The sequence below is a fragment of the Salicibibacter cibi genome, from assembly GCF_016495865.1.
In the GTDB taxonomy this organism is placed as follows: Bacteria; Bacillota; Bacilli; order Bacillales; family Marinococcaceae; genus Salicibibacter; species Salicibibacter cibi.
Genome location: NZ_CP054706.1, coordinates 3394963 through 3452633, shown reverse-complemented (window position 1 = coordinate 3452633; position 57671 = coordinate 3394963). Strand labels below are relative to the sequence as shown.

Here is a 57671-nt window from a genome sequence, read left to right as displayed (position 1 = left end):
GTGATGCCGGATATGAAGAGGCTATTCATTTCAGACCGCCTTTCGGTAAAAAGTTGGTGCTGACTCCCCTTTATTTGAGCGGGGAAGGTATAGACACCATCACTTGGGATATGAAGGATATACGTTTGTGACAGTGGATGAACTGTGGAAATTGGAAGAAAGATAAGTTTAGCAGATATAAATGAAATAGAAATAAAAAGTATATGTTTGAATGCTTTTTTAGAGGAGGCTTGTGATGAGACATAACGTTTTGATTATCGATGATGATAAGGAATTATGTCGTTTGCTTCAAAAAAATTTAAACGTAGAAAATATGGATGCAGATATCTATCATACAGGAAAAGAAGGTCTTTTTGCATTAAAGGATGAAAGATACCAACTCGTTGTTCTTGATATCATGATGCCGGGAATGGACGGGTTTCAAGTATTGGAAAAGATAAGGGAAATAAGCAGCCTGCCCATATTGATGTTAACAGCTAAAAGTGATAGTGCCTCGAAAGTCGTTGGTCTACGTTCCGGGGCAGACGATTATTTAATCAAACCATTTGATATGGATGAATGTATTGCCCGCATCCATTCTCTTATTCGACGCTATACCAATTTTAATCCTCATTTTGAACCGGAAGAGATTTTAACATTTGACGGATTAATGATTGATTTAGAAAGCCGGAGTGTTTCAACAAAAAACCGGAGAATGGAATTGCCACCGAAGGAATTCGATATCCTGGTTTATTGCGCACAAAATCAAGGGAAGATTTTAACAAAACAACAGATCTACGAGAAGGTTTGGGGAGAATCTTACGTATATGATGATAATAATATGATGGCTATCATCAGTAAGCTGCGTAAAAAAATTGAAGATAATCCCAGTTCGCCCGCCTATATTCAAACGGTAAAAGGCATTGGTTACCGATTCAGTAGGGAGGTCTAGGAATGGATATCTTGATCGCATTGTTCATCATTGCTTTCGTTGGATCACTGGTTCTAAATCTTATACTAGGGATAAAGGTCAATCGTTTTAAACATCAAATTCACCATATTTCTCATGTGTTATCGGATATCGAGCAAGGGAACAGTAAGCGCAGAATTTTAGTGCAAAATCGTGAACTAGTGGCACCACTCGCTTTCAAGATGAATGAAATTGTTTATTATTATGATCATCAACTGGCTATATTAAAACAAAATGAAGAACTAAATAAACAGCTGATGACAAGTCTTTCGCATGATGTGCGTACACCGCTTACAACGTTAATGGGTTATCTTCATGCTGTCAAAAAGGGGGTTGTAACGGCACAGGAAAAAGATACTTACATTGCTATTGCCTGTAGAAAAGCAGGTGACTTAAAAGAATATACGGATAAGCTGTTTGAGTGGTTTAAGATTCAATCGGATGATTATGTATTTTCTTTTGAGGAAACAGAAATGACGGAAATGACCCGAAATATCTTAATTGATTGGATTCCTATATTTGAAGAGGCAAATGTTGACTATGATTTTGATATCCCGGAACAAAAAATACTGACGACGATTGATAGAGAAAGTTACAGGCGTGTCATCAACAACTTAGTTCAAAATATCGTTACACATAGTCATGCGACAAAAATATGCTTAACTGTAAAGAAACAATCGGATCGTTTTACCATTCGCATCAAAGATAATGGCGTAGGAATTGCCCCAGAAGATTTACCCCATATTTTTGAAAACCTCTATACAGGTGATCGGTCTCGCTCAAATAAGGGAAGTGGATTAGGACTGGCTATAGTTCAACAACTCATTCAAAAAATGATGGGGTCCATTTCTGTACAAAGCGAACCAAATAAAGGGGCTGCTTTCTTCATATCATTTCAAGCAACCAGCTAATCTCTACATCAATGTAGAGATTTTTTATGTTAAAACGCAAGGTTAAGGTAAGATACCGGCAAGGTTAAGGCAAGGTTCGTTTGTTATGCTTGTAATTGATTATAAGCAGGAGGGGCTAAACATGAGCACATACATGATTGAGACCAAAAATCTAACCAAACAATATGGCGAACAGAAAAGCGTAGCCAATGTAAATATTCATGTGCGAAAAGGCAGCATTTATGGTCTGCTTGGCCGAAATGGAGCCGGTAAAACAACGACAATGAAAATGCTTCTGGGATTGACCCAGCCAACTTCAGGCGAAGCTAAAATGTTTGATCAAGATATTCAAACCGGTGCGAAAAAAATTTTACCTAGAGTCGGAAGTCTCATTGAATCTCCCGGTTTCTACCCCAATTTAACCGGAACAGAAAATTTGACTATATTTGCCCGTCTTCGGGGAGTGCCCAATCAAGATGCCTTAAAAAACGCATTGGATTTGGTTGGATTGCCTTATAAAGATAAAAAACTATTTTCGCAGTATTCTCTTGGAATGAAACAGCGTTTAGCGATTGCGCTAACATTAATGCACGATCCGGAAATCATCATTTTGGATGAGCCTATTAATGGGTTAGATCCCATCGGCATTGCTGAAATACGATCGTTTATTCGGGATTTATGTGATAAAAAAGGGAAAACAATCTTGATTTCCAGCCATATCCTCTCTGAAATTGAGCAGCTGGCTGATGATATCGGCATTATTGATAACGGAGAGTTATTAGAGGAAGGAAGTTTGGAAGAACTGGAACAGAAAAATAATAAATATATTCATTTTGTGGTGACGAATGCCAGTGAAGCTGCACGTATTTTAGAAGATACCTTCCAAATCAATGATTTTAAAATCTCTGCGTCTTCTCTTACCGACCATCAACAGCTTAACATCTATGATACAAGTTTTTCGGTAGCAACCATTAATCGCACATTTATCTTAAATGATTTGGAGGTATCAGAAGCACGCTATCAGGAAGATACGTTAGAAGATTACTTTAAACGGGTGACAGGAGGTGGAGGGATTGCTTGATTTAGTCATTTGTGAATTCGCTAAATTAAAGCGATTGAAGTTTGTTCAGTTGTCCTTAATGGCAGCATTTTTGTTCCCTTTCCCTTTAACCATTCTCATGGCCACAGATGATATGGGATTCGATCAACTGTTCCGTGCCAATTTTATGTTTGGGGAGCTTTTATTGTTACCCTGCATCTTAGGGATTATTGCTTCCATGCTATTTTTTATGGAGAGGGATAATGAAACGTTGAAAAATTTAATCACGATCCCTATTCCCAGAAGAAATATCATTATCGCTAAATTGTTCGTCATTGTGATTTTAGCTGTCCTTTATTCGGTTGCTGGTTTGGGTGCTTCTATTTTAGGAGGATTCATTGTGGGAAGTGTAGATGGCATTTTTTATCGATTGGTCATTAGCATTGTCTTGGGTGTATTTATTGCGATTGCCACGTTTCCCATTATCCTTGTGATTGTCTATTTTAATAAAAGCTTTATCTTTTCGATCATTGCCTCGTTCCTATACGCTGCGATTAGTTTTGCTGTTACGATGATTTTCTCTTCCAGTCCGGAGACCATCAATGCCGTGGCATCTATATTGCCTATTTCCATTGTATTTAAATGGTATTTAACGTTATTTCCTGTAGAAGATGCTTTAAGTTTCCTACTCCCATACACATTCTCCACTTTGGAGACATCCAGCATCATGCTTATTTATGCGGTGATCTTTATCTCCATCGCTACGTTTATTTATAAAAAAATGGAAATTTGAATGGGGGGATAAACATGTACCAACTGATTATAACAGAATTTTTGAAACTGAAACGTCAAAGTATTATTTGGATAGGGATCATCGCTGTTTTCATTGCAGCTATTTTAGCTGCCTTACAATCCAATAGTAATGACGGTTCGGTCACCTATGAGGTTTTTTACAATAATGTCATTTGGAACAACTTTAGTTTAGCTTTTCCGTTTATGATTGTATTAATTGGCGGTTACTTGATTAATCGTGAATATACGGATCAAACACTTAAAACAATGCTGACAGTGCCCGTTTCCTTTCGTAAAATGCTGATAGGAAAAATGATGGCTATTGGCATTTTGACACTCGTATTTGGGGTGGCTAGCTTCATTTTTTCCATTTTTCTCTCCTCAATATTTGGTTTTGAAGGTTATTCTGTCCCCATTTTATTAAAAGCACTTTATCAAATCACGGTGATTGGATTCTGTAACTACCTGGCTGTATTACCGATCATCGCTTACTTCAGCAGAAAAAAAGATCGTTTTTTTACAGGTGTAGGCTTTGCTTTCTTTTATGGATTTTGTGGCATTTTCGTTGCTGGAAGAAACTTAACTGATTTTTATCCCATTACTTCTGGTTTAGGATTGGTCCATTACACGAATGTTGATACAACGGCTTATAATCCTATCATTGGGATCAGTTCATTGATACTGATGGTTGTCTTAACTTTCCTTATCATCATAAGCTTTCCCAATTATGAGAAGGTAATGGCTGGCCCTGAAAACAAAAAGAAAGAAGCAAGAAAAACGAAACAAGTGTAGTAAAAGGTGCTGATTATGGTCTCGCAGATGTATAAGTTAGTCATTCGAGCGGATCATCTGCTGAAAAAACAGCGATGACGGAACATGATGCTTATGTTCATGCGATTAATGATTTCATGAGTGAGTAAAGAAAGAAGATGCCCACTGATAAGGCTGATCATCTTCATGCCTCTTTATTCCGCAATTATGGTGTTGAATAGTTCAAGGGACTTATATCACTAATACGATATCCATATTGTTGAAGATATGCATGATTTTCAGGAGAGAACATCGGAATTTATTAAGATGATTAGTTTCCTTTATATGGAATAGATAATCCTCAACATTTAAAAAGGAATTGTACTCTACTCACCCTTATTATAAAAGAATCCTGCTGTGCTAAACATAGTTGTTGAAATGAACGATCACACAACATTTCTTAATAACTGTTAACTTACATGCCCAACTGTTCTATTCAGTTGGGTTTTATGTGTGCCCCGCAGTCACACAGTCTAAACGCCGTCACCAGAAACGTAGCCAAAACGTAGCCAACCTAACACAAGCAAGAAAAAACCCTCTATGCCGGACAAGCACATAGAGGGTGTAACCCTTGGTATAGAGGGATTTAAAATGGTGGAGAAGGGCAACTGAATCTAAGACCGTATTAATCCATGCCTTTCATGCGCTGGCCGATCGCCTTGTCCATTTGTCGTTTGGCATCTTTTTCTTTTAGCGCTTGGCGTTTGTCGTATTTCTTTTTGCCTTTTGCGAGTCCGATTTGTACTTTGGCCAGTCCTTGTTTTAAATACACTTTGATGGGAATGATCGAATATCCCTGTTGCTGGGTTTTGCCGATGAGTTGTTTGATTTCCCGTTTGTGAAGGAGCAATTTCCGTTCGCGAACCGGGTCGTGATTGTAGCGATTTCCTTGCTCATACGGGCTAATATGGGCCTGATGTAAAATCACTTCTCCATTCTCCACGCGTGCGAAGCTTTCTTTAATATTGATTTTTCCGGCGCGGATCGATTTGATCTCGGTACCGCGCAATACAATTCCCGCTTCAAATGTTTCTTCAATAAAAAAATCATGGCGCGCTTTTCTGTTTTGGGCGATTATTTTTCCTTCATGTTTAGCCATAGCCGTGCATCCTTTTTTCCATTGTCATTCCCTTTATGGTAGCAAATTTACCGTTAAGCCGCAATTGTGCTATGATTAGACAAGAATACATAAAGGGGAGAAGAATATGGAGGAATTTGCGAATTTGCCGACAACGCCGGTTTCAGATGGATTGGACGGGAAGAATCACATGGATATCGGCATCAAACCGTTGTCTGACGATTGGCACATGTATGGGCGGGCGTTCACGGTTGATGCACCTGCGGGTGAAAATATTTCCGTGTTGGAAGGGATATATAATGCAAAGCCGGGAGACGTGCTCGTTGTCGACGGCAAAAGATGGACAGCGAACGCGCTCGCCGGGGATTTTGTCATCGGTTTGGCGAAAACGCTCGGTTTACACGGTATTGTGATTGACGGTGTCACACGAGATATTGAAGATATCCGTGAATTGGAGTTTCCTGTTTTCACGCGAGGAACGACGACAGCGGCGAGCAAAAAGACGAAAGAAGGAAAGGTTAATGTTCCAGTTACGGTTGGCGGCGTGGAAGTGAACCCCGGGGATATCGTCGTTGGCGATGTCGACGGTGTCGTTATCGTACCGGCGGATCAAGCGAGCGAAGTGGCCGAAAAAGCAAAAGCCCGCATTGAAAAAGATGAAAAAAGAGAAGCGGATTACGGCGGGAGTAAGGAAAAGGCGAAAGAATACATTGAAAATTTTTTGAGGAATAATAAGAAGTAACGGTTGCGCCCGTATTATTTTATTTGCCGATATTCCACGTATGCAGGAAAATAGTCTTTGCCTTTCCGAGTCTTTTGGCCTATAATAAAAATATAGAAAAGATCGTTTAAACTTTAGAAAATGAGGAGGTGCGATGATGTCTGATGAAACAAAAGAGATTTTAAATGCCGTATTGCATCGATTGGATGCATTGGATGCGAATGTTGCTGGTGTGCAAAATGATGTGACAAGTTTAAAAACTGAAATCAACCAATTTCGTTCAGAAACGAACCAACGCTTTGATCATATGGATCGCCAATTGCGATTATTCGATTCGGATACGGATATGCTAAACAAGAAAGTGGCTGAACATGACAGAGACATTAACCGTTTGAAACAGGTGAACGGCATTTAAGTTTCATCAGCATCATGACGCCTTCATTAAAAAAAGTGCACCCGTCCGCGTGGTGCGCTTTTTTACGTCAGCATTATCGACGGGAAATACCGGAATACCAACGGGAAATATGTGAATACCTGCGGGAAATAACGAAATATCCACGGGAAATAACAAAATATCCACGGGAAATATCAAAATACCCGCGGGAAGCCAGCTCAAAGGCAGTGAAGTAAATAACGAACATTTTTATAATTGCCCTCCCGGGGTAGATTCAACTTTACAAGACAATGTCTTGTGACAGATGCGGAGGGAAGATGTAGAAACATACGAGCCTCTCGGTTGCTAATCCTAGAATTAAAAAGACGTCGGTAATCTCGCAAACTTTCCACGTGAGCCGTAGGATGTTTACGTTTGCAACGGGGGCAGTGCCATCCGGAGCGGCTCGTCCGTTGCACAGGCAGATGATTGCAATAAGGGCAATGCACGCCGGTTAAACATTCAGATGGCTTGATCCCATAGCTTTTAAGCGGTTCGTATTTGGGTTCTTTATGGGCGAATTTCAATTGTTCGGACAATACATGAAGTTGCGAATCAGTGAGAATGTGCACGGAATGGTTTTCTTCAATGGAAAGGACTTTCTCTGGAAGGAATTCGGCGCGAATGATGAAAGGTTGGGGTTTTTTAGAAGAGATGACGGATGAAGGATACGTGAAAGCAACAAGCGGGTGCATCGGCATGTTCGGCCAACATTTTTCATATAGCCATTGCGCGAGCAATTGATGATGTCTTCTCACTTGGGGGAGCGGGTGTGGAAAGCTTTGCGTCTGCCCGTTTAACGTGCGGGTAAACTGTTGAATCCGTTCTTCAAATCGGATGTTGCCGGCGAAATGTTTGTTTTCCACAATGACGATGCATGTTTGTGCCACGATCAAGGTGTCGATTTGGAACGAGCCAAGCCTTAACCCGCGAAATTGCCTGAAGTAGTTTGGGAGTTGTTCGAGGTAATAATCAAGCGAACATTCACCGCGATACCCGATTTCTCGCTTTCGGAGGTCCTCTCGAATAACCGCTTGTTTCGGGTGATCAGAAGGGAGGCGGCGGTGTAATGCCTTGAGTGCGGGGATTTGTACGGGGACTGTTCTTTCCTTAATGATCAAAATCTTATCACTCCTATGATGGCGTACGCCCCGCTAAGGCGAGCGTACGCCTATTTGATTTATCCTTTTACCAAAACCGACCACCCCAACGGATCCTCTAACTCACCCGTTTGAATGCCGACAAGGGTTTCGTGCAGCCAGCTCGCAGTCTCGCCCATCGCCCCGTCGTTAATGACATAATCGTACCCTTTGTACTCCAAACTACCAACGGGTGAAATGACCGCTGCGGTGCCCGTCCCGAACACTTCCTGCAAATTCCCGCTTTCGTTGGCGGCGATGACTTCATCGATGGAAATTTTGCGTTCGCGGACAGGCATGCCTTCGCTTTCCAACAACTCGATGACGCTTTTGCGGGTGATGCCTTCCAGAATACTGCCGTTGAGCACGGGGGTATGGATTTCGCCATCGATCTTGAAAAATACATTCATGCTGCCGACTTCTTCAACGTATTTTTTTTCAACACCATCAAGCCAGAGGACTTGTGCTTTTTGATGGTCGGCAGCACGGTTCTGCGCTTTGTACGCTCCGCTGTAATTGCCGGCTGTTTTCGCGTTTCCTGTTCCGCCGGGAGCGGCTCGGGTGTATTCATCTTCGACGAAAATGCTGACAGGGTCGATGCCCCCTTTATAAAAAGAACCGACCGGCGAAAGAATGACCATCAATGTATAGGTGCGCGAAGGGCTCACGTCCAACGTGGCTTCCGTGGAGATGACAAAAGGACGGATGTAAAGGGACGTGCCCGAATCTGTCGGGATCCATTCCTTATCGAGTTTCACCAATTCTTTTAAGTAATCGAGCATCGCTTCTTCATTTACATTGGGGATGCAAAGCCGGTCACATGATTGATTCAACCGCTTGAAGTTCTCTTCAGGGCGGAAAAGACGGATGTCCCCGTCGTTCGACCGGTATGCTTTCAACCCTTCGAACACGGTTTGTCCGTAGTGAAAAACCATGGACGCCGGATCTAGCGTCAACGGTTGGTATGGAACAATGCGCGGATGGTGCCAACCTTCATCGCTCGTAAAGTCCATCATAAACATGTGGTCGCTGAAATGTTTCCCGAATGCAAGCGTTGCGGGATTCGGTTTTTCTTTTAGTGTGGTTGCTTGTATCACTTCTAATGTCTGTTGGGTCATGGCGATGATACTCCTTTACATGTTATATAAACGTTTGATCCGTTCCTCCGGCGGAGGGTGAGAAGAAAATAGTTGTGCCGTTTTTCGTTTGAGCGGATCGGCAAAATAAATCGATGCAGAGGCTCCGGAAGCTTCGCGCACCGGCTGGGAGGCCCCTGAAATTTTTTCCAATGCTTTCGCTAACGCCCCGGGGTTTCGTGTCAACTCGACGGCGCTGGCATCTGCGAGATACTCCCGGTTTCGTGAGATGGCCATGCGGATCATCATCGCGACCAACGGAGCAATAATCACGAGTACGAGGGCAAAAATAAGCAAAATCGGGTGCTTATTATTATTATTTCCTCCTCTGGAGAAAAACATCATACGAATGCCGAGGTCGCTGATGATGGCGACAACGGATACGAGGGCGACGGCGATCGTTGATAAACGAATGTCATAATTGCGAATGTGCGCCACCTCATGGGCAATCACGCCTTCAATTTCTTCATGATTAAGCTTATCCAACAACCCGGTCGTGACCGCAACCGCCCCTTTTTCCGGCGAAGTGCCGGTGGCAAACGCGTTCGGACTGCTATCTTTAATGATAAAAAGGCGCGGACGGGGAATGCGGGCGACCATGGCCATATTGCCGACGGCATCCCACAAACGACGGTGTTTGCTTCCATCTTTCACCTCATGGGCATGATTCATGCGCATCACGACATTGGTGCTGGACATGAGCATCATTGCCGTATACGCGCCCCCGAGCACAACTGCTAAAATCATGCCCGTGAAAATCTCGCCGTTCATCATGTAAGTGATCGCCGCTCCGACGGCTAACACGAAGAGGATAAAACCCGCCACAATAAACACGGTTTGCCGTTTATTGCGCTCGATTTGTTTGTACATGATCATGAGCGATCGCCCGTGTTAAAATCAACTTTTACATTCTCGCGCTGCTCTTCCGGTGTTTCCAGCATTTCTTGTTGAATAAAATTATGCACCCCGGCAACAAGATTCGTCGGAATCGATTGAATTTTGGTGTTGTACTCCCTAACCGTGCTGTTATACAGCTGGCGTGAGTAAGCGATTTTATTTTCCGTTGACGTAAGTTCTTCTTGCAGCTGTTGGAAGTTTTGATTTGCCTTCAAGTCCGGATAAGCTTCGCGAAGGGCGAAAAGTCGGTTCATCATACCCTCTAGTTGGTTGTTGGCTGCCATTTGTTCGTTGCGGCTATTGTTCGGGTTGGCCATTTGATTGCGTGCTTCGATCACTTGGGTTAATGTTTCTTGTTCGTGCTGTGCATATCCCTTCACCGTTTCCACGAGGTTTGGGATCAGGTCGTACCGCCGTTTTAGTTGCACATCGATTTGCGCCCAAGCTTCTTCGACCCAATTCCGGTATTTGACGAGACCGTTGTATGACGTGAACCAGGTAATCGCCAGTATGGCTACTCCGCCAATGATGACGATAAGTAAGATTAAAATTGCAATACCTATTCCCATTATGTTGACCCCTTCCTGCTTTTCTTCCATTATAAATGAATTTGCGTGATTCTACACCCATAAGCCTTTCACGTTATGAAATTTCTTAGTGAAATGAGCTGATTGCGCTGTTTACCGCGCTAAGGATAAGAGCAAGTTGAAAATAAATTTTCTCCAAGTTCCAAAACAATTATAGGCATAGCGGTGTTCAGCGGTATCATTTGCTCGGTATCAGTTTAGCCCTTGCGGTTGGGGGTTTGCGGACTCTTTGTGTTGCGCGGGATCCATATGAGTCCTCAGGAATGGAGTTTGCGGGCTCGAAGCGCTGCTTGTGATGCAACTGAGTCCTCAGAATATGGTTTAGCGGACTCTTAGCATTGCTCAGTATCCATATTAGTCCTCAAGATTGGGGTTTGCGAACGTATAATGTTTGTCGAGTGCCGAGGATCTACCAATAGAAGCGATGTTCGTTTGAAAAAATAAGATGTGAACCTGGTCCCGTTTTTACAGCTAAAAAAATAAATACCCGATTTAAAACCTACTTGACACATAAGAATTATCAAAGTAATATAATATATACTTACATAGAGATGGATAATCATCCTTTCGTGCAACAATATTTTCAGGAGGTGGTGGCGTTGGCCCTTCAGGTGACGGATAGTCCATTTAACGAGGAGCAGACGGACCTTCTTAATCGTTTAATTCCGACACTGAGTGAAACACAAAAAATATGGCTAAGCGGCTATCTCGCTTCTCCGGCTCCGCAAACAGCAACGGCTTTTGCGGAAACAGCTGCGGTTGCCATGGAACAGCCGCCGGAAACGGCAACCTTGACACAAACGGAAAATCAACCGAAAACACAAGAGGTAACCATTCTTTATGGTTCGGAAACCGGCAATTGCCAGGAAGTGGCTGAAGATCTTTCCGGTAAATTAGAAAATCAACCGTGCAATGTTACCTTATCCTCCATGCTTAATATTAAACCAAAAAATTTAAAAAATGCCGATCATATCCTTGTTGTTGTCGCTACCCATGGCGAAGGGGATCCTCCCGAACCCGGTCTTTCATTTTATGAAACAATGAGCAGTAGAAAAGCGCCTAAATTAGACGGTGTACATTTCTCCGTTCTTTCATTGGGTGATCTTTCCTACGAATATTTTTGCCAAGCGGGCAAGGATATTGATCAACGTTTGGAAGAATTGGGCGGTGAACGTCTCTATCAGCGTGTCGATTGTGATGTTGACTTCGATGAAGACGCAGAAGGATGGATCGATGGCGTGCTTGCTGAATTGAATAAATTCGCGGAGGGTCCGGCAAATAGCGACGGATCAGCGATGGATGCTCCGCTTGCACAACCGGCTCCCGCCAAGGAGACATACTCAAGGAAAAATCCATTCCGCGCAGAAATTCTGGAAAATATTAATATCAGTGGCCGGGGCTCGAATAAGGAAAACCGTCACTTGGAGTTGTCGCTGGAAGACTCGAACCTGGAATTTGAACCGGGGGATAGTTTAGGGATTTATCCTGAAAACGATGCGACGTTGGTTGGCCAGTTGATCGAGGCTATGGACTGGGATTCTGAAACGGTGGTGACGGTGAATAAACAAGGGGAGAAAGCGACGTTGCGTGAGGCGTTAACCTCTCATTTTGAGATTACGGTATTGACGAAGCCATTAATGCAGCAAGCCGCGGAGTTGTCTTCTCATGAAGAATTGAAAAATCTTTTGGCAGGAGGGAATGAGGATCAGCTAAGGGATTATATGACCGGACGGGATTTGTTGGACTTGGTGCAAGATTTCGGACCGTGGGAGACATCCGCCGATGCGTTTATCGCGATTCTTCGCAAAATCCCGGCGCGTCTGTACTCGATTGCGAACAGTTACCGGGCTAACCCCGATGAAGTGCATCTAACGATCGGTACGGTTCGGTATGAAACACATGGGCGCGCTCGTGCCGGCGTATGTTCCGGACAATGTGCCGAACGGGCAGAGTCCGGAGAACAGTTGCCTGTCTATGTACATCGCAACCCTAATTTTAAATTGCCGGAAGACCCGCAAACGCCAATCATTATGATCGGTCCCGGCACAGGAATCGCCCCATTCCGTTCCTTTTTGGAAGAACGAGAAGAAATTGAAGCAGAAGGAAAAACATGGTTGTTTTTTGGTGAACAATATTTTTCGTCGGACTTTCTTTACCAAGTGGATTGGCAGCAATGGTTGAAGGATGGCGTGTTGACGAAAATGGACGTGGCTTTTTCCAGGGACGGCGAGGAAAAAGTTTATGTCCAGCATCGCATGCGTGAAAATGCTCGCGATTTTTATCAATGGCTGCAAGAAGGGGCCGTGCTGTACGTCTGCGGGGACGAAAAACAGATGGCCAGTGATGTCCATGACACGCTGTCGGCCATTATTCAACAAGAAGGCGGTTTGAGCGAGGAAGAAGCCGGTACTTATATTGAAGACATGAAACTTCAAAAACGGTACCAACGGGATGTTTATTAATAAAAGAAGGGAGCGGTAAAAATGGCTGAGGAAAAAACAGGATTGCACGGTCCCCCAGTGACGTAGAGCGGATCAAACGGGACAGCAACTATTTGCGCGGAACCCTGGAAGAAAGCCTAAAAGAACCGATTAGTGCCGGGATGAACGACGATGATAAACGTTTGCTGAAATTCCACGGAAGCTACTTGCAAGATGATCGTGATCTACGCAATGAGCGACGCCGCCAAAAATTGGAGCCTGCCTACCAATTTATGGTGCGTGTGCGTGCCCCCGGCGGTGTCGCCACTCCCGAGCAATGGCTCGCCATGGATGAGGTTGCGAATAAATACGCCAACGGTTCGCTGAAGTTGACGACACGGCAAGCGTTTCAGCTGCATGGGATTATGAAGTGGAATATGAAGAAAAATATACAAGAAATCAATGAATCCCTGTTGGACACGTTAGCCGCGTGCGGAGATGTGAATCGGAATGTGATGTGCAATCCCAACCCTTATCAATCCGAGGTTCATTCCGACGTTTATGAGTGGTCAAAACGGTTGAGTGATGACCTATCTCCGCAATCGAACGCTTACCACGAAATCTGGCTTGACAAAGAAAAAGTCGTAGACAGTAAAGAAACGGAGGAGCCATTATACGGGGACGTTTACTTACCGAGAAAATTTAAAATCGGCATCGCGGTTCCTCCTTCCAACGATGTGGATATTTTTTCCCAGGATCTCGGATTCATCGCGATCGTGGAGAACGGAGAGCTGCAAGGGTTTAACGTCGCGGTCGGCGGCGGTATGGGGATGACGCACGGGGATACGGAAACGTACCCGCAGTTGGCCCGCGTGATCGGATTTTGCAAACCGGAACAGCTATTTGATGTCGCCTGGCAAGTGATCGCGATTCAACGGGACAATGGCAACCGTTCGGTACGAACGAATGCGCGTTTTAAATACACGGTTGACGCCAATGGGCTCGATTGGATCAAACAAGAGTTGAACGAGCGATTAGGATGGGCGCTTGAAGAAGCGCGCCCCTATCACTTTGACCATAACGGCGATCGTTATGGATGGGTAAAAGGAATTAAAGGCCGGTGGAACTTGACATTGTTTATCCAAAACGGCCGCATCAAAGATTTCGAAGACTATCCGCTCATGACCGGTCTGCGCGAAATCGCGAAAATCCATACCGGCGATTTTCGCCTCACCCCCAATCAAAATCTTGTCATCAGCAATGTGACCGCCCAGAAGAAAAAGCAAATTGCTGCGTTGATCGAGAAGTATGGGTTGGAAGATGGGGAGCGGCAATCCGCCCTGCGGCGCAATTCCATGGCTTGCGTTGCCTTCCCAACCTGTGAGTTGGCTATGGCCGAATCGGAACGATACTTGCCGTCTTTGTTGGAAAAAATTGAAGAAATGTTAGAGGAATCGGGCTTAAAGGATGAAGAAATTATCATTCGCATGACGGGATGCCCCAATGGATGCGCCCGCCCAGCCCTCGGAGAGATCGGCTTTATCGGCAAGGCCCCAGGAAAATATAACTTATATTTAGGTGCAGGCTTTGCCGGGGACCGGCTGAATAAACTTTACCGGGAAAATATCGGTGAAGCGCAAATTCTGGAAGAATTACGCCCGATCATTTCCGAATACGCGAAAGAACGGGACGAAGGTGAACATTTTGGGGATTATGTCGTGCGAACCGGCTATGTAAAAGAAGTGCACTCGGGACTCGACTTTCACGATTAAATCCATCAAGATAGCCTCGGGTCAATAGAACTCGGGGCTTTTTTGCGTGTGGGACGTCGGCATGATATCAACGGAAACGACGGGTTTATCAGCCAAAACACAAAGGATGATGATTTGTCGCTTATGCATAATCCCGATCGTTTTAGTATAATTAAGGGAGATGCTTGAAAAGGTGAGGGATAACCATGAATTTAGCAACATGCCAGACGCAACAAGAACGACTGGAAATATTGGAAAAAATTACGCCTGCATTTAAAGAAAGAGCTGCCGAGCATGATCGCGCGGGGACGTTCCCCCATGAAAATTTTAAAGCGTTGCGGGAAGCAAACTATCCGGGTCTTACGGTGCCAAAAAAATATGGCGGCCAGGGCATCAGCCTGTCGGAGATGCTGGAGTTGCAGGAAACCATCGCCAAAGCCGATGGTTCCACCGCGCTATCGATCGGCTGGCATATGGGCCTCGCGATGCAAATCGGGGAAAACGAGACATGGGATGAAAAAACCTACGCGGCCGTCGCCCGCGATATTGTGGAGAACGGCGCTTTGCTCAATGGGGCTGCCAGTGAACCGGCGACGGGAAGCCCGACTCGCGGCGGACGTCCGGAAACAACAGCAACAAAAACGAAGAACGGCTGGATAATCAGCGGCCGCAAAACCTTTACCACGCTTGCGCCAACCCTTGATTATTTTATCGTAAGCGCCGGTATTGAAGGCAGGGACGAAGTCGGGAACTTCTTGGTGCATCGCAGTTTGCCGGGAGTATCCATCGACCATACGTGGGACGCCCTCGGCATGCGTGCGAGCGGAAGTGATGATCTCGTGCTGGAAAATGTAGAATTGAAGGATGCAGATTATGTGCAAGCACTCACTCCGCAAAAAGAAGCAGCCGGATGGCTTTTGCACATCCCGGCTTGCTACCTCGGCATCGCGGAGGCGGCCCTTGATTACAGTGCCAATTATGCCAATCACTATTCGCCCAACAGCATCGAAGGAACAATTGCTGATCTTCCAAACATTAAGCAGAAAATCGGCGAAGCGGAGCTGATGCGGCAAAGAAGCCGCCACTTCCTCTATTCGGTCGCAGGTAAATGGGACCGAGGCGATCAGGAAACCCGCCAGCAGATGAAAACGGAACTGGGCGCGGCCAAACACGTGGTCGTCAACGACGCGGTCGATATCGTGGACCTTGCCATGCGCGTTGCCGGGGCGAAAAGTTTGCAACCCGACACGCCGCTCGGCCGGTATTACCGCGATGTGCGCGCCGGTCTGCATAACCCACCGATGGATGACATGACGATCATGCAACTGGCAGGCGACGCGTTTGGACGAAACGAATAAAACAGCGAAAGCGGTGTATCACTTTCGAGAGTGGTGCACCGTTTTATTTTCTAATCAATTTTTAATGTTACATTCAGAGAAGGTTCATCGGGGAGGTGTACAGTGAATGTATACCAAATAAAGGAGGAAACATGACATGAAAAAATTTATGATTGCCACAGGGTGTGTAGCTGCAATCTCTTTGTCGGCCGTCGGATTTTCCCAGTTTAATGCTAGTGCGGGGGATGATGGGCAAGCACCGAAAGACAGTGGTGAAACGTCGGTCCAAGAGGAAGAAACAACCGTGCAGACAGATGGCGAAAATGACTGGTTCGAATCGCTTCCATATAAGGAGTTTGAGTTGGACGTAGAGTACGGGGATCGGGAATATGAAGCAGATTACGAATATGAAGGCGGCGATCCGGAAGCGGAAATTGAGGATGAGCGCGGGGACAAGGAAACTGAAATCAGCGGAGACGAGGCGCTGAACGAGCTTTCCGATATCCTGCCAAACGTGGGCATTGACGAAAACTCAAATGAGGAGGAAGTGAAGCAAGCTGCGCTTGAAGCGTTTGACTTAGATTCGGATTACAATGAACTGGAAATTGAAATCGAATTTTTGGACGGCAAGGAATTGGAGATTGAAGACGAGTAACACGATTGAAAAAGGCTTTCGCGACATTGCGAAAGCCCTTTTTAGGGTTCAAAACAGGCTTTTCGTAGAAATTATAACGTATGAGGCTGGAGACGTTCCCCTAATCATCATACGAAAAAACGAGTATCTCTCCGGTATACGCATCAATATCTATATCGATGTCTCCGCTGCTTGATTCGATTTCAATTTCATAATAGGTGCTTTCATCATCTATCTCGAGCTCCATTTCTTCAATGACCCCATCTACTTCATTCGCAGCGATTTGCACGGCTTCTGCAGCAGTGACCGGAGGTTCATCGCCCGCTGTTTCTTCTTCCTCGCCATTCGTTTCCTCTTCGCTTTCTCCGTCGCTCTCCGTTCGAGCTTCAATGATCTCCAGGTTCATCACCTCTCCTTCAGCAGCGTCGACCAGAAGGTTATAGATCCCTTGGTCGTTTGCAAGTTCTACTTCATACGCGGGTTGGCCGTTATGCTGTGTGGACTCTGCATTTACTACGTCTCCCGGGTATTCGTTCCCGACTTTCTCCCGAATTTCATCCTCTGATAGTTGCGCGCTGCCTGTACCGGCATTCAGCTGCGTCACGGCAACTGCTGTCAACAAAAATATAACAATGCCGGTGCTTATAAATAGCATTTTTTTCATGCATACACCTCCCCGGCATCTTCAACCGGCATTTCGATGGTAAATGTCGTATACGCGCCGACGTTGCTGTCTAATGTGATTCGTCCGCCTTGTGCTTCCATTAATTTGGCAGCAATGGATAACCCTAGCCCCGTGCCACCGTCTTCGCGCGATCGTGCTTTGTTGATTCTGTAAAAGCGATCAAAAATACGTTCCTGGTCCACTTCGGAAATACCATTACCGTAATCGGTGATGGATACATAGGCCATGCGGTTCTCTTGCCAAACGGAAACGTCAATATGCTTGTCGCTGTATTTAAGAGCGTTATCGAGAATGATGTAAAGCACTTGCTTTACTTTTTCCATATCGGCATAGACATGGAGCGCATCCATCTCTGAAGTGACTTGAAAATAAATCTGGCGCTGCGTAGCGGTTTCCATTGCTCGCACCGCTTTCCGGACAACCGCATCGAGCTGAAAATGCTCGGGTGCCAGTTGCAGGTATTCGCCATCTTTGACGAGCAGGAGCAACTGTTCGGCCAAATGTTTCATCCGCGCCCCTTCTTCCGTAATTGCATCAATCCCTTCATCCAACACTTCCGGTTTTGTTTTCCCCCAGCGTTTCAACATGGTGGCATATCCGTCGATCACGGTTAACGGTGTGCGTAATTCATGGGAGGCATCAGATACAAATTGATCTTGTTTTTCAAATTCACGTTCCAAACGTTCCACCATGTCGTTAAATGCCTCGATTAGCTGCTGAAGTTCGTCCCGGGAACGGCGTTTGCTTTTAATCGGTTTTAAATTTCCTTTTTCCTGTATGTTCTTCATCGTCGCTATTAAGCGATTAATCGGACGCAAAATGATGGTGCCTAACACCCAACCTCCAAGGACTGCGGGGATGAGGACAATGAATGATGCCGCTACGAGAATATAGCGGAGCACTTCCATATTGGCTTCCATGCCCTGTAAGCGTTCCGAAACCTCCAATGTGACGATGCTCCCATCTTCCCAAATGATCGGTTTATAAATGAAAACAAACCGCTCTCCATCTTCATTGACCCATGTGCGGGCATCTTGTGTATTCGTGAAGTGCGCGGGGAACTCGGAGAAACGTGGCTCTCTCGTAGAGGTATGAATCGTATCTTCCTGTTGATCAATGATCCTCACCATGCCGTTTCCGGGAAGATTGGCCTGGATGATGCCGTCTAATTCCGTTCCGGATTCAATGGCCTCACTGAGAGGTTCGGTCATCGCCTCGGCCTGGTTGGTCACTCTCGTAATTTCCGAGGACCAACTGTCATTTTCATATACCACATAGACAAATATGTTTGTAGCAGCGACAAAGAAAATCAATGCCAGTGCCGCTGATACTTGCAATTTTGTTTTTAATTTCATCGACTTTGCCTTTTCATTACATAGCCGACGCCTCTCATTGTATGGATTAACGGCTCAGCGCCGGCATCTATTTTTTTGCGCAGGTAGCGGATGTAGACGTCCACAATGTTTGTGTCACCGATAAAATCATACCCCCATACCGCCTGGATAAGTTGCTCGCGGTTTAGGACGTGACCCTGATTGACGATCAAATGATGAAGCAAATCGAATTCCCGCGGTGTGAGTGTGATCTGATCATCGCCTCTTTGTACTTCCCGGCTTTGGACGTTCACCGTCAAATCTTCAAACTGTAAGATCTCTTCTGTCTGTTTTTTTTCCACTTTTTTATAATCGCGTAGCTGGACGCGGATCCTTGCCAACAGTTCTTCATTTTCAAATGGTTTGGATACATAATCATTCGCACCGAGATCAAGGCCACTCACTTTATCGGGAATTTCATTTCTCGCCGTCAGCATCATTACGGGTGTCAACGAATCTTCCCGACGAAAGCGTCTAAGAATCTCCATGCCACTCAATGACGGCAGCATCACATCGAGAATCACGAGATCCCAGCCCCCTTCGAGTGTCGCCTCTAACCCCGATTGGCCATCATGTTGAACTTCCACGCTGTATCCCTCATACTCCAATTCCAATGTTAAAAGCCGCCCCAAGCGCTTCTCGTCTTCCACGATCAATATTCTGGCCACAACCGTTCACCTCCGCTTCACTCTCTACGTTTATTATACTAAAATAATCGGCAAAAGAGATTAGAATAAGATTAGAAATTGTCGGCTATGGATAAAAGATCAAGAACGAACCACTCGATAGGAGGGATCTACGCTGGGACAAACCATATACCAACTTAATAGCCTGGGTGCCAACATTGTAGCGTTTATCAGCCGAAAATACTTCGATATCAGCGGAAAACATCAATATATCAGCCGAAACAAACGATTTATCAGCCAAAACAATCGCCGAGATCAAGGCAATGGAAATTGTCTTTTTGTTGCTCCATAATCTGAATTGGTTCAACGAATGGTGCAAAAAGTGAAAAGTCTGTTTCAGGATTGGCAGTAGGGGAACGTGAACGATTGGCTTTTTCAGGAAAAAATATAGAGCAAACGCCATCAGAAGTTTCTAATGATAACCAATGCTTAATTTTAAATGGGTTCTGTGTGTTTTTGCGGACTCGGAGGGAAGCTTAGAAACCAAAAGAGTCCTCAGGAAGAGTATCAGCGGACTCGGGGAGAGGTGTTGAAGCGAAAAGAGTCCTCAAGAAGAGTATCAGCGGACTCGGGGAGAGGTGTTGAAGCGAAAAGAGTCCTCAGGAAGAGTATCAGCGGACTCGGGGAGAGGTGTTGAAGCGAAAAGAGTCCTCAGGAAGAGTATCAGCGGACTCGGGGAGAGGTGTTGAAGCGAAAAGAGTCCTCAGGAAGAGTATCTGCGGACTCGGGGAGAGGTACTGAAGCGAAAAGAGTCCTCAGGAAGAGTATCTGCGGACTCGAAGGGAAGCTCTGAAGCCAAATGGGTCCTCAGGCTTGTGTTCTGCGGACTCATAATGGTTGCCGAACGCCAATATAGTTCGCAAATGTAACAAAATGTTTGATGTCCGTCTCATCTCCAATTTGATCGCGAGGCGTCATGTTTGTTTTTGATGGAGTGTGTGGGGATTGTTGTTCCCGGTTTGGATGTTATAATAAAGATAGATAGCATTATTTTTCATAGGCTGACAAGGAGTGTCGCTACATGGACGATTTTTCGGTTGCTTCGATGATGGAAACGTTCAGGGAACTATTTCCGAAAGAGACCTCCATTGCCGTGTCTGACGTCCAACACTTTATTTATTATAAGCCAAGCAAACACATTGATTTAAAAATCAGGCCCGGCGATAAAATCAATGAAAATACCGTGACTTATAAGGCTCTCTCCATTCAACGGAAAACATCTGATCATATAAATAGCAAAGTGTTTGGTACCCCCTACTTCGGGACGTCTGTCCCCATTTTTGACGCTGGGCGACCCGCAGGGTGTGTTACTGCTATTTTGCCAAGCAAGCAGTTGCGTCTCCTTTCGTCCTTAGTGACCGTTCAAATGAACGATCGCTGGGTGCCCGTTCCTTATCCAGACGTTATGTTTTTTGAAGCACAGAACCGAAAAACATGGATTCAATCCGAAAGGGGAACGGGTACGCATAAATTTAGTTTGAATGAGCTAGAACCTCACTTGCCCGATGATTCCTTTATTCGCTGTCACCGTTCCTATATTATCAATGTCAATTTTATCACCGAAATACAGCCTGACACGCATTCAACTTTCTTGTTGATGATGAAGGACCAAACGAGAATTCCCGTTAGCCAAACGTACGCCAGTCATTTCCGTAAAATCCTTTCCTTCTAATTTTTCTGCTTTATGTTCTTCTTTTGCTGGTTCGTCATCCATTTAAGCCTTTTCATTCAGAAGCACCTGAGTCTTTGGCAATTCGTTGATATAATGAGGAGAAAATTGCTGAAGTGAGGGTTTTCTATGGAACAAAAGATAGAACAGCTTTTACGCGATTCACGTTTGCATAACCGCATTGTTTCGGAGGAAACAGCGGCTTCCTGGATAAATGATGGCATGACATTGGGTCTTAGCGGATTCACAAGGGCGGGAGACGCTAAAGCCGTTCCATCTGCACTTGTCGATAAAGCCAAACAAGAAAACGTAAAAGTGAATGTGTATACCGGTGCCTCACTTGGCTCCGATATTGATCGGATCATGGCTGACGCCGGCATCGTTCATAAACGTCTTCCCTTTCAGGCAGACAGCACAATGCGCAGGGAAATTAATCACGGGGATATGCTTTTTGTGGATCAGCATTTATCGCACACTGCTGAAGCTCTTCGCCAGGATGCGCTGAATCCTGTTGATTTCGCGATTGTGGAAGCGATATCAATCACGGAAAACGGCGAAATTATCCCGTCGACATCGGTTGGCAATTCCTCCATTTTCGTAGAAAAAGCGGAAGCGGTTATTATTGAGTTGAACCTTGCCCAACCAGCAGAAATGGAAGGCTTGCATGATATTTATGAAGCAGGCGAGCAAGGAAACCGCGAACCCATCGGGTTGAAGCACGTTGACGACCGTCTCGGATCCAAAGGCATTCCCGTCGACATCGAAAAAATTAAAGGCGTCGTTATTACCAATCAGGCCGATTCCCCATCGACGATTGTGCCGCCTGATGAGGAAACGGCTGTTATGGCGAACCATCTGATTGATTTTTTACGTAAAGAAAAAGAATTGGGCCGTCTGCCGGATAATCTTGCGCCATTGCAATCCGGCATTGGATCGGTGGCCAACGCCGTTTTGCACGGTCTTTTGGATTCGGAGTTTACAGATCTGGAAGTGTATTCCGAGGTTTTGCAAGATGCTGTCTTTGACCTTATGGACGCTGGCAAAATTCGCTTTGCTTCCGGTTGTTCCATCACATTGTCTGAAACGAAAATTGAAGAAGTCTATGCGGATATGAATAAGTATCGCGATCGTTTAATGTTAAGGCCGCAAGAAATTTCAAATCATCCGGAAATCATTCGTCGATTGGGCTTGATTTCAATTAACACGCCGATCGAAGTCGACCTGTATGGTAATGTGAATTCCACTCATATTCTCGGCACTGAAATGATGAATGGAATCGGAGGTTCAGGAGATTTCACCCGAAATTCACGACTTGCGATTTTTGTTACTAAATCAATAGCAAAGAGGGGGGATGTCTCAAGCATCGTACCTTTTGTTTCCCACGTCGACCACACCGAACACGATGTGGATGTGATCGTGACAGAACAAGGCTATGCCGATTTGCGCGGATTAGCACCGACAGAACGTGTGCCGCTTATTATTGAACATTGCGCCCATCCGATGTATCGGGAACAACTCTATGCTTATTACAAAGAAGCATGCGAACAGGGAGGCCACACGCCTCACCTCCTAGAGAAGGCGTTCTCCTGGCACACAAACTTTGCGAAAAACGGAACCATGCTTGAGAAATCAACGTTGGGTGTTTAGCTAAACATGAAAGGAAATGCTGTGAAAAATTGAAGAATTAGGCTATAGTTGACTTAGGATGTGTGCATCGGCACGAGCAAGAGTACCTACATTCTTTTTTCATACTTTAGGGTGTAAAGGGTGGAGAAAATGAGTAACAAACAAACGACAACAGATGTTATTTTAATTGGCGCCGGGGTGATGAGCGCGACTTTGGGATCATTATTGAAAGAGTTGGCACCTGAGTGGGAAATCAAAGTGTTTGAGAAACTCGGAAGTTCGGGAGAAGAAAGCTCGAATGAATGGAATAATGCGGGTACCGGCCATGCTGCACTATGCGAACTCAACTATACAACCGAAAAACCTGACGGATCCATCGATGCCGGCAAAGCAATAAAAATTAATGAACAGTTCCAGCTTTCAAGACAGTTCTGGTCTTATCTTGTTAATAGCAATTTGATTCGTAGGCCGCAGGAATTCATTATGCCCATGCCACATATGAGTTATGTGCATGGAGAGGAAAATGTAAAGTTTTTGAAAAAACGCTATGAAACGCTGTCCAATGATCCGCTGTTTCAAGAGATGGAGTATTCCGATGATCCCGAAAAACTTAAGGAATGGATACCGCTGATCATGGAAGGCCGTACATCAAATGAACCGATCGCGGCAACCAAAATCGATTCGGGAACGGATGTTAATTTTGGAGCTTTAACACGCTTGTTGCTTGATCACCTGCAAAACAATAATGTTGATATCCATTACCGGCATAGTGTTGAAGATCTTAAACAGACGAGCGACGGCTCGTGGGAAGTAAAAGTGCATGATATGGCCAACGACAACATCGAACACCATACGGCAAAGTTCGTCTTTATCGGCGCAGGGGGGAGAAGCCTGCATTTGCTGCAGAAATCCGGTATTCCTGAAGGGAAACATGTTGGAGGGTTTCCGGTGAGCGGGCTTTTTATGGCGTGCAACAATCCGGAAGTTGTCGAGCAGCATCAGGCAAAAGTGTACGGCAAGGCGAAGGTCGGAGCACCCCCAATGTCGGTTCCGCATCTTGATACCAGATACATCGACGACAAAAAAACGTTGCTGTTTGGACCGTTTGCCGGTTTCTCGCCAAAGTTTTTAAAAACAGGTTCCATATTCGATTTGGCCACTTCCGTAAAATCGGATAATCTCACAACAATGCTGGCCGCAGGCGCAAAAAACATTCCACTGACAAAATACCTGATCAAACAATTAATGTTATCGAAAAAACAACGCATGGAAGAATTGCGGGAGTTTATTCCAAATGCCAGAATCGAAGATTGGGAGTTAGTGACAGCGGGCCAACGTGTACAAGTGATCAAAGATACCGAGGCTTCCGGAAAAGGAACACTTCAATTTGGCACGGAAGTTGTTAGTGCCGATGACGGATCGATAGCTGCTCTGCTCGGTGCTTCTCCGGGTGCTTCCACTGCCGTTCACGTGATGCTTGACGTCTTGGAAAAATGTTTTCCGCAAGAAATGAAAGAATGGGAACCGAGAATAAAGGAAATGATCCCTTCTTATGGCGTGTCACTGTCAGAGAACCCGGATCTTTTCCGTGACATTCATACGTCAACAGCGCACTCTCTTCGTCTTGATGAGAATGTTTCCGATTTTTGGGATGCAGAAGAAAAGGTGTTGCAAAACGTGTGAAATGAAAAAAGCCGCATTTTCGATGGAGAAAATGCGGCTTTTTTAGTAGGTAAGAAAGTATAAATCAACTTTATTACCTACATAAGTGCAACTAAGATTTTTCGCCATAAAGGCATGGCGAAAAGTCAAGTTTTCTAATGTAGGGCAAGCGTTCAATAAGGTTGTGCATATTCGAATGAAACAGGTGGTTTCCTAACGAGGCACCTAATGCCCGCGATTATGAATAAAACAGATGGAATCAACGATATTCCGAAGCTGAGAAGTAACATCGGTCCACCGGCGATGATATATAAAATACCTGATGTTGTGGGATTATTTTTTAACATAATGAGGGCAACAAACCCTAAAATAAGCCCAATGATATGCATTGCAAAAGCCCACCATCCCAGTGAAGCGAGGAATCCAAAGAAAGTGGTGGCGCCTTCAACCTCGTGTGAGGGAACCGTAGGGTCATTGATCATGTCTTGTTCATATGCCCTTATTAAGGCTTGAAATCCTACAATGATAAAACCCAGAAATGCGCCCAGAATCAAAGTGAAAACAACACCGATAAGGCCTAATACCAATTCACCTCCCCGAGTCATTTTGCAAATCCTCCAATACTATATAAAAAGATACTGTCACACCCTATTGGAATGATTCCCCAATAAAGTGCGCGGGAAGGTCCATCGTCCTTGAAAAGAGAAAAAACTTCAATTTGGGGCACACAGGGAGGGGTCCATCTTTAAAAAGATGAATCAACGAAGGCGGGATTTCTGGAAAATCGTTAAACCACGCTATGACGTGTTTAGAATGGCTGTATCACTGGTGTGAGTGATTAATGCAACCACTCTGTACTAGTAATCTATCCCAGAAATTGTTTCCCTTAATGTGTTATCGCTTGTAATCCCTCTGATGAGATCGAGCCACTTCGAGAGGAACAAGAGAAGCAATGTAATCCCTCAAACGAAGGTCAATCTGCTCTGAGATGAACACCGGCCCTTCTTATGAGTACCGTCGGGAGGAAATATGGGTATGGCGAATAAAGGGAGAAACAATTTCTGAAACAGACGACTGCACACACTTACTTCCATTTATGTTCTCTGGTACTACTCCTAAAAGGCATTACTTTTCATCCGCAGGCGGAACAGCAAAGTTGAATAACGATGACCTCAAATAAAAATTTCAAAAAATCTGATCATTAAAGACGTTTACGAGTAAAGTTTTTACGCTATACATAATTTCGGGATGTTTGATCATGATAACACATGAAGTCTTCCAATAATTATGGATTGCTGAACAACTTGCAGCTATCAGCTGAAGCCGGGATGCCGCTTCCATGGCTTCGCTTTCCGCGGACGAACGGTCAAGCCTCCTCGCGCAAAACCGGCGCTGTGGGTGCTCGACGCGTCCGCTTTGATGTCTACGCCATTGCAGCACCGTCCCACCATATGTTGCCAGAAGTGCAAGGGTTTTTTGTTTATAGATGGATTTCCTTGCATCCAGCTTTGACAACACCAACGGACAATGCTTATATGCCAGTCTTTTTCCGTTATTCAGCAGTCCCTAAGTAGCTCTGAAAGGAAGAGGTGAGTCATGTGGAAGAATTGTGGAGCCGTCTGTTAAGTTTGTTGCCTACAGGGCTGTCATTAATGATAGCCGGCAGTACCTCTCTTTTCATTATTTCCGCTTATTATGTAAATAAATGGTTGAATGAGGTTACTGCATCACCATGGAAAAACGAGGCCAATCAACGCAAACGACGAAAAATCTTGGGAGAGATTAAAGAGAATGACTAATCGGGAAACATATCAGATCAAGGCTCATGAAATGGCAGTTTCTCTTTTAGCTGCAACGCCGAGCGTTGGATTTCTCAGTTCTCCCCGTGAATTAACGGAAGTGATGCAGACAGCAGATAGCTGGATTGTAATTATTCTCTATGGTTTTCTCACAATGGTGGTCATTTCACTGTATACCCACTTGCAACGCAAATATCCGGGTCAAAACCTTCTTGAATTTATTGGACAAGGTAAATTTGGATATTGGATTTCAAAAGGGCTAGCGCTTTTTTTTGTTATTTTTTTCGTCAGTTTAATGGCTTATCAATTACATATTTTTGGTGACGTTGTAAAGCTGTACTTACTGATCTATACGCCTTCCGAGTTTACGACAGCTTTGATTGTATTATTAGCAGCTTATGCTGTTTCCAAAGGAACCCAAGGCATTATTCATCTAAACTTGATGTTTGTTCCTATAACATTTCTGGTTATCATTTTCATGCTGGCTTTTAATATACCAAACGTAAATCTACATGAATTACGTCCGTTATTTCCTGAAGGAGTGTCCCCTATATTAAGAGGAATGACGGTGGCATTTCCAGCTTTTATAGGGATTGAAATGTTATTTTTCTTTATGTCATCCATGAAGGCATCACAGATTAGAGCATTCCCTTTGAATGTTTCCATCATGATCCTTATGACCCTGAATGTACTGGTAACGATGGGCTGTATTGCGATTTTTAGCCTCCAGTCTACAAAACTTATAACCTTCCCTACAGTTGAACTAGCTAAAGAAATTGAAATCCCCGGCGGATTTTTCGAGCGTGTTGAGTCCCTCATGCTTACGGTTTGGGTGATGTCTATTTTCAATGCTTTGTCCATCAGCTATCTTTTGGCTGTCCACAATATTCAAGCCCACTTTGTTCCTCGGGTCAACAAAATCTGGGTAACAGCTAGTGTAGCCTTTATCGTGATCTGCTTAGCCTTTGTACCACAGTCAATCACTGAAGCCTTTATCATGAGGCACTGGGTTAACAGTTTAGGACTGATATTAATTCTTGCAGGCCTGAGTTGCGGTTATTTAACTTATTGGAACCGTAAGCATCGACATAACCTTAAGGATGTGGGCAGATGAGAACGTTCATGCTTCGATTTCTGATCATTGTCATATTCATATCCTCTCTCGTTGGTTGCTGGGACTTAAGAGAAATCGAAGAATTGGGTTTTGTTATGGGGGTGGCAATGGATCCGGGGGAAGATGACACTCAGATAACGACATATCAAATCGCTGTACCAGAGGCGCTAAAAGTGGAGTCGGAGGGAGGCGGTACGCAGCAAGCATATTTTAACGTCACTGGATCCGACTTAACGGATATGCAAGTTTCTCGTGAAATTTCAACGAAAACGAGCCGTAGAACAAACTTCGAGCATCTGCAGGTGATCATTTTGAACCAGGAATTGGCCAAAGAGGGATTGACGAGTCATCTTCTGGATTTCTTTTACCGAGATCATGAAATGCGAACAAGAAACCTCATCTTTGTTTCTTCAAGTGAAGCAAAATCTATTTTTGAAGTTGATGTTGATTTAGAAGATATGCCGGCCATGTCTATTCCCATTCTAGCGGAAAGGCAACGCTCTGTTTTACAAATGCCTAAGGAGCTAACAATGGGGGACATGGCAGACCAAGCCATCGGTCGAAGGAGTTATTTGATTCCTCTTGTGAGAGTGGACGAAGAAAATACGATAAAAATTGACGGAGGGGCGATTTTTTTAGGAAAAACCAACACAATGATTGGCACCTTAGCGGAGGAAGATATCGAAGGGTTTAATTTAGTCGTCGGAGAAGCAGAAAAAGGCGTCTTAGAGGTTCCTTTTGAGGATAGAGGCGTTTTTAACTTTGAGATTATGAACTTGAATCCCGATATATCCTATGAGCGTAAGCAAGGAGAAGATTATTTTCAGGTTCACATTCAAACAGAAGGCCTTTTGGCTGAAGATTGGATCGATGGCATGGAGATCAATAATCAAAAAAACCTGGATCAGCTCGAAGAAGCTGTCGAACAGGAAATGCAGAAAAAGGTTGAGGCGATCATTAAAAAAATGCAAGAGGACCATCAGGCGGATGTATTTGATTTTCTTCAATATGTACGGATAAAAGCATACGACTATTGGAATGAGACCAATGAGGACTGGGATGGAGAGGGTGGAGCTTTCTCAAAAGCAAATATCGATGTAGAGATAGATGCGAAGATCCGAAATTATATGTCGAATGAAAAATTAGAAAGAAAGGACAGTCATTCATAGGGGGGTGGTTCGGACGTGTTGAAGAAACGGCATAAGAAATGTAACAGAGAGACCAGTCGACATGGCTATGATATCCGGGTTTCTGAGCGTCTTTCCCAAAACGTAAAATCAGTTCAGAACATAATCGGTGAGAGTGATGATGTTATTCAAAGAGAGTTAACCATTGGCCACAGAGTTCCTGCTGTTCTTTTCTATATTGAAGAACTATGTGACGAAAAAGTATTGGAAGAGAACGTTATTAAGCCACTTGTACAATTCAACGACAAAGAAACATCCACTTTGTTTACCGATAAGGATTTAGAATATATCCAGAAAGAAGTATTGACGATTTCCGGTGTTTCGTTCTATAGCACTTTTGATGCGGCCATTCTTCCAGTTATGCGTGGGGAAACATTGTTGTTAATCGAAGGTATGGCTCAGTTGATGGTTTTAGATGCTGAAGGATATCCTGACCGAGGGATCAATGAGCCTGAAACAGAAATTCTCATTCGAGGCCCCCGGGATGGATTTAATGAAACGTTACGAGTAAACCTTATGCTATTGCGCAAAAGAATCAACGATCCGAATTTAACGGTCCGAATTTCTAATGTGGGGCGCCGAGGGAAAACTGAATTTGCTATTTGTTATTTAAAAGGTATTGCCACCACCAATTTGGTGGAGGAAGTTCGATATCGAATGGCTTGTATTGATATCGATGAAGTACTTGAAACGGGGACATTGGAACAATTTATGGAAGAAAATACATTTTCGCCTTTTCCGGAAGTTTTACAAACCGAAAGGCCGGATCGAACGGTTAAAGCGTTAACAGATGGAAGGGTGGCTATTCTGTTAGATGGAACGCCTTTTTCCATTCTGGCTCCGGTAACGTTTCACCAATTACTCAAATCACCAGAGGATACATATGAACGTTGGATGTTAGGTACTTTTGTTCGTATCCTTCGGTATGTGGCCGCTTTTTTCTCCCTTTTTTTACCGGCCTTATATATCGCTATGGTTTCCTTCCATCAAGGAATGATTCCTACAACATTAACGCTTTCCATCGCAGGAGCACGGGAAGGTGTTCCTTTTCCCGGTTTCATCGAAGCATTCATTATGGAAATGATTTTCGAGTTATTACGTGAAGCGGGGAATCGTCTCCCTCGTCCCATTGGTCAAACTGTCGGTATTGTAGGAGGTTTAATTATTGGGGAAGCTGCTGTACAAGCTGGGATTGTCAGCCCGATTATGGTGATTGTTGTCGCTCTTACCGCGATCTCTAACTTTTCCATCCCTACATATAGTGCGGCTATTAGTTTTCGGCTTTTGCGTTTTACATTAATGATTGCAGCGGCATTTTTTGGCTTATACGGAATTATGCTTGTCTATATCGCAATCAATATTCACTTAGTCGGGATACGTAGTTTTGGGAGTTACTACACCTCTCCGTTTGCACCCTATAATTTCGCTGATTTAATGGATGCCATTGTACGGTTTCCAATCACCGTTTTACGTAAGCGCCCGCGTGAACCTCGCAAAGCTGATGGATATCGTCAACCGCCAAAAAACAAGCATTGATCTAAGTGTGTGTTTAAATAGGGGTTATCGACATCGTCATGCAAGCGATCACAGGCGTCATTGTCATTGGGTTTTTACACGAGCATCCGGGGATCTAATGAGTATTACTGGTGGTGATCAGAAGAAATGGTGAAATTTAAGGCTCTTCACCAAAACAAATTAGGGATAAATATGTGTGTGGTAACCTTGCGCTCATCTTCCTCGGAAAAAAGAAGTTCGCTATTTTCCTGTGGGTCTTCCCACTGCGCTTCCCCATAGGAGTTTACGTGTTTTTTCTCCGCTAGCTAGTGTTATGGTTACCATATTTAATCACTAATATCAAATTTTAGTGTCAGTGTGGCCCGAATGTAATACAATCTTCAAAATAACGATCCAGAAAGCAGTCAAACATTGCTTTCTGGATCGCTATTTACATTTACACTGGGCGAACGGTAACTTCATTGACATTTACATAGTCGGGCTGGGTGACAGCATAGACAACAGCCTTTGCGATATCCTTTGTCTCAAGCATTTTACGATCATTCCAGGTATTGTTACTGCTCAAGTCTGTATCAACCATCCCAGGCGAGATATTCGTCATCCTTACCCCTGTTCTGGCAAGTTCCTTTTCCAATCCCATGGAAATGGCTCGCACCGCATGCTTTGTAGCACTATAGACGGTACTGGTTTTCGTAACCTCAAGTCCGGAAACCGATGCAACATTGATAAGATGGCCCGTTGATCGGCTCAGCATAGATGGCAAAACAGCATCAATGCCGTAAAGCACGCCTTTTATATTCACATCAACCATAGCTTCCCATTCTTCCACCTTGCCGGATCGGACGGTTCCTGCCAGCATTTGCCCAGCATTATTGACGAAAATATCGACATTGCCCAATTCGGCTTGTACCTTTTTCGCGAGTTGATAGACGTCATTTTTATCTGAGATATCCGTCTGAACAGCCATTACGTTTCCCTTGTTATTCGTTAATTCTGTGATTTCACTTTTTACTTTGTTTAATTTGTCCAACCGGCGGGCGACCAGGACGATATGTGCACCCTCCATGGCTAATTCTTTAGCAATGGTAGCCCCAATTCCGGTGCTGGCACCAGTGACAACCGCTATTTTTCCTTGTAGTTTGTTCATGACAGCCTCCCCTTCTCCATTTCTATCATAATAACATGAGGCCACAAGGTGTAGCGAATGGCTTATGCTCTGAATCCGCAGACTCATGCAGGGTATAGGGTTGTAAACAAGTTGTTCAAAAGGAATGGCGTCTATGACTGTCAATTAAGTAAGATAGTGTATCGCATTTCAGTTCCAATTTAAACACAGTCGATCATTTCGCGGTAATAATAAGGCAAGTCATTTTGATAGATGTACATAGGGACTGCTGAATAACGGAAAAAGACTGGCACATAAGCATTTTCCGTTGATGTTGTCAAAACTAGGTGCAAGGAAATCTATCCTAAAAGCAGAAAACCCTTGCACTTCTGGAAACATACGGAGGGGCGGTGCTGCAATGGCGAGACTCCAGCGGAAAAACGGACGCGTCAAGACCCCGCAGCGCCGGTTTTGCGCGAGGAGGCTTGACCGTTCGTCCGCGGAAAGCGAAGCCATGGAAGCGGCATTCCGGCTTCAGCTGATAGCTGCACGTTGTTCAGCAATCCCTACATACACACACATATATTTACCCCTTACATGATAAAGAGGTGTGAGTCCCTGCCTCGGTCTAATATCATTATATTTTGGGTATGCGCATACTTCTCAAAAATCAAACCTTTTCTGTCTAAACTGAATCTATTATACTGAAGGCATAGTCCATAAACCCAGAAATCTTCGAAAGGGAAAACCCTTATAAAAGGGGGCATGTACATGGTCGAAAGCGTGACTAAAACGGTCAGAAAGGAGCATCGAAACACATGAGAACATTAACGAAAGCCATTGGCGTAAGTAATGGTTGGCATGATCGTGCTTTTAGGATGTGGAAATGATCAGCGAAGGTATGATGAGTTGGAATCAATAACTAATTCTGGGGAATTAGATAATTTAATTGAAATGAATGATTAATAAAGAAACGAAAAGTATACATAATTCTGGTCTTTTGAAGAAAAGGAGAGTTAGTGTGGAAATATTGGTAAGTATTTTTTTCTTTTTGCTTATTATCATTGGAATTGCGGTTGCTATTGGTATGTATGGAATACCGACCATTATTGCCTTCGCACGTAACCATAAAAATAAAACAGCCATATTAGCGCTTAATATTTTATTGGGATGGACATTCTTAGGCTGGGTAGCGTGCCTCGTATGGTCATTAACGAATGACCAATCCAATCAACAAACGATCACTTAATTGCTCTTGAAGTTCTCCCTCCCTCCCCCCTGTTAACACCACAAGTGGCGACTGTCTCACGTGCTTTCGGCGCAGGGGGGCCTTTCAGAGACGTTATTTCCTCATTCGACTCCTCGACATTCCTTCAGTTTTAAACTTAAATGCCTGACCTTTACCGAAATTGTGTGACCATATTTCAGTTGGTTCAGGAACGTGTAATTGTCAACTAAAATATTTTGAGTATAATGTTGATAATTTCCGTATGCGCCGGTTCTGTAACAGAAGAAATTCATTCCATTCTTTTATTTAAAAAAATAAAGAATAACGAAAAGAGGATTAATATGGATGCAAAATTTCCAATTGGAAAATTAGAAATTCCTGACAAAGTAACAGTAGAAAATGTTCAAGAATGGTTAAAGGAAATCGAAGATTACACGATTCGATTAAGAGAAACTGTTGACGCATTAAATGATGAGGAATTAAACAGAACATATCGTGATGGCGGCTGGACAGTTCGTCAACTTGTTCACCACATTGCAGATTCTCAGTTGAATATGTATCAACGTTTGAAACTGGCATTAACCGATGAGAATCCAACAGTACCTGCTTTTGATCAAGATAAGTGGGCGATTGAGCCGGATACAAGGCTTCCTGTTGAAAGTTCTATTAAATTGCTAGAAGGTATAAATGAGCGCATCGTATTTTTAGGATATCGTTTAACGGAAGAACAATTAGATCGAGCTTTTACGCTCCAAAAAAGTGATGAGATAACAGTCGCAGCAAAAGTTGCAAAACTAGCCTGGCACGAAGAGCACCACTTATCCCATATAAAAATCGCGTTATCTCCATGGGGCGAATTTAACCAATAGTTATTCGTTATTATCGTTTTATTGACCGTCCCTGAGGAAATGAATCAAAAACTGCATGAAGTGTGTAACCCAGAAGAAAAGGTGACTCCCATGTATAAAAAGCTCGTTTCCAGACCCACCGACTTTAAAGCCTTTATTTGATAAGCTGAGAAAGGAAGAAGGGGAGGGAAAAAGGAAAAGGTCAAAGCAAATCGCTGAGGTGATGCTGGAAAATGGCTATTCGAATGAAGAAAATTATTAAAATGACGAGTGTCACTGAAGATAAGTTAAGGAAAGAACTAGACGGAACAGTTTTAGGAAAAAGAATAGGTATCATTTTGAGTATAATGTTGATGATTTCCGCATGAATATCAGGATGAAGAGCTCGGAATTCGCAAAATTATTTGCGAACTACGACAAAATGGCAGTGACGGAAGAGGATGAGATCGTTGAAGGAAGGAGTCATTCCACATGTTGAGGAAATGCAAGCAGAGCTTTCCGACATCGAATTAGAAGAGCTGCATCAGTTACAAATAGATGTCATTGATGAATTGCATGAAGGATTCAAGAAGGCATGCAGGATGATTATGATGAAAAAAGAGAAGCATTATGGGATGAATATAATTTCGAAGAGGAAGATGAAGAGATTGAAGAGAGCTGAATGGCAACCGTAAAAATAATCGGTCACACCAGAATCTGGTTATCCGAAAAAAGAACCGAGAAAACATTTTCTCGGCCCTTTCAATCTCTTTGCTCCAATTGCTGTTCTGCCATTAATGGGAGGAGGTTATCAAATATATGGGTATCTCCGTTTTGTATGGAGTAACCTCCGTAGTAGTCATTACTCTCCTCTGTAACTTGAAAAGCTTTCATCCGCTCAAAGATCTCTTTCGCCAATTCTATTTCGTTGATTTCCAAAAGGTACAAAATCAAAAAACCATAGATTGCAGGAGATTCATATTGGACAATAGGGTCCCGAGTTTCCCTATCGTATATACCGCGAACAAGCCCACGGTTATCCATTTCTTCCTGAATAAAACTTAAAAATGCTACTGAGGGTTGTCCCACTCTTGCATAGTGATACGCAATAATAGCTTGATCAACAATATTGATCTCATCATCAAATGTATACGTTTCCGTAACCACATTATAGGATGATGGATAAAAACCGTTATCTAGTGGCGCTTCTGTCAACACACGCATCGTTTCTTCCACAACTTGGCCATTTAATTGTTCTTCTTCAGCTATCTTATTCATGGCCTGGATATCAATATATGATAACGTGATATCTGAACTCGCATCATTTTCTTCTTGATCGTAATAGTCCGTAAGGATTCCATGGTTTACATTATGGCTAGATAAATATTCATTAATCAAATCAGCTGTTTCTAAATATTCTTCTGCATCCCACCTATTGTAAGCATCCAAAAGAACCTCTGCAATACGGAGGTCGTCGATGAGCGCATTGGTAGATATTTCACTTTCTCCATCCTCGGTGAGTTTCCAATGAACAAATCCGTCATTTTCAAGGAAAAGTTCATGCAATTGCTCATGAATCTTGTCAAATAATTCTTGATCATTTTTGTCTAAGGCGTAAGACATCCAAAGCCCAAGTGTTTCAGAAAGCGTCTCACGACCACTCACGACCACTCACGAGATCCTCATCCACTTGATCACTATCCTGAATATAGGTAGCCAGTGTACCGTTATCGTTCTTTAACCATTTGTATATAAATTCTTCTGTACTGAAAGCTTCCTCAACATGATATTCTTGATCTGTCATCACACACCCCCCTATTATGAGGAAAATGCAGATCCCCATCCATACGCACCAGTATTGCACAATAGGCCTCCCATACGTTCATTAGACGAGTTGGTTTGCTTGCTTTTGATCCGACGTCACTGTCAAGTCGAAGGATTTTTTAATATGATTGACGATCTTATCAGCAGAATCTCCTTGGCCAAAAGGGTTTTGCATCTTACTCATGCCCGTATATGCTTCTTTATTGGATAGCAAACGCTGACATTGCTGAACAATCGTATCTTCAGACGTACCCACTAATTGTAAGGTGCCGGCTTCAACACCCTCGGGACGCTCTGTTGTATTTCTTGCAACGAGCACAGGTTTTCCAAGCCCGGGCGCTTCTTCCTGAATCCCACCGGAATCCGTGATGACAAGGTAGGCACTCTTCAATACATGTATAAACGGTTCGTAGTCCAAAGGTTCAATCAAATACACGTCTGGGTTATCTCCAATTTCATGTAATGCCTTTTGTCTAATCGCAGGATTTTTATGGACAGGGAAAACCACTTGAACATCATCATTAGCATCTACTATTCGACGAATCGCCCGATAGACAGATTGCAATGCTTCCATATTTTCTCTCCGATGGGTCGTTAATAGAATGGTCTTTTTACCTGTTTCAAAAATGCTTTTTAGTTCCCCGGATAAACTTGATTCTCGTCGGCTAATATCCATTAGAGCATCAATCACCGTGTTTCCCACCACCTCTATAGTGTCATGTGGAATGTTTTCCTTCAATAAGTTATCTTTATTTCTTTGGGTTGCTGCAAAATGATAAGTTGCCAGTCGCCCTACAAGTTGACGGTTGCCTTCTTCGGGAAACGGTGCATAGATATCATTTGTCCGTAAACCGGCTTCAACATGGCCGACGGGTACCTTTTGTAAAAAACCTGCATAAGTCCCAGAAAATGTTGTTGTTGTATCCCCATGAACTAGCACGAGATCTGGTTTTTCTTCTTCAATGATCAGAGAAAGCTTATCAATAAGCCTTTTCGTCAACGTTTCCAGCGATTGACCCTCCCTCATGATGTCTAAATCATAATCAGGCGTGAGCATAAAAAGGTTCAGTACTTGATCAAGCATATCTCGATGTTGAGCTGTGTTGATAAAAATGTTCGTAATCTCTTTTTCTCGGTTCAACGCCTGCACGATAGGAACCATTTTAATCCCTTCCGGTCGTGTACCGAAAATGGTCATCGTTTTTATCATAAATAATTCCTCCTTATGATGGCTTATTTCCCACCACTTTGCTCGAATCGTTGGGTTTTGTACCACTGTACATCTTGTTTAAAAATGACTCTTTTGACCTCAAGGAATGTCGCGCAAGCCACTAAGATCACCCACAACTGGGAGTAGACAAAATACATCAATATAGCAATCAAAGCGTTTTTAAAGGTAAGTTGATTTTTTTCAAAGCTGAGCGCAAGCCAGACCTCAGCTATAAACATTAAAAATCCAGTGACCAGTAAAATAATCGCCACATTGCCTATGGATAAATCTAAGTCAAAAAATAGATTCGCAACAAAAATGCTGTGCGAGATAATAATTCCACCGAAGAACAAAAGGTAGATAAACAGAAAATAGAATAGATCCACAGGAACTTTTTTATTATTTATCTGCGATGGCCGGAAAAGAAATTTGCCAATCACGTACTCATTTCCACGTGCCCAACGTGTTCTTTGTTTCCACCAAACCTTTAAATTCTCCGGTTCTTGTTCCCACGTAATGGCTGACGGGAAAAAACGAATGTGATAACCAAGATTATAGACTCGAAAGCTGAGTTCCGTATCTTCAGATAATGCTTTTTCATCCCATCCACCAAGCTCTTCGAGAATGGAACGGCGGATGGCAAAATTCGTCCCGGGGATAGTTGTCATTTTGAACCAGGACCAGCGCCCTGCCTGTGCAAGCCATTGAAACGTCAGCGTCTCGATATTAATGAAACGCGTTAGTAAATTTTGTTTGGCATTCAATACTCTGAACTTCCCGACAATAGCTCCAGCCTTTTTATCGTTGTTCAAGCCCAACACTAGATTATAAATCGCTTCCGGTTCCGGCGTGTTATCAGCATCATAGACAGCAATGATTTCTCCTGTTGAATGTTTCAACCCCTGGTTTAAAGCCCCGGATTTTCCTTTTCCTCCATGCGGCGGTTTCGTGTGAACGGGTTTAATAAAGGCGAATTTTCTCGCGTAGTCATCAAGAATCATACCTGTAGCATCACTGGAGTTATCATTTACCACGATCACTTCCAGCTTATCTTTTGGATACTTTAACTGAATCATTGATTCGATCGTATCTTGTATCACCATTTCCTCATTATGGGCAGGAATTAAAATGCTGACAGATGGCATTTCCCCTGGGTGCTCGTCCCAGGCCTCTTTTATTTCTGGATGCTGTAAAAAATAACGATACCCGCCAAACATTAAAAACACATGATAAAACAGCATAAACCATATTAAGAACAGTGAAAGATAGAGAAAAAAATCAGCCATTGTTGCTAATCCCCCTGTCAGAACGGTTGCCTTTTGCTATCTGGAATACAGTGAAGCTCATTAATAAAACGACACTGAGTACTCCGGCCCAGATCATTATTTTGGTTACATTTTCTGCAAAGTTTTTTACATGATAAGCCGGATAAGCAATCGATGTTGTCATTAAGCTCATTTGATCTATATTTGCATCAATCTCGCCATCTCCACTGGTTATGGATACATGTTCAACATCTACGGTGTTATCGAGTTCTTTAAGGTCCATCCATTCGATGTTCGGGATTTCTTCAATCGCGTCGATGACTTCGATTAAGCCTTCAACACCGAGATAAGGATGATAAAAACCACCAATCATCCCTCCGCTTGTTATCTGATGCAGCTCTGCTTTATCGACCATATCTCCCACAGGGTCGTCGTTTTCGGGCTGTACGTAGCCGATGGTTTCAGGAAGCAGGAACATGCCATTTAAAAAACTGGGCTGTGAAGCATACGGCGTGGTATTCATAATCTCCCATGTCTCATCACTCAGTTGGACTTGTCCAACATATGTGGAGAAAAATTCAGATGTCACTTCAAGCCCATGTTGGGACATTGTATAGTGGGGCGGTTCGAAAGCAAGGGGATATAAGCCGTAATTCGCCAGTTCTTGCACACCTCTGGTCTGGTCAAACGATCTTCTACATATGCACGTTCAAAGGCTTTATTGTCTGCCATATAGGCTACGTAATCCTCTTGTTTGTCGAAATCATCTTCTTCCAGTTGTTCAACATTGTCATTGGGGCCATGATAAATGGGCATATCATTTTCAACATCCCAAAATTCAAACCCTTCCCCTGTTTCACTTAACCGGAACTGATGCGTATATCCGTGCAAGACAACACTACCTCCGTTATCTTGCATATATTTTAGGGCTTCCAGCACTTCAGGCATGTCATCAAAATGAATTTCCTCGCCGGTTTCTGGATGAAGATAAACAGGAATAACGGCAATCATATAGGGGATGTCCCGCGCTTTTAATTCGTCTGCAATCGCCATTAATTCATCCGGGTCAACCATAGGATGTACATCTTCGATACGGAGATACGCAGGCGTTTGATCGGTTGGTTCCGTCTCAAACACCGTATTTAAGGTTTGGGAAAAAAACACCGAATACGGTTCATAAAGCATATTTGTAGCGACATAATAGTTGTCGCCTTGACTCATAATCAATGGATGTTCTCCCTCGTCACCGTCCCCTTGGACGAACACTTCCGCATCCTGATCTAGCGTTGTTTCCAGAATCGATTGAGGATCAACTTGTTTTGTTTTGTCATTGTCTCCTAAGTATTCAAGTTCCTTAATTGTCTCTTCACCCTCGATGTCCACGAACGAAAAGGTATCTCCAAGCTGTTCGACGTTATACCCAATAGCAACAGTTGGACCATCGAAAGACGAGATAAGTTCTGGGATATGGGATGGAAGATCTTCTTCCGTTTCTCCGTAATAGAAGAGATGAGTCTTCCCATTCAGATCTTCTGGTTCAACATCTTTTGTGTTTTTAAATGTAATATTGTTGGAAAAGTGCCCCAATGACATATCCAATAACCTTTGATGTTCTCCTGCACTGCCATCTTCCGATGAAAATAGAACGATAATGTTCGTCTCTGGGTCGATCTTCTCGATCTCTGCCTCTATCGCATTCGCTTCGTGCTCTTGATGTAAAATCGATAGGACAAATAACATGCTAAAAAAAACTAAATGCTTCATGATAATTTAAGGTTCCCCACTTTTATGGAAGTATTGATATAACACATCATCAGGATGATGCTTAGATTTATTGACTTAAAACCATAAAACACCCATTTTTTATTAATGTAAAAATATATCCATTATAATAATCTTTGATTTATTTATGTAAAACGGCATGAGTACATATTCTAAAAAAAGTCAAAGAGGGCGTTTTTTTAATATAAATATCCTTGAACGAAACAATGATTCGCTCACTTAGGCATGACAAGCGTCCCGCCGGATTTTCCCGGAAGGGGGGGCATTATTACGGCAATTAGCCTTGTTAGTTAAGGCACTTTTTTAAGATACGAGCCTGTGTTCAGTTAAGAAGTATTTGTATCCGCCAAGTTGGCTGAAACCAAAACAAGATAGGCAAACGTTTGGTCACCATCATCTTACTCCCTTCAGATAAAATAACTCACCTAATTTATTGCTGTTCAACATAACATAGTGATTTGTACAATTTCTGATCAATAGCTGGGATTAACAAATCTATTTCAAAGTGGTGGATGGACGTTCATTGACTATAACCGACTGGCTACGAAAGGAACGTAGGAATGCCACACAACTTACGGAGTTCAACATTTCGTGCGTTTCACATTTCGGTAACTTATCTCTTTTAAAGTACTGTAGTTGGTGTGTTTTAGGATAAATGCCCAGCCTCATTGCAAATTAAAGGCCTAACATCTCTTCGAGCTTGGCATACTGTTGGTCAACAGCATAACGATCACCAAGTTGATCATATAAGTGAATGAGATTAAAGTAACTATCTTCCATATATGGATAACGTTCCTGTACCTGATGGAAAAAGGGGAGAGCCTCGACATAGTTTCCTTTGGCAATCATAAAATCGGTTACTTCCATAACACATCGGAGCCAAAGTGACCGCAATCGTTCCCGTTCCCCCACTGCCCATAAGTAATCATATTCTTCCAGATAATCCCCGGGATACATGTCTATTAATGCCTGAAACCGCGGAAGTGTATCATCAGATACGGTAGACAACTCACTCAAACGCTGTTCCCATACATCAACGTCAAACGTAATACCGTTTAGATCAAGCATATAACTATCATGATGACTCGTTATATGAATATTGAATCCGACAGATGCTATTGTTTTACGAATTTGATAGATGCTTGCATATAGTTGCGTCATCCCTTTATCTCCATCCGTTTCCGGCCAAAGCAGTTCAATTAGATCAATTTTTTGAACAGGTTTCTGTCGATGGTGGACAAGAAAAGCAAACAATTCTCTTGCCTTGGATGTTCTCCAGCGAACGTCAAGCGGTTTTGAGCCTTTTCCTGAGCATTTAAATTGAATTGAGCGAAAAAAACATAATGTAGCTTCACGAGTGGGTTCTTTTGACATTGAATGACGATGGAGATCTTTCGAAAGCCGGTCAATCGTTTTCGTCAATCGGGCCTGTTGCACCGGCTTTACAAGATAATCCATGGCATTTAGTTCAAAAGCTTCTACGGCGTATTCACGGTACAATGTTACGAATACAAATTTCGTTTGAAGCGATGAGCTTTGAATTTTCTCTGCCACTTCGATCCCGCTTAATTTTGGTATCTCAATGTCGAGAAAAATGACATCCGGTTGCTCTTTGAAAATGGCTGCTAAGGCTTGATGCGGATTGATATACTTACCAACAACGTCAATGCCATCATTTATTTCTGCTAATAGTTTTTCAAAATGGTCAAGAAAAAGCGGCTCATCATCTACTAAAATGGCTTTTAGCACGTATTTTCCACCTTTTTCTGTCTGTCTATCCATTGTTTGTTTTTTGGGAAAAATTTCATGCCGCTTTTTGCTCTATAATTCCCAGTCGTATATGCTTAGAAAAAGCTTTTCTAGGAAATATTACTTTATAGTTCCCTTAATATGGGCATGTAATGTTACCAAACGTAACATAATGATCTGTACAATTTCTGATCAATAACTAGGAGATATGTATCTAAAAAAACGGATGGTTGCTTAGATTGCATGGATGATGATAATGCAGGGTTGGATAATAATTAAAAGCCTCTGCCAAAATTAAAATGAAGCTTTAGAGTAGCGTAACGTTAATGAAAAGCGTGTTTACAAATGATGTCAGAGTACAAACGTTTGACGCCATGAATCGACAGAATCCAGCATATAATGGCGTCATCGGATAGTTATGACGCCATAAAACAACGCATGTGTACATTTAATGGCATCTATGTGCAACAATGACACCATGAAAGTTCCTACGCCTGATTATGATGGCGTCAAAAATGAAAAGACAAAGGCTTTCGTTCACCATATATTTCCATGAAATTACACGTGCTGTGCCCTGCTCAGAAAAAACCACGCCAAATGACGGCCAATCACCGAATTTGAACATTGACAGATGAAAACACATGTCCATCATTTTGCTTTAACGGAAAAAAGGACGATAAATGTCATTAGGTTTTAAACTGTCATGGCTGGGATTTATGATTTTGGCATTGGCACTAAGGAGGTAAATGCTCGTTACTGCATTGAAAATATGAATGAAAAAACGATAAATGTATGAGGATTTTGTCGTCGTACGTTAAACATAATAAAAAGGGGCGAGGAGATGTTGTATAGATATCCAACATTGAATAAAAATGGGAATATGATCGAATGTTTCAAGCGAATGACCCTGCATATGATTCCTACAAACGTTGGTGCTTCTCTTATTTAATACCAAAATTGTGAAGCAAAAAGGCATGAAGATGATCAGCATTATCCGAGGGCATCTTCGTTCGTTGCTCACGCATGAAGGCTGTAATGGCATGAGCATAAGCATCATGTTCCGTTATCCCTGTTTCGTTCAATAGATGATCCGCTCGACGTTGAATGTCCATAACATATTCCTTTTGGTCCACGACTTCTTCCACCTTTCCATTTACTTATGAATTTATCATATTACATTTATATTACAATCATTTATCATTTTATACTATTTTATTACAAATGTGAAATCTATATGTTAATAACCCTGATACAACCAAGGATCAGGGCGGAAACTAATGGAGAATATTATGCAGGTAGAAATGGTTATGGGGAAGGATGAAGCGATTTCCTGAGATGGATGATGCGCTTGAGGTCGTTGCCGAAGTTGAAGAGGGGAAGCAACAACAATTGTTTCGCAACACCAGACGGATGTTGGTTTTTTGAACAGCTATCGTTCCGGCATTAACGGTGTCGAGGCGATCCAAAATTTCGAGATTCGATGCCCCGGGGTGAAAGTGTTGATTCAATCAAAACATGAAGATAAAGCGTATGTGACGTACGTGTTAAAAACGGGAGTTTTTGGTTAGAGGCGTTTAATGTCGTCGGTACCGGTGGCGCCTATCTTCATCCAAACGTGACGAAGCCTTTCATCAAGGCGTATTGTCAGTGGTTGCCAGAGATGAGGAGTCATCCAGAGTTCCTGAGTAGGAATCTAAGAAAGTGGCATATCGCAGACCTTTGCATATTTTGTTGCGCAGAGAGTGAGATGTCCTACAGTTTATGATTGGCGTACAGCAACCGGATGATCGGGTTAGACCAAGATCAGCATTTTTCCCAGTATTTGGATGGTTAGTGGCTAGAGCTGTTGGACCCATATGGAGCGGTATAGTGAGTGGTGCTGATAATATTGTGCAGAGTAAGGCTGTACAATATTATCACGCAATCTGAAGAATCTTTGAATGGAGGATCTTGAACACGTTGGTTTTTACCTATCTGTTGGTGTTCGTAGGTATACCCATATATATAAGTAGAGTGCCAATGCCAAAATCATAAATCCCAGCCATGACAGTTTAAAACCTAATGACATTTATCGTCCTTTTTTCCGTTAAAGCAAAATGATGGACATGTGTCTTCATCTGTCAATGATCAAATTCGGTGATTGGCCGTCATTTGGCGTGGTTTTCTTCTGAGCAGGGCACGCGTAATTTCATGGAAATATATGGTGAACGAAAGCCTTTGTCTTTTCATTTTTGACGCCATTATATGCTGGATTCTGTCGATTCATGGCGTCAAACGTTTGTACTCTGACATCATTTGTAAACACGCTTTTCATTAACGTTTCGCTACTCTAAAGCTTCATTTTAATTTTGGCAGAGGCTCAGAAAAAACAGAGGAACTTCAGATGAAAAAGTAAAAGAGAGTCCTTATTTGGCTCTCTTGTTATTGCTCAATCTATTTAGGAAATGGCTGACCGACTTTTCAAGAAAGAGACGTATGAACTTGATTTAACCGGTCTACTTTTTTAGGAAGACGTCAACTCCCTTGAATTTCGGTATTCCTCGGAGGATTCATGCTCCATTTTGAAATCTCCAGATCAATATAGCCTTCTGTTGCAAAGAGTTCAATACCCTGGCTGCTACTCGATGGAAAGATGCGTGCTGTGAACACGTAAAAACCTTCATTCACGAAAATCTCCAAAGAAGATGTGTCGACGAAAATATGCAGTGATAGGTGCTTGCAATCAAGTGGTTTTACTCGTTTTGTCCCATAATCTTCTGCAAAACTCTCGCCGGATTTTTGGCGGTCTAGAACAATTTCTTTGTTGACATTATCATAGTAAAGAACCGTTTCTTCTTCCTGCCCGGTGCAAATCTTGATTCCGAACATAGAGGCCGTTTGAGCGCTCATCTCACTTTTTAGTTCATAACATTGACCATTGATATCTTCATACGTTTTTGTTTCATTATCAATCGTATCGGATATAGCTGTGTGGTTTTCCCGCAGCTTTTCCATCTCCCGCACAGGTCGTTGATAAAGAGTATCGTTTTTTATAAATAGCTCCCTGGGAATGGTTAAACAATGGGCCCATTGATAACGATCGGTTGGATATTCAATCTCGGGCAATCCCATCCATCCGATTAAAATTCTTCGTCCGTCCGGTGCTAATGTTGTTTGTTGTGCATAGAATTCAAAACCAGCGTCAAGCTCCTGGAAATCTCCATGTTCAAAAGAACCATCGCTCAAATTCATAGGATTCCCGAGAAAGTAACCAGATTGGTAGATATTTTGATAGCGGTATTTTTGCGCTTCTAACCCTTGGGGCGAAAAAAGCAAAACACCTTTTCCATCTAGCTCAAAGTAATCCGGGCATTCCCACATAAAGCCAAAGTCACTTTTACTCGTCTTAACTTCACCGACAATTTCCCATTCCAAGAGATCGGAGGACCGGTAGAGAAGGATACATCCGGTCTGATTTTCGCGTTGAGCCCCGATCACCAAGTAAAATGAATCACTTTTTTTCCACACTTTTGGGTCTCGAAAATGCTGAGTATAGCCTTCAGGTGAACCTTGAATAATGGGGGCGGTGTGTTTTTTTAGATCACCTTCCTTGTCCATTACCGCTAAACATTGATAGGAATGACGCTCCCATTTATTGTCTCTCGTATTTCCGGTGTATAATAAATGTAATTGATCCTCATGGACAATCCCGCTTCCTGAAAAAGCGCCGTGGCTCTCAAACCATTCCTTGGGTTCAATGGCAACCCCTTGATCTTTCCAATGAACAAGGTCATCAGAAGTGACATGATACCAGTGTTTTAATCCGTGAACAGGGCCAAAGGGGAACCACTGATAAAATAAGTGGTATTTTTCGTTGTGAAAACAAAACCCATTTGGATCGTTGAGCAGGCCTATCGGTGGCTGTATATGATAAGTTTGGCGCCAAGGAGATTGCTCAACGGCTTTTTGTAGTTCCCCGTACTCTTCTTTTGTCATTTCAGAAAAACGTTGATAGCGTTGTTTTCGTGTCCAATTCATTTTAATCAACCTCTGTTTTTTAATCTATCTCGTCTTGCTAGAACAAAGGTAAGGGCAAATGTCGTCGTAAATGAGATCAATAAGCCTATGATGAAGTTTACAATAGATTCAGGACTTATTGCAATAATACCTGGTAAACCGGCCGGGCCTATAGCTGTAGACAAAACACTTGTAAATCCTAAATAAGCTGAAGCGATACCTGCGCCAATGATAGCAGCAATGAATGGATAGCGTAACTTTAAATTAACTCCAAACATTGCCGGTTCCGTAATTCCCAGTAAACCGGAAATTCCGGAAGCAGTCGCAATACTTTTCATTTGCGCTTCTCTCGTAATCCATATGACTGCTAGAGCTGCAGCTCCTTGAGCCACATTTGCCATGGAAGCAATAGGGAAAATAAATGACCCACCAGTCTCGGAAATGTTAGCTAATAACTGGGTTTCCACGGCAATGAAGCTATGATGCATACCTGTAATGACAAGAGGAGCGTATAAAAAGCCAAAAATGGCACTGCCAATAAAGCCGGTGGCATCATACATCCAGACCAAACCTTCGGTGAATAAATCTCCCCCGGTTCGCATAAGAGGCCCTACAAGAATGAATGTCACAATTGCTGAGGTTAATAATGTAAGCAGTGGTGTTAGTAGGTTATCCAATATTGAGGGCACAATCTTACGAAAAAGCCGCTCAAGATTTGCTAACACGTATGCAGCCGCTAATATAGGTAAAACTGTATTCTGATAGCCAACTTGCGCAATTTCTAATCCGAAAAGGTTCCAGTATGATACTTCATCTTCGACTAAAGCCTCTCCATATAGGTTTGCATCAAGTAAATCAGGATGAACCATAATCATGGCAAGGGCTGCGCCCAAATAAGGATTGCCGCCAAAGCGATTGGTGGCTGAAAATCCTATTAATATGGGCAAGAAGACGAATGCTGCGTTGGCAAATGTGTTAACCATCTCACTTAGATCTTCAATCTGGGGATATACATCTACGAGTGACTGCCCGTCAAAAAAGAGATCAGGGGCGGTTAATACGTTATAGATCCCCATCAACAACCCGCCGGCAACAATGGCTGGGATGATTGGAATAAAAATATCTGAAAGCATTTTAACAAAACGTTGAATCGGATTCATTTTTTTGTTGGCTGCTTCTTTCACTTCATCTTTACTTGATTCATCCAAATCTGTAAGTTTGATCAGTTCTTTATGAACTTTATTTACCGTTCCGGTTCCAATGATGATTTGAAGTTGACCATTGCTAAAATATGAGCCCTTCACTTCTTCGATGGCTTCAAGTTTATTTTCATCTACCCGTTTTTCGTCATGTAAGACTAGCCGTAACCGGGTAGCACAATGGGTAGCAGCAGAAACGTTTTCGCTTCCGCCTATAGCATCGATTATTGCCTTAGCTGCTTCTTGCATCTTACGTAAACCTCCAAAAGTGGTATGATCAATTGTGTTGGTTTTTAGATGTGCTCCGGCGGAATCTCATCCAGCCCCTTCACTACATCAAAACCTCCACTCCGCGTCGTGGAGTGAGCAGCGATATGGTTCGCAAATGTCGCGATTTTTTCGAGACCATCGTTAGTGAGATGGTTGATATTATTTGTGTGACGAAGAATGCCAAAGAGTACGCTGGCCATGAAAGCATCACCGGCACCCGTTGAATCGATGGCACTCACTTCATGGGGTGGGGAAAATCCACTCCTGTTTTCGCCGTAATAGTAACAACCTTTGGCACCAAGGGTGACGAAGATAAGCGAAATGTTTTTAAAATGCGTGATGGCATCTTCTACCTTTTTTTCCTCGGTCAAAAACAACAGTTCTTCCCTGGAGATCTTTAAGATATCCGCGTATCGCGCAGCTTCTAAGGAAACTTTACGAGCTTCTTTTTCGTTCTCCCATAATGCCAAACGCAGGTTAGGATCATAGCTAACGATTATCCCTTGTTCTGCGGCGAAATCTAGCGCTTGGAAGTTTGCGCTTCGGGACGGTTCGTGGGACAACGACACGGAGCCAAAATGGATAATATCTGCATTTCCGATGGTTTCCATGTCCAAATCAGACGGTTGTAAAAGTTGATCAGCACCTGGACTTCGATAGAAATCGAATGAGCGCTCACCGTCGGCTTTTAGAGATACAAAGGCAAGGGTGGTTTTCGTGTGTTCGGCCATTTGCATCGCGCTCGTATCAATGTTTAAAGCATTTAACTTCTCTAAGATTTGTTCGCCGAAAAGATCATCGCCGACTTTCCCGATGTATGACGTATTTACTCCCCATTTAGCGAGTGCGGATAACACATTCAAAGGTGCGCCGCCAATGTTTGCCTGGAAACTTGGTTTCTCGGTATTTGTCATTGGTGACATGTCTATAAGCGCTTCTCCAATTGAGATAATCTTGTTCATGTTTTGCTCCTAACACGATTCCCTTAAGATCAATTCGGTTGGAAGACGAATTGATTGGTTCCCGGAATCATCCGTTTTTATTTTGTGTAATAAAGCTTCTGCGGCTTTTTCCCCAATTTTTTCAACAGGTTGCTTAATGACAGAAAGTGGTGGGTCGGTGATTTTTGCCCATTCGTAATCATCAAAGCCAATGATCGCGATATCTTCCGGGATGGTTATTTGGTATTCTTTAAAATACGTGCAAGCGCCAATGGTCATCAAATTATTGGCGACAAACATGGCGGTAATGCCAGGTTGAGTCAGCAATTTTTCAGCGGCATGATAGCCTCCGGTAAATTTTGAATCACCTTCGAAAATTAGATTTTCATCCACGTTAATCCTGGAATGAACGAGGGCGTTTCGGTATCCGTTAATTCTTTCTCGTGTCGTGCTTAATGTGTCGATTCCTGTCACCATTCCGATTCGCTCATGGCCTCTCTCGATGAGTAGTTGCACTGCATTATATACTGCTTTTTCGCTCTCAACAGAGATATAATCGCCTGATGTCCCGTCGGGAATACGGTCGATAAAAACGATTGGAGTATTCAGGTTGAGATAAGGTTCAATGTCCTGATAATGTTCCGCGCTCGATGCGAGGATGATGCCGCTTACTTGTTGTGCTTGAAAGGTTTTAAGCTTTTCAATCTCCAATTCGAGTTTCTCATCGGTATTTCCAACCAACAATTGATAGCCTTTTTGATAAAGGTTTTGTTCAATCCCTTTAACGACGGAGGTAAAGAAATGGTTGGAGATGTCCGGAATGACAAGGCCTATGGTAAACGTTTGTTGGCTTCGGAGCGTTTTTGCGGCAAAATTCGGCGTGTAATCCAATTCATCCATGGCATGTATCACTTTTTGACGTGTGTTCTCGGCAACGAATCTTGTCTCATTAATTACGTGAGAAACAGTTGCTGTGGATACACCAGCCTTTGTTGCAACTTCACGAATACTGTTTGTTGGCATAGAAATCACGCTTTCGGTAAAGTACGTAAACGATTACGTAATCGTTTACGTATATCATAAAACATTATATGCAAATGTCAATACATGATTGAAAACGTTTTCGTCATTGTTTAGGGAAGAAAAATAGGGGAAAGGAATTGCAGAGTAACAAGTTTTGCCGTCGGTCTGGACTTAACGAAGAAAAACTTAAGTTTACGGAAGGGGCAACGATTTATGATATGAACGATAATGAGCACGGGCGCTTACAAGGGTCGGAGAATCATAGCTATCGGGACATTGATGACATGCCCGAACATCTGAAGAATGCGTTTATCGTGGTAGAAGACTATCGCTTTTATGAACACAGTGGCGTTTTTAAATGTTTGCATCGTTGTTCCCTTCATTTTGATTTCATACGAGACGTCCATTTGTAAGTGATTTAAAACATTTTTCATCGTGTATACGTCTGCTAAGGGAGGAGCATCATAGATAGTGCTGGTTCCTTTTTCACCTGTATATATATATTCTTAAAGCTGTACTTTCTGAAAAATCGCGCTCATTATAATAAGGCTGAATCCCAACGAATCTTTTTCATCAGTATTCCTTAAATACAGCGAATGTCTTTTAACAATGCACCTACCAAATGACAATCAACTAAATGACTGAATAAGTCTAATGATACTCACCACAATAAGGACACCTCCAAAGATCCGCACGAATAATGGTGCTATTTTACGACAAAGCCACCATTCCACAGCAAGTGCTTTTGTCCGGAAAGACAAAACAGATCTCGAAGCCTTTTACACAGGGCTTGAAAAAGGGCAGCTTATTGCTGTGGAGTATAAGCAAAACAACGGTTTCGCGAATATCTATAATTTAATGCGTCGATCCTATGCCGATACCCGAAAAGCGAAAGTCGAAGCTCAATCCTGATAGCAACCCCGCTGTCAGGGTTCTTTTTTTTGATGGCCGGTCCAGTTGGTTACATTCAAGTGAAAACCCGTGTTTAAGATGAAGATGTTTTTATTATACAGCATGATGGTGGCTTTGATTATCCTATTTGGTTCCGTTAGTGTGTTCAATCCGTGTTCTAACTCGCTTCCCCATTCGTTCCCTGAAAGCAATGTCTAACCCCACACGCGCAGAAATCGTCCACCTTACCGCTGTCCTATTAACAGGGTTGTGCGCAATCATTATGTGCATCGGTTCTGCTTTTTGACCCATAATAACGATTAATGTGGAGTAAAAATAAAGTTCTTTACTTTTATGCAACAATCGCGCTTCGTTCGTAAATCAGTCTATTCATCATCGACATATTCAAGAATATCCCCTGGTTGGCAATCCAATACTTCACAAATGTCCTCTAAGGTGTTAAAACGAATGGCTTTCGCTTTTCCTGTTTTTAAAATGGATAAATTGCTTGTTGTAACCCCCACTTTTGAAGCCAACTCGTTCAAAGACATTTTTCGTTTTGCCATCATGACATCTAAATTAACTTGAATCAATTTTTAACCCCGCCTTATATCGTAAGTTGATTTTCTTCTGCGATCTTTACCGCCTGGTTAAAAATTTGAGCAACGGCTAAGATGGCTATCCCTGCAAATAACATGCCATATTCCATGTCATAGCTTATGGAAAAAGGAACATTGCTAAAATCAACACTTCCCACAAAATCATTTGCCAAAATGATCGCCGGTACATTACTTAAGAAAGACAGGAATATGAGGATCCATCCAACATTTCTGATATTATTCGCATTTTGTTGGATGAAAATATACTTATTAGATAAATTTTTGAAGAATTTCCTTATGCTCATTAACAAAGCAATAAGTAACAATAACATCACAATGAGCGATACGAAAAACATATGACTAAAGAAAAAACCGACCTCCTGAGGAATGTCAAAAGAAAATACACCTAATCCTATACTATAACTCGAAGCATCACCAACTGGCTGGAATATCCATATGGCAGTTAAAAAAAGCACACCTAACATCATGCCGATAATTCCAATAATTGAAATAATATGCATGACCTTGTAAAAAATTTTCTTACCTTTCGTCATTTTCATTTTCACTCCCTTTGTTAAACATCGTATCCTCATAATAACATTTATAGGTTGATTGTCAATTAATTTTTATTGTTTTTCAATAAAAATATAATGATGTTTAATAAAAAGGACTGCTGAATAACGGAAAAAGACTGACACATGAGCATTTTCCATTGGTGTTGTCAAAGCTAGATGCAAGGAAAACCATCCTATAAGCAAAAAACCTTTGCACTTCTGGCAACGTACGGAGGGACGGTGCTGCAATGGCGAGACCCCAGCGGAAAAACGGACGCGTCAAGCCCCGCAGCGCCGGTTTTGCGCGAGGAGGCTTGACCGTTCGTCCGCGGAAAGCGAAGCCATGGAAGCGCCATCCCGGCTTCAGCTGATAGCTGCAAGTTGTTCAGCAGTCCCTAAATAAGGGAGGAAATGCTCATAAAAAGACCTTCTAAAAGGAAGCCCTACGTTCTACTCCTAATAATATGGTGTGGTTCTATTTTATTCCGCAAAAGCGCCTCGCTCGACAAGTTCTGTTATAAACGCTTTATAGCGCGAAATACAGAGGGTTTTAAAAGACACCCTAACTTTACAACCGAGGATGGGAATGACGGAACCACGTTTCCCGAAACCATCCCGTCAATCCTCCTGCATGCGTCGTAACGGACAGGTTACGGGGTTTGAAGTACAGGTAGATTCGGCAGAACGAAGGCTGGAGCCACTCGGGAAAAGAGAAGGTATGCCGACGGATATGCCGCACGGCTGAAAAACTGGATAGGGTGAGAATGGTTTCCACAGAAGGAAACTGACGAACGCCCGAATATACAGGTCTAGATTTTGACTATAGGGAAACCTATAGGCCATTTAACGATGGCGTGAGTGGTGTGAAGTAAAACTAGGCGCTCTGAAACACGCTATACCGAACAACGGCGGTATCCAGCTCACAGGCTTAGAGGGAACACCTACGTCCAGTATCTAAAGCTAAGTTGTAAGGGACTTGGAAAACAAGGACCATTGAAACAAGGACTGTCATCCGAAATGGTTGCTATAAGACTTAATGTCGAAAGGCATTTATCCTTGCGAGGGTAGGGGCATGACCAAGGAAGCTCCTGTAATGGGAGGGGAGGAATAGCCCCAAGTCTAGCGAATGGAACGATCATTTTCCAAACGTGCATTGCATCGATCGGGTAAGAACGTGGGAACATCACTCTTTCGGGAGGGATGCCACAATGCAAGCTTTACGTTATTGGGATTACTACGATATGACGGAAACATTTACGGATTTGTATGAAAAGTCCATCGAACGCCAAAGCTTTTCTCGTCTTTATGATGTCATCACAGCACGGGAAAATATCCTTTTAGCCTATCGGACCATCAAATCCAACAAAGGTTCAAAGACATCGGGAACCGATGGGAAAACCATCGCCGATTTAAAATCGTGGTCGGAAGAAGAATTAATTACTGAAGTCCGAAACAAACTCAAAAACTATTGCCCAAAGAAAGTCCGAAGGAAGTGGATTGAAAAAGATAACGGAAAATGGCGACCACTGGGTATTCCATGTATACTCGACCGTATGATCCAGCAATGTTTTAAACAAGTGCTGGAACCGATTGCGGAAGCGCAATTTTACAATCACAGCTATGGATTTCGCCCTCTTCGGTCTGCCCATCATGCAATGGCAAGAATCCAAACGCTGATCAATACTGCCCAGTTCCATTTCGTGGTAGACATTGATATAAAAAGCTTCTTTGACCATATTAACCATACGTTACTCATTAAGCAACTATGGCACTTGGGCGTGCAAGATCGAAAAGTCTTGGCTTGCATTTCGAAAATGCTCAAGGCGGAAATTGATGGAGAAGGTAAACCTACCTGCGGCGTACCGCAGGGTGGATTGTTATCAACTTTACTTTCAAATATCGTGTTGAATGATTTAGACCAATGGGTCGCCGGTCAATGGGAGTTCTTCCCTTTGTCAAAGCCCTATCAATCCAAAGTTGGGGAAAGAAATGCCAAGAAACGCAGCCGACTCAAAGAAGGTTACCTTATCCGTTATGCAGATGACTTTAAAATCCTCTGTAAAGATGGGGAAACGGCACAGAAATGGTATCATGCGGTTCGCTTATACCTGAGAGATCGTTTGAAACTGGATATATCGCCAGAGAAATCCCATATTGTGAATATGCGGAAAAGGGAATCGGAATTTCTCGGGTTCACCATCCGTGCGGATAAAAAGGGCAATAAGAGAGTCGCGCGTACAGGGATCAAAGCAAATAAAAAGCAGAAAATCAAGCAAAAAGCGAAAGAGCATATTCGAAGGATCAAAGCTTCACCTTCTGCACTCAATGCGCTCCTTTTCAACAGTTTTGTTTCAGGACTTCATCATTATTTTAGACGAGCCACAAAAGTAAATCTAGAGTTCTCACGTCTTGCCTATGATCTACAAGCCTATATCTATAACCATCTCAAGCCGGTCGGGAGATACGAACATCCTGCCAATCCGCCACCAGTTTATCATAAGCTCTATAGTTTGGGTTTCAAAACGTTCAAAATCGCCGGTGTGTATTTATTTCCACTTGCCGACGTGAAAACGGCGAACACTAGGGGGTTTACTCCTGCGCTTACGCCTTACACGAAGAAAGGCAGGGAAGGCATACACAAACAGCTACGTCCTGATATCCAACGTGAGATTGGCGTTTTGATGACCTCAACGCTTCCGAATCGAAGTGTGGAGTATATGGATAATCGGATCAGCCGATATAGCATGAAAATGGGGAAATGCGAAATCACAGGCAATGACTTGCTGGCTTCAGACGTCCATTGCCATCATTATACCCCAACATGTTTAGGTGGAACCGATCAATTCAACAACTTACGAATCCTTCATAAAGATATACACCGACTCATCCATTATACCGACAAAGAGAAGATAAAGATGCTCCTCCGTCGGTATAGTATTACTGCATCTATGCTTGAAAAGATCAACAGATATAGAGAAAACTGTAGATTATCAAAAATCGAGCAATCCTAAACACGAAAGTAACGGGGAACTTATGGTCAAGTATATGTCGTTAGATGGAACGCGGAGTGCTGGGAAACTAGCACGCTCCGTGTGGAGCAGGGGAAAAGCCGGAGATAACGTCAAACGCTTACCTATTGCTGACCGATTAAAGAAGGTCTACTTTCATCTCGTCTGAAAGTTCTTCGTGGTGGGCACGTCGTTCTTCTTGATTCAAATCAACAATCCCACTAAGTTGAAATTCTGTTTCACTGGCTTAATTTTCAACCTCTTCAACTTCACCTGTCGTTCGGTCAACTTCATAACTTGATATTAATGGAGACCCTATTTTTTCGTCATCAGATTCAGCAGAAAATATATTTACTTGATATATATCATCATTTTCTTCCACCGAGAACTGGTACACATCCAGAAAATCTGCTATTTCAGGCTCATTTTCTTTTATATAATCAATAACATGCTCCTCTGCCTCATCTTCTGTCATTGGAGAATGCTTTTCGTTATTTTCATCTGTTTCTTCCTGGTTGTTATTAGAATCATCGTTCTCGTCTTCCTCTTCGATTGCATCAAGTTCTTCGTCCGTATCGTCTGCTTCTTCATTTTCAGTTGTGTCATCATCAGTGTTCGATGCACCATCGCCTGTCGTTTCTTTTTCATCATCCCAGCAAGCAGCGAACAATAATACACTTAGAAACATTGCGGATGCTGTTTTTGTGAATGTTTTCATCGCGTATCCCCCGATCAATTAAGTATTTGCTATATATGTATTAATAGTCATAATTTTAACATATAAAAGCAATTTTCTCCTCAGAGTTACTAGTCATAATAACTGCTTTATTCCAAAGTACACAACTATTTTTCCTAGTAAAGAATATTTTTTCCACGAAACAATTAAAAAACCCGTGTTTATGTTCCAATCACGAACACATGAACACCGACAAAACAGAAGAGAGGATGCACTGGGAAGGCTGCCTAATCAAAATGGCAATGGACGAACAGCACGGTTACTCATGAATTTTGAGCTGATGAGAGCTGGATATTTGCCGGTGATTATTCAAGTCGATGAGCGGCAAAAATATTATGAAGTGTTAGATCATGCTGGTGTACACAACGATTATGCGTGGCTTATTGATATGGTGGCGTCTCTTGAAATAACGACACTAGAAGAATATTTAAAATTAGTATGAAAGCATTTCGCAACATGTCCGAAGAAGCGCGCAGACGCCAACGAATCGAGATGGAAAAAAATGATCGATCCGGCTATATCGACCGGGAACTCAATGGCATTTATGCCCAACCGAACCCAGCATCCGCGTCAGAATTGCAAAAAAATCCACGGAGTATGCAAAACGAATGGAAGAAAAAAATAAATAAATGTACAAACAATCTCTGATGTTTATGATGGAGCTTATGTCTAGTCAGATGGAAGCAAAGAAGATCTTGAAGAAGCAAGAGAAACCGTTCGTCATTTTCGAAAACACCGTAATGATTATGGATCTGAAAATAAATAACACCTAAAACCGTTCGTCTTTCTCGGCGGTCGATTTTTTTGGTGACAGATCATTCCTATTTTGCGGCAGCAGAAACCCCATGGAATCTCTATGTGATACGTATATTGTTGCGCACGTCGTACGAAACGACATACACGCCTACGTTTAACATCTTAATACACACAAATGTACATACACGGTATCACACGACATGCACACAGCGTATAGCACAAACAAAAAAGTAGCTATCCCCACCACGGTTTAACTACTTTAATAATCCCTCGCCCATTAAGTTCTATAAGGCCTTCATAATTGGTGATGAGAAACGAGAAACAGCCTAGGAAATGGTCCGACCTTGTTGTTCTAATCAGAGGGATCCTCTTCTCATTTGTGAAATTCGTTGATGAAGCTGAGGATAAAGGCTGATTTTTCGATATAAGGTTGTCCTTCCAATCCCAAGGAGTTTTGCTGCTCGTGACAAATTACCGTTGGTTTCGTTTATTACAGCAGCAATTCGTTCGTGTTCAGTCCCATTTGCATCGTCTTGCGATTGTTGTTCATTAAGTTGTAAATCTTCCTTTTTGATGTGTGTTGATTCTCTCATAAAATAAGCTTGGTAAACCGCTTGTCGAAGTGTGTGTTGAAGTTCACGTATATTTCCCGGCCATTGATGATCCATGATTTGCTTTCGCGTGGGATCATCCACATAAAATTGTTTGACATTTAGCTCTAGCGACATTTTTTCAAGAAAGTGATTTGCAAGGGTTAATACGTCTGTGCGATTGCGCAACGGCGGAAGTTTAATCGTAAGGGCGGATAAACGATAATACAAATCTTTGCGAAAACGATTTTCATTGATGTCATTGGTTAAATCGCGATTGGTCGCTGCAAGTATTCGTACATCGACGGGTTCCGGATGATGGGACCCTAAGGGTGTGATGTGTTTATTATCTAGCAATCTAAGCAGTACGGTCTGCATGGATAAAGGCATTTCACCGATTTCATCAAGGAATAGCGTCCCCTTGTGGGCTGCCTTGATTTTGCCGATGTTTCCTTTTTGGTTCGCACCTGTAAAAGTTCCTTTTTGAAACCCAAACAATTCAGATTCGATGAGTGATTCCGGGATTGCTGCACAATTGACTGGGATAAAATCTCCCTCTCTTTCACTCGTATGATGGATGTCTTGAGCGATAACATCTTTTCCCGTTCCGGTTTCTCCCTGTATAAGCATTGTGGTGTCGGTTTTGGATGTATGACGGGCAAATTGCAGAACACGTTGGGCTTTATCACATTCCCATGTCGTTTGCGCTGGATCGTTCTCTGTCGGGTTATGACTTTTTGTCGGGAGACTTAAAATAGAACGGAACAATTTTTGCCTATCATCTTTGATTGCTTCCGTCATCCAAATATTTGAGTTAGCTTTCATGCGGATGTTGCTTTTAGAATCTTGCGTAGTCAAAAGGTGGTCGATCGAGTGATGATCAAACCAGTGGGATAGAGATTTGCCGATGCACTCATTTATTGGTTGCTTGAGGATTTGAGCAGCTTTTTGATTCAGTTGTTGGATGATAGCGTTTTGATCAATGGAAATAAGGGGTTGATTCAGTTTTTGGGATACTGTTTCTGTTTCCTGTATCGCTAGGGTTAATTCTTTCTTTGCGCCATGAAACAGAAGTTGTGATTGACATGCCTGGGCAGCCGCAACAACCATTCCAAAGGTATGGGGGTGGTGTCGTCTTGCGTCACCGCTTACGTCGAGAATCCCTAATAATTCTCCTGCAGGGGAATATAAAGGAGAAGAATAGCAGGTCAAAAAATGATTTTCTTGGGTGAAATGCTGCATCCCGACAACACTTACGGATCGATTTTCGTAAATAGCCGTACCGATGGCATTTGTCCCTTTCACATTTTCACTCCAATTTGCTCCTGCATCCAACCATACTTTTTTAGCGCGTTGCAAAAAAGGCGAATCTCCACGGTTAAATACGATATAACCATCCGGATCAGCCACAATAATCGTAAACAGAGAATGTTTTAATTGGGAGTATAACTGTTCCAAAATTGGTGAGCATGCTTGAAATAGTTCTTGAAGCCTTTCTTTGCGATCCTTAAGCTCTCCACCGGTTAGAAGGTCGTTATCAACATATGATGGATCTACACCATAACTTTGACTTCGCTCCCAGGAAATTTCCAGTTGCCGGTCTTTATCATATATCGAACCCATAAGCGTCTATACCTCCCCAATATCAAAAATTCCCTCTATTCTCAAGATAATATGAATCATGATCGGATTCAAGTAGTTTTTATCATATGACAAGTGTTTCATATGTTCATATTTGTGTTCGTGGAATGGAACAATTGAAACAATACCGTCATTTATAAAAGGGTTGTCCAAGGTGATGAAAGCGTTTGCTTGTTGGCATGACTTTTGCAATGGAAATGAATGAATAACGAAAGGAGGGTATGCTTTCTCTGCCGTGGTCTGGAAACCAAGAAAACACCAAGAAACGAAATATAATTTTCAGAAAGGGTGAGAGGTAAATGAAAGCAGCTGTTGTCAACAATTTTTCACAGGACTTGGAAATTAAGGACGTTTCTGTGCCTGAACTGGAATATGGTGATGTACTGATTAAAGTGCATACATGTGGTGTTTGCCACACGGATTTGCATGCCGCCACGGGGGACTGGCCGGCAAAACCAAATCTACCATTGATCCCTGGACATGAAGGGGTGGGAATCGTTGAAAAAGTTGGTGAGGGAGTAAAAACTGTTAAGGTTGGCGATAGAGTA

Annotated in this window: 58 protein-coding genes (2 of these 58 only partly in view); 31 read left to right on the top strand and 27 right to left on the bottom strand. The window is 42.8% G+C overall.

The genetic code is table 11. From position 1 onward, the window contains the following. From HUG20_RS20040 to HUG20_RS17145, 6 genes are all read left to right on the top strand, one after another. Positions 1 to 131 carry the 3' portion of a polysaccharide deacetylase family protein gene (locus HUG20_RS20040; RefSeq protein ID WP_425504078.1) on the top strand. The gene continues 61 nt to the left of window position 1, outside the view, so the window shows 131 of its 192 coding nt (coding positions 62–192); its start codon lies off the left edge, out of view; its stop codon occupies positions 129 to 131. Between the two features lie 104 nt (positions 132 to 235). Then, complete coding sequence (locus tag HUG20_RS17165; RefSeq protein ID WP_200085894.1) at positions 236 to 931, top strand: response regulator transcription factor; 696 nt, start codon at positions 236 to 238, stop codon at positions 929 to 931. A 2-nt stretch (positions 932 to 933) separates the two neighbouring features. After that, the gene (locus HUG20_RS17160) at positions 934 to 1860 is read left to right on the top strand and encodes a sensor histidine kinase (RefSeq protein ID WP_200085893.1); all 927 of its coding nucleotides are present in this window, start codon (positions 934 to 936) and stop codon (positions 1858 to 1860) included. Positions 1861 to 1981: 121 nt separating this feature from the next. Further along, positions 1982 to 2920, top strand: a complete 939-nt coding sequence (locus HUG20_RS17155; protein WP_200090569.1) for an ABC transporter ATP-binding protein — start codon at positions 1982 to 1984, stop codon at positions 2918 to 2920. Next, complete coding sequence (locus HUG20_RS17150) at positions 2913 to 3671, top strand: ABC transporter permease (protein WP_200085892.1); 759 nt, start codon at positions 2913 to 2915, stop codon at positions 3669 to 3671. The genes HUG20_RS17155 and HUG20_RS17150 overlap by 8 nt, the downstream gene beginning before the upstream one ends. A gap of 14 nt (positions 3672 to 3685) precedes the next feature. Then, positions 3686 to 4462, top strand: a complete 777-nt coding sequence (locus tag HUG20_RS17145) for an ABC transporter permease (RefSeq protein WP_200085891.1) — start codon at positions 3686 to 3688, stop codon at positions 4460 to 4462. Positions 4463 to 5105: 643 nt separating this feature from the next. Here HUG20_RS17145 and smpB read toward each other — a convergent pair. Continuing rightward, positions 5106 to 5579: an SsrA-binding protein SmpB gene (gene smpB, locus HUG20_RS17140; RefSeq protein ID WP_200085890.1), complete on the bottom strand. Its 474-nt coding sequence runs from the start codon at positions 5577 to 5579 to the stop codon at positions 5106 to 5108. Positions 5580 to 5685: 106 nt separating this feature from the next. Here smpB and HUG20_RS17135 point away from each other — a divergent pair, with 106 nt between their 5' ends. Both HUG20_RS17135 and HUG20_RS17130 read left to right on the top strand, forming a co-directional pair. Next, positions 5686 to 6300 carry an RraA family protein gene (locus tag HUG20_RS17135; protein ID WP_200085889.1) on the top strand — a complete coding sequence of 205 codons (615 nt, stop codon included), beginning with the start codon at positions 5686 to 5688 and terminating at the stop codon, positions 6298 to 6300. A gap of 136 nt (positions 6301 to 6436) precedes the next feature. Continuing rightward, positions 6437 to 6694 carry a hypothetical protein gene (locus HUG20_RS17130; protein WP_200085888.1) on the top strand — a complete coding sequence of 86 codons (258 nt, stop codon included), beginning with the start codon at positions 6437 to 6439 and terminating at the stop codon, positions 6692 to 6694. 197 nt (positions 6695 to 6891) lie between these two features. Here the strand turns inward: HUG20_RS17130 and HUG20_RS17125 are convergent, their stop codons facing one another. The 4 genes from HUG20_RS17125 to HUG20_RS17110 are packed head-to-tail and all read right to left on the bottom strand — an operon-like array spanning position 6892 to position 10453. Further along, complete coding sequence (locus tag HUG20_RS17125) at positions 6892 to 7833, bottom strand: nuclease-related domain-containing protein (protein ID WP_200085887.1); 942 nt, start codon at positions 7831 to 7833, stop codon at positions 6892 to 6894. 59 nt (positions 7834 to 7892) lie between these two features. Then, positions 7893 to 8969: a branched-chain amino acid aminotransferase gene (locus HUG20_RS17120; RefSeq protein ID WP_200085886.1), complete on the bottom strand. Its 1077-nt coding sequence runs from the start codon at positions 8967 to 8969 to the stop codon at positions 7893 to 7895. Between the two features lie 15 nt (positions 8970 to 8984). Beyond that, positions 8985 to 9860 carry a zinc metalloprotease HtpX gene (gene htpX / locus HUG20_RS17115; RefSeq protein ID WP_246476785.1) on the bottom strand — a complete coding sequence of 292 codons (876 nt, stop codon included), beginning with the start codon at positions 9858 to 9860 and terminating at the stop codon, positions 8985 to 8987. Beyond that, positions 9860 to 10453, bottom strand: a complete 594-nt coding sequence (locus HUG20_RS17110) for a LemA family protein (RefSeq protein WP_200085884.1) — start codon at positions 10451 to 10453, stop codon at positions 9860 to 9862. The genes htpX and HUG20_RS17110 overlap by 1 nt, the downstream gene beginning before the upstream one ends. Positions 10454 to 11070: 617 nt before the next feature. Between HUG20_RS17110 and HUG20_RS17105 the strand changes: the two genes are divergently transcribed. The 4 genes from HUG20_RS17105 (at position 11071) to HUG20_RS17090 (ending at position 16634) form a co-directional block, all read left to right on the top strand. Then, the gene (locus HUG20_RS17105; protein ID WP_200085883.1) at positions 11071 to 12933 is read left to right on the top strand and encodes an assimilatory sulfite reductase (NADPH) flavoprotein subunit; all 1863 of its coding nucleotides are present in this window, start codon (positions 11071 to 11073) and stop codon (positions 12931 to 12933) included. Between the two features lie 41 nt (positions 12934 to 12974). Next, complete coding sequence (gene cysI / locus HUG20_RS17100) at positions 12975 to 14663, top strand: assimilatory sulfite reductase (NADPH) hemoprotein subunit (RefSeq protein WP_200090568.1); 1689 nt, start codon at positions 12975 to 12977, stop codon at positions 14661 to 14663. Between the two features lie 185 nt (positions 14664 to 14848). Beyond that, complete coding sequence (locus HUG20_RS17095) at positions 14849 to 16000, top strand: acyl-CoA dehydrogenase family protein (protein ID WP_200085882.1); 1152 nt, start codon at positions 14849 to 14851, stop codon at positions 15998 to 16000. Positions 16001 to 16136: 136 nt separating this feature from the next. Then, positions 16137 to 16634, top strand: a complete 498-nt coding sequence (locus HUG20_RS17090) for a YusW family protein (protein ID WP_200085881.1) — start codon at positions 16137 to 16139, stop codon at positions 16632 to 16634. 100 nt (positions 16635 to 16734) lie between these two features. On the opposite strand, the gene HUG20_RS17085 is transcribed toward HUG20_RS17090, so the two are convergent. Genes HUG20_RS17085 through HUG20_RS17075 form a run of 3 tightly spaced genes read right to left on the bottom strand, consistent with a single transcriptional unit; the run spans position 16735 to position 19339 of the window. Then, complete coding sequence (locus tag HUG20_RS17085) at positions 16735 to 17277, bottom strand: PepSY domain-containing protein (RefSeq protein ID WP_200085880.1); 543 nt, start codon at positions 17275 to 17277, stop codon at positions 16735 to 16737. Further along, on the bottom strand, positions 17274 to 18653 hold the full coding sequence (locus HUG20_RS17080) for a HAMP domain-containing sensor histidine kinase (protein ID WP_200085879.1): 1380 nt from the start codon (positions 18651 to 18653) through the stop codon (positions 17274 to 17276). The genes HUG20_RS17085 and HUG20_RS17080 overlap by 4 nt, the downstream gene beginning before the upstream one ends. Beyond that, positions 18650 to 19339: a response regulator transcription factor gene (locus tag HUG20_RS17075; protein WP_246476458.1), complete on the bottom strand. Its 690-nt coding sequence runs from the start codon at positions 19337 to 19339 to the stop codon at positions 18650 to 18652. The genes HUG20_RS17080 and HUG20_RS17075 overlap by 4 nt, the downstream gene beginning before the upstream one ends. A 1039-nt stretch (positions 19340 to 20378) precedes the next feature. Here HUG20_RS17075 and HUG20_RS17070 point away from each other — a divergent pair. From HUG20_RS17070 to HUG20_RS17060, 3 genes are all read left to right on the top strand, one after another. Next, the gene (locus HUG20_RS17070; RefSeq protein ID WP_200085878.1) at positions 20379 to 21029 is read left to right on the top strand and encodes a LytTR family DNA-binding domain-containing protein; all 651 of its coding nucleotides are present in this window, start codon (positions 20379 to 20381) and stop codon (positions 21027 to 21029) included. Between the two features lie 126 nt (positions 21030 to 21155). Beyond that, entirely contained in the window at positions 21156 to 22673 is a 1518-nt protein-coding gene (scpC, locus tag HUG20_RS17065; RefSeq protein WP_200085877.1) for a succinyl-CoA:acetate CoA-transferase ScpC, read from the top strand. A gap of 129 nt (positions 22674 to 22802) precedes the next feature. Next, positions 22803 to 24335, top strand: coding sequence for a malate:quinone oxidoreductase (locus HUG20_RS17060; RefSeq protein ID WP_200085876.1), 1533 nt, complete (start codon positions 22803 to 22805; stop codon positions 24333 to 24335). Between the two features lie 152 nt (positions 24336 to 24487). Here HUG20_RS17060 and HUG20_RS17055 read toward each other — a convergent pair whose 3' ends face one another. Both HUG20_RS17055 and HUG20_RS17050 read right to left on the bottom strand, forming a co-directional pair. Next, on the bottom strand, positions 24488 to 24919 hold the full coding sequence (locus HUG20_RS17055; protein ID WP_200085875.1) for a DUF4064 domain-containing protein: 432 nt from the start codon (positions 24917 to 24919) through the stop codon (positions 24488 to 24490). A 708-nt stretch (positions 24920 to 25627) separates the two neighbouring features. Continuing rightward, the gene (locus HUG20_RS17050) at positions 25628 to 25816 is read right to left on the bottom strand and encodes a hypothetical protein (RefSeq protein WP_200085874.1); all 189 of its coding nucleotides are present in this window, start codon (positions 25814 to 25816) and stop codon (positions 25628 to 25630) included. 96 nt (positions 25817 to 25912) lie between these two features. On the opposite strand from HUG20_RS17050, the gene HUG20_RS17045 reads away from it, so the two are divergent. The 4 genes from HUG20_RS17045 to HUG20_RS17030 are packed head-to-tail and all read left to right on the top strand — an operon-like array spanning position 25913 to position 29950. Further along, positions 25913 to 26113 (top strand): hypothetical protein, encoded by a 201-nt coding sequence (locus HUG20_RS17045; protein WP_200085873.1) that lies wholly within the window; start codon positions 25913 to 25915, stop codon positions 26111 to 26113. Next, complete coding sequence (locus HUG20_RS17040) at positions 26106 to 27227, top strand: GerAB/ArcD/ProY family transporter (protein WP_200085872.1); 1122 nt, start codon at positions 26106 to 26108, stop codon at positions 27225 to 27227. The genes HUG20_RS17045 and HUG20_RS17040 overlap by 8 nt, the downstream gene beginning before the upstream one ends. Continuing rightward, positions 27224 to 28396, top strand: coding sequence for a Ger(x)C family spore germination protein (locus HUG20_RS17035; protein ID WP_200085871.1), 1173 nt, complete (start codon positions 27224 to 27226; stop codon positions 28394 to 28396). The genes HUG20_RS17040 and HUG20_RS17035 overlap by 4 nt, the downstream gene beginning before the upstream one ends. A 15-nt stretch (positions 28397 to 28411) precedes the next feature. After that, positions 28412 to 29950, top strand: a complete 1539-nt coding sequence (locus HUG20_RS17030) for a spore germination protein (protein ID WP_200085870.1) — start codon at positions 28412 to 28414, stop codon at positions 29948 to 29950. Between the two features lie 415 nt (positions 29951 to 30365). On the opposite strand, the gene HUG20_RS17025 is transcribed toward HUG20_RS17030, so the two are convergent. After that, on the bottom strand, positions 30366 to 31076 hold the full coding sequence (locus HUG20_RS17025) for an SDR family oxidoreductase (RefSeq protein ID WP_200085869.1): 711 nt from the start codon (positions 31074 to 31076) through the stop codon (positions 30366 to 30368). Between the two features lie 368 nt (positions 31077 to 31444). Between HUG20_RS17025 and HUG20_RS19700 the strand changes: the two genes are divergently transcribed. From HUG20_RS19700 to HUG20_RS17010, 5 genes are all read left to right on the top strand, one after another. Further along, entirely contained in the window at positions 31445 to 31576 is a 132-nt protein-coding gene (locus tag HUG20_RS19700) for a hypothetical protein (RefSeq protein WP_281392447.1), read from the top strand. A 479-nt stretch (positions 31577 to 32055) separates the two neighbouring features. Next, positions 32056 to 32283 (top strand): superinfection immunity protein, encoded by a 228-nt coding sequence (locus tag HUG20_RS17020; RefSeq protein ID WP_246476457.1) that lies wholly within the window; start codon positions 32056 to 32058, stop codon positions 32281 to 32283. Positions 32284 to 32603: 320 nt separating this feature from the next. Further along, positions 32604 to 33131, top strand: coding sequence for a YfiT family bacillithiol transferase (locus tag HUG20_RS17015; protein WP_200085868.1), 528 nt, complete (start codon positions 32604 to 32606; stop codon positions 33129 to 33131). A 212-nt stretch (positions 33132 to 33343) separates the two neighbouring features. Then, on the top strand, positions 33344 to 33478 hold the full coding sequence (locus tag HUG20_RS19695) for a hypothetical protein (protein ID WP_281392446.1): 135 nt from the start codon (positions 33344 to 33346) through the stop codon (positions 33476 to 33478). A gap of 81 nt (positions 33479 to 33559) precedes the next feature. Next, positions 33560 to 33784, top strand: coding sequence for a hypothetical protein (locus tag HUG20_RS17010; protein WP_200085867.1), 225 nt, complete (start codon positions 33560 to 33562; stop codon positions 33782 to 33784). Between the two features lie 67 nt (positions 33785 to 33851). Here HUG20_RS17010 and HUG20_RS17005 read toward each other — a convergent pair whose 3' ends face one another. The 8 genes from HUG20_RS17005 to HUG20_RS16970 all read right to left on the bottom strand — a co-directional run bounded on the left by HUG20_RS17005 (position 33852) and on the right by HUG20_RS16970 (position 42052). Continuing rightward, positions 33852 to 34760, bottom strand: coding sequence for a glycosyl hydrolase family 8 (locus tag HUG20_RS17005; RefSeq protein WP_200085866.1), 909 nt, complete (start codon positions 34758 to 34760; stop codon positions 33852 to 33854). Then, positions 34741 to 34893: a hypothetical protein gene (locus HUG20_RS17000; RefSeq protein ID WP_200085865.1), complete on the bottom strand. Its 153-nt coding sequence runs from the start codon at positions 34891 to 34893 to the stop codon at positions 34741 to 34743. The genes HUG20_RS17005 and HUG20_RS17000 overlap by 20 nt, the downstream gene beginning before the upstream one ends. A gap of 81 nt (positions 34894 to 34974) precedes the next feature. Continuing rightward, positions 34975 to 36123, bottom strand: a complete 1149-nt coding sequence (gene wecB, locus HUG20_RS16995) for a non-hydrolyzing UDP-N-acetylglucosamine 2-epimerase (RefSeq protein ID WP_200085864.1) — start codon at positions 36121 to 36123, stop codon at positions 34975 to 34977. A gap of 23 nt (positions 36124 to 36146) precedes the next feature. Further along, positions 36147 to 37409 carry a glycosyltransferase family 2 protein gene (locus tag HUG20_RS16990; RefSeq protein WP_200085863.1) on the bottom strand — a complete coding sequence of 421 codons (1263 nt, stop codon included), beginning with the start codon at positions 37407 to 37409 and terminating at the stop codon, positions 36147 to 36149. Continuing rightward, on the bottom strand, positions 37402 to 38058 hold the full coding sequence (locus HUG20_RS19690; RefSeq protein ID WP_200085862.1) for a DUF2334 domain-containing protein: 657 nt from the start codon (positions 38056 to 38058) through the stop codon (positions 37402 to 37404). Before HUG20_RS19690 ends, HUG20_RS16990 begins: the two co-directional genes overlap by 8 nt. Beyond that, positions 37974 to 39152, bottom strand: a complete 1179-nt coding sequence (locus HUG20_RS19685) for a DUF2334 domain-containing protein (RefSeq protein ID WP_200085861.1) — start codon at positions 39150 to 39152, stop codon at positions 37974 to 37976. Before HUG20_RS19685 ends, HUG20_RS19690 begins: the two co-directional genes overlap by 85 nt. Before the next feature lie 693 nt (positions 39153 to 39845). Then, positions 39846 to 40919, bottom strand: coding sequence for a response regulator (locus HUG20_RS16975; protein WP_200085860.1), 1074 nt, complete (start codon positions 40917 to 40919; stop codon positions 39846 to 39848). Positions 40920 to 41860: 941 nt separating this feature from the next. After that, positions 41861 to 42052 (bottom strand): hypothetical protein, encoded by a 192-nt coding sequence (locus HUG20_RS16970; RefSeq protein ID WP_200085859.1) that lies wholly within the window; start codon positions 42050 to 42052, stop codon positions 41861 to 41863. A 288-nt stretch (positions 42053 to 42340) separates the two neighbouring features. On the opposite strand from HUG20_RS16970, the gene HUG20_RS16965 reads away from it, so the two are divergent. Beyond that, positions 42341 to 42487: a response regulator gene (locus HUG20_RS16965; protein WP_200085858.1), complete on the top strand. Its 147-nt coding sequence runs from the start codon at positions 42341 to 42343 to the stop codon at positions 42485 to 42487. A gap of 946 nt (positions 42488 to 43433) precedes the next feature. Here HUG20_RS16965 and HUG20_RS16960 read toward each other — a convergent pair. The 4 genes from HUG20_RS16960 to HUG20_RS16945 are packed head-to-tail and all read right to left on the bottom strand — an operon-like array spanning position 43434 to position 48348. Next, entirely contained in the window at positions 43434 to 44936 is a 1503-nt protein-coding gene (locus HUG20_RS16960) for a glycoside hydrolase family 32 protein (protein WP_200085857.1), read from the bottom strand. 5 nt (positions 44937 to 44941) lie between these two features. After that, a complete protein-coding gene (locus HUG20_RS16955; protein WP_200085856.1) occupies positions 44942 to 46363 on the bottom strand; it encodes a sucrose-specific PTS transporter subunit IIBC in 1422 nt (473 codons plus the stop codon). A gap of 44 nt (positions 46364 to 46407) precedes the next feature. Further along, entirely contained in the window at positions 46408 to 47346 is a 939-nt protein-coding gene (locus HUG20_RS16950; protein ID WP_200085855.1) for a carbohydrate kinase family protein, read from the bottom strand. A gap of 9 nt (positions 47347 to 47355) precedes the next feature. Further along, the gene (locus tag HUG20_RS16945) at positions 47356 to 48348 is read right to left on the bottom strand and encodes a LacI family DNA-binding transcriptional regulator (protein ID WP_200085854.1); all 993 of its coding nucleotides are present in this window, start codon (positions 48346 to 48348) and stop codon (positions 47356 to 47358) included. Positions 48349 to 48485: 137 nt separating this feature from the next. On the opposite strand from HUG20_RS16945, the gene HUG20_RS16940 reads away from it, so the two are divergent. Then, positions 48486 to 48761 (top strand): transglycosylase domain-containing protein, encoded by a 276-nt coding sequence (locus HUG20_RS16940; RefSeq protein ID WP_200085853.1) that lies wholly within the window; start codon positions 48486 to 48488, stop codon positions 48759 to 48761. Positions 48762 to 49625: 864 nt separating this feature from the next. On the opposite strand, the gene HUG20_RS16935 is transcribed toward HUG20_RS16940, so the two are convergent. Then, complete coding sequence (locus tag HUG20_RS16935; RefSeq protein WP_200090565.1) at positions 49626 to 49808, bottom strand: helix-turn-helix domain-containing protein; 183 nt, start codon at positions 49806 to 49808, stop codon at positions 49626 to 49628. 38 nt (positions 49809 to 49846) lie between these two features. Beyond that, the gene (locus HUG20_RS16930; RefSeq protein ID WP_200085852.1) at positions 49847 to 50392 is read right to left on the bottom strand and encodes a DUF2975 domain-containing protein; all 546 of its coding nucleotides are present in this window, start codon (positions 50390 to 50392) and stop codon (positions 49847 to 49849) included. A 248-nt stretch (positions 50393 to 50640) separates the two neighbouring features. Here HUG20_RS16930 and HUG20_RS19680 point away from each other — a divergent pair, with 248 nt between their 5' ends. Further along, positions 50641 to 50763 carry a hypothetical protein gene (locus HUG20_RS19680; protein ID WP_281392445.1) on the top strand — a complete coding sequence of 41 codons (123 nt, stop codon included), beginning with the start codon at positions 50641 to 50643 and terminating at the stop codon, positions 50761 to 50763. 837 nt (positions 50764 to 51600) lie between these two features. Next, positions 51601 to 53403 (top strand): group II intron reverse transcriptase/maturase, encoded by a 1803-nt coding sequence (gene ltrA, locus HUG20_RS16925; protein WP_200085851.1) that lies wholly within the window; start codon positions 51601 to 51603, stop codon positions 53401 to 53403. 244 nt (positions 53404 to 53647) lie between these two features. Here ltrA and HUG20_RS16920 read toward each other — a convergent pair whose 3' ends face one another. Further along, on the bottom strand, positions 53648 to 54118 hold the full coding sequence (locus HUG20_RS16920) for a hypothetical protein (protein WP_200085850.1): 471 nt from the start codon (positions 54116 to 54118) through the stop codon (positions 53648 to 53650). A 283-nt stretch (positions 54119 to 54401) separates the two neighbouring features. On the opposite strand from HUG20_RS16920, the gene HUG20_RS16915 reads away from it, so the two are divergent. Continuing rightward, entirely contained in the window at positions 54402 to 54578 is a 177-nt protein-coding gene (locus HUG20_RS16915; protein WP_200085849.1) for a hypothetical protein, read from the top strand. Continuing rightward, the gene (locus tag HUG20_RS16910; protein WP_200085848.1) at positions 54575 to 54784 is read left to right on the top strand and encodes a hypothetical protein; all 210 of its coding nucleotides are present in this window, start codon (positions 54575 to 54577) and stop codon (positions 54782 to 54784) included. The genes HUG20_RS16915 and HUG20_RS16910 overlap by 4 nt, the downstream gene beginning before the upstream one ends. A gap of 464 nt (positions 54785 to 55248) precedes the next feature. Here HUG20_RS16910 and HUG20_RS16905 read toward each other — a convergent pair whose 3' ends face one another. Beyond that, a complete protein-coding gene (locus HUG20_RS16905; RefSeq protein ID WP_200085847.1) occupies positions 55249 to 57105 on the bottom strand; it encodes a sigma-54-dependent Fis family transcriptional regulator in 1857 nt (618 codons plus the stop codon). 317 nt (positions 57106 to 57422) lie between these two features. Here HUG20_RS16905 and adhP point away from each other — a divergent pair, with 317 nt between their 5' ends. Continuing rightward, positions 57423 to 57671, top strand: the start of a protein-coding gene (gene adhP / locus HUG20_RS16900) for an alcohol dehydrogenase AdhP (protein WP_200085846.1). The gene runs 768 nt beyond the window's last position; only the first 249 of its 1017 coding nucleotides appear in the window; the start codon lies at positions 57423 to 57425; its stop codon lies beyond the right edge, outside the window.

Bases quoted from the DNA above. Each gene is read 5' to 3' on its own strand.
- HUG20_RS17165 (WP_200085894.1), top strand. From the start codon at position 236: ATGAGACATAACGTTTTGATTATCGATGATGATAAGGAATTATGTCGT.
- HUG20_RS17160 (WP_200085893.1), top strand. From the start codon at position 934: ATGGATATCTTGATCGCATTGTTCATCATTGCTTTCGTTGGATCACTG.
- HUG20_RS17155 (WP_200090569.1), top strand. From the start codon at position 1,982: ATGAGCACATACATGATTGAGACCAAAAATCTAACCAAACAATATGGC.
- HUG20_RS17145 (WP_200085891.1), top strand. From the start codon at position 3,686: ATGTACCAACTGATTATAACAGAATTTTTGAAACTGAAACGTCAAAGT.
- smpB (WP_200085890.1), bottom strand. From the start codon at position 5,579: ATGGCTAAACATGAAGGAAAAATAATCGCCCAAAACAGAAAAGCGCGC.
- HUG20_RS17135 (WP_200085889.1), top strand. From the start codon at position 5,686: ATGGAGGAATTTGCGAATTTGCCGACAACGCCGGTTTCAGATGGATTG.
- HUG20_RS17130 (WP_200085888.1), top strand. From the start codon at position 6,437: ATGTCTGATGAAACAAAAGAGATTTTAAATGCCGTATTGCATCGATTG.
- HUG20_RS17120 (WP_200085886.1), bottom strand. From the start codon at position 8,969: ATGACCCAACAGACATTAGAAGTGATACAAGCAACCACACTAAAAGAA.
- HUG20_RS17110 (WP_200085884.1), bottom strand. From the start codon at position 10,453: ATGGGAATAGGTATTGCAATTTTAATCTTACTTATCGTCATCATTGGC.
- HUG20_RS17095 (WP_200085882.1), top strand. From the start codon at position 14,849: ATGAATTTAGCAACATGCCAGACGCAACAAGAACGACTGGAAATATTG.
- HUG20_RS17090 (WP_200085881.1), top strand. From the start codon at position 16,137: ATGAAAAAATTTATGATTGCCACAGGGTGTGTAGCTGCAATCTCTTTG.
- HUG20_RS17085 (WP_200085880.1), bottom strand. From the start codon at position 17,277: ATGAAAAAAATGCTATTTATAAGCACCGGCATTGTTATATTTTTGTTG.
- HUG20_RS17080 (WP_200085879.1), bottom strand. From the start codon at position 18,653: ATGAAATTAAAAACAAAATTGCAAGTATCAGCGGCACTGGCATTGATT.
- HUG20_RS17070 (WP_200085878.1), top strand. From the start codon at position 20,379: ATGGACGATTTTTCGGTTGCTTCGATGATGGAAACGTTCAGGGAACTA.
- scpC (WP_200085877.1), top strand. From the start codon at position 21,156: ATGGAACAAAAGATAGAACAGCTTTTACGCGATTCACGTTTGCATAAC.
- HUG20_RS17060 (WP_200085876.1), top strand. From the start codon at position 22,803: ATGAGTAACAAACAAACGACAACAGATGTTATTTTAATTGGCGCCGGG.
- HUG20_RS17055 (WP_200085875.1), bottom strand. From the start codon at position 24,919: ATGACTCGGGGAGGTGAATTGGTATTAGGCCTTATCGGTGTTGTTTTC.
- HUG20_RS17050 (WP_200085874.1), bottom strand. From the start codon at position 25,816: ATGCAAGGAAATCCATCTATAAACAAAAAACCCTTGCACTTCTGGCAA.
- HUG20_RS17040 (WP_200085872.1), top strand. From the start codon at position 26,106: ATGACTAATCGGGAAACATATCAGATCAAGGCTCATGAAATGGCAGTT.
- HUG20_RS17035 (WP_200085871.1), top strand. From the start codon at position 27,224: ATGAGAACGTTCATGCTTCGATTTCTGATCATTGTCATATTCATATCC.
- HUG20_RS17025 (WP_200085869.1), bottom strand. From the start codon at position 31,076: ATGAACAAACTACAAGGAAAAATAGCGGTTGTCACTGGTGCCAGCACC.
- HUG20_RS17015 (WP_200085868.1), top strand. From the start codon at position 32,604: ATGGATGCAAAATTTCCAATTGGAAAATTAGAAATTCCTGACAAAGTA.
- HUG20_RS19695 (WP_281392446.1), top strand. From the start codon at position 33,344: ATGGCTATTCGAATGAAGAAAATTATTAAAATGACGAGTGTCACTGAA.
- HUG20_RS17000 (WP_200085865.1), bottom strand. From the start codon at position 34,893: ATGACAGATCAAGAATATCATGTTGAGGAAGCTTTCAGTACAGAAGAA.
- wecB (WP_200085864.1), bottom strand. From the start codon at position 36,123: ATGATAAAAACGATGACCATTTTCGGTACACGACCGGAAGGGATTAAA.
- HUG20_RS16990 (WP_200085863.1), bottom strand. From the start codon at position 37,409: ATGGCTGATTTTTTTCTCTATCTTTCACTGTTCTTAATATGGTTTATG.
- HUG20_RS19685 (WP_200085861.1), bottom strand. From the start codon at position 39,152: ATGAAGCATTTAGTTTTTTTTAGCATGTTATTTGTCCTATCGATTTTA.
- HUG20_RS16960 (WP_200085857.1), bottom strand. From the start codon at position 44,936: ATGAATTGGACACGAAAACAACGCTATCAACGTTTTTCTGAAATGACA.
- HUG20_RS16955 (WP_200085856.1), bottom strand. From the start codon at position 46,363: ATGCAAGAAGCAGCTAAGGCAATAATCGATGCTATAGGCGGAAGCGAA.
- HUG20_RS16950 (WP_200085855.1), bottom strand. From the start codon at position 47,346: ATGAACAAGATTATCTCAATTGGAGAAGCGCTTATAGACATGTCACCA.
- HUG20_RS16945 (WP_200085854.1), bottom strand. From the start codon at position 48,348: ATGCCAACAAACAGTATTCGTGAAGTTGCAACAAAGGCTGGTGTATCC.
- HUG20_RS16935 (WP_200090565.1), bottom strand. From the start codon at position 49,808: ATGATGGCAAAACGAAAAATGTCTTTGAACGAGTTGGCTTCAAAAGTG.
- HUG20_RS16930 (WP_200085852.1), bottom strand. From the start codon at position 50,392: ATGACGAAAGGTAAGAAAATTTTTTACAAGGTCATGCATATTATTTCA.
- HUG20_RS19680 (WP_281392445.1), top strand. From the start codon at position 50,641: ATGGCGAGACCCCAGCGGAAAAACGGACGCGTCAAGCCCCGCAGCGCC.
- ltrA (WP_200085851.1), top strand. From the start codon at position 51,601: ATGCAAGCTTTACGTTATTGGGATTACTACGATATGACGGAAACATTT.
- HUG20_RS16920 (WP_200085850.1), bottom strand. From the start codon at position 54,118: ATGAAAACATTCACAAAAACAGCATCCGCAATGTTTCTAAGTGTATTA.
- HUG20_RS16915 (WP_200085849.1), top strand. From the start codon at position 54,402: ATGAATTTTGAGCTGATGAGAGCTGGATATTTGCCGGTGATTATTCAA.
- HUG20_RS16910 (WP_200085848.1), top strand. From the start codon at position 54,575: ATGAAAGCATTTCGCAACATGTCCGAAGAAGCGCGCAGACGCCAACGA.
- HUG20_RS16905 (WP_200085847.1), bottom strand. From the start codon at position 57,105: ATGGGTTCGATATATGATAAAGACCGGCAACTGGAAATTTCCTGGGAG.